42 protein-coding genes are annotated in these 40,580 nt (G+C 71.8%); 20 read left to right on the top strand and 22 right to left on the bottom strand.

The features are described 5' to 3' along the window. Positions 1-78 precede the first annotated feature (78 nt). Positions 79-2,712, bottom strand: a complete 2,634-nt coding sequence (locus IL992_RS16105; protein ID WP_193204169.1) for a discoidin domain-containing protein — start codon at positions 2,710-2,712, stop codon at positions 79-81. A gap of 178 nt (positions 2,713-2,890) precedes the next feature. Then, entirely contained in the window at positions 2,891-4,075 is a 1,185-nt protein-coding gene (locus tag IL992_RS16100) for an ROK family protein (RefSeq protein ID WP_193204168.1), read from the bottom strand. Between the two features lie 185 nt (positions 4,076-4,260). Between IL992_RS16100 and IL992_RS16095 the strand changes: the two genes are divergently transcribed. Beyond that, positions 4,261-4,521, top strand: coding sequence for a type II toxin-antitoxin system Phd/YefM family antitoxin (locus tag IL992_RS16095; RefSeq protein WP_139577584.1), 261 nt, complete (start codon positions 4,261-4,263; stop codon positions 4,519-4,521). Further along, positions 4,506-4,913 (top strand): PIN domain-containing protein, encoded by a 408-nt coding sequence (locus IL992_RS16090; RefSeq protein ID WP_193204167.1) that lies wholly within the window; start codon positions 4,506-4,508, stop codon positions 4,911-4,913. The genes IL992_RS16095 and IL992_RS16090 overlap by 16 nt, the downstream gene beginning before the upstream one ends. A 22-nt stretch (positions 4,914-4,935) precedes the next feature. Here the strand turns inward: IL992_RS16090 and IL992_RS16085 are convergent, their stop codons facing one another. From IL992_RS16085 to IL992_RS16075, 3 genes are read right to left on the bottom strand one after another with little or no spacing between them, the layout of a single operon-like run. Continuing rightward, positions 4,936-6,003, bottom strand: a complete 1,068-nt coding sequence (locus IL992_RS16085) for a nitronate monooxygenase (protein ID WP_319018587.1) — start codon at positions 6,001-6,003, stop codon at positions 4,936-4,938. Positions 6,004-6,014: 11 nt separating this feature from the next. Beyond that, positions 6,015-7,442 carry a 3-carboxy-cis,cis-muconate cycloisomerase gene (pcaB, locus tag IL992_RS16080; RefSeq protein WP_319018586.1) on the bottom strand — a complete coding sequence of 476 codons (1,428 nt, stop codon included), beginning with the start codon at positions 7,440-7,442 and terminating at the stop codon, positions 6,015-6,017. After that, on the bottom strand, positions 7,412-9,472 hold the full coding sequence (locus IL992_RS16075; protein ID WP_193204166.1) for an FAD/NAD(P)-binding protein: 2,061 nt from the start codon (positions 9,470-9,472) through the stop codon (positions 7,412-7,414). The genes pcaB and IL992_RS16075 overlap by 31 nt, the downstream gene beginning before the upstream one ends. 99 nt (positions 9,473-9,571) lie before the next feature. Here IL992_RS16075 and IL992_RS16070 point away from each other — a divergent pair, with 99 nt between their 5' ends. Further along, positions 9,572-10,510, top strand: coding sequence for a LysR family transcriptional regulator (locus IL992_RS16070; protein ID WP_193204165.1), 939 nt, complete (start codon positions 9,572-9,574; stop codon positions 10,508-10,510). Between the two features lie 25 nt (positions 10,511-10,535). Here IL992_RS16070 and IL992_RS16065 read toward each other — a convergent pair whose 3' ends face one another. Then, positions 10,536-11,183, bottom strand: a complete 648-nt coding sequence (locus IL992_RS16065) for a mycothiol-dependent nitroreductase Rv2466c family protein (protein WP_193204164.1) — start codon at positions 11,181-11,183, stop codon at positions 10,536-10,538. Positions 11,184-11,354: 171 nt separating this feature from the next. Here IL992_RS16065 and IL992_RS16060 point away from each other — a divergent pair, with 171 nt between their 5' ends. Next, on the top strand, positions 11,355-12,149 hold the full coding sequence (locus IL992_RS16060; RefSeq protein ID WP_193204163.1) for an isocitrate lyase/PEP mutase family protein: 795 nt from the start codon (positions 11,355-11,357) through the stop codon (positions 12,147-12,149). 35 nt (positions 12,150-12,184) lie between these two features. On the opposite strand, the gene IL992_RS16055 is transcribed toward IL992_RS16060, so the two are convergent. Then, positions 12,185-12,613, bottom strand: coding sequence for a TIGR03668 family PPOX class F420-dependent oxidoreductase (locus IL992_RS16055; RefSeq protein WP_193204428.1), 429 nt, complete (start codon positions 12,611-12,613; stop codon positions 12,185-12,187). Positions 12,614-12,702: 89 nt separating this feature from the next. On the opposite strand from IL992_RS16055, the gene IL992_RS16050 reads away from it, so the two are divergent. Next, positions 12,703-13,122 (top strand): ClpX C4-type zinc finger protein, encoded by a 420-nt coding sequence (locus IL992_RS16050; RefSeq protein WP_193204162.1) that lies wholly within the window; start codon positions 12,703-12,705, stop codon positions 13,120-13,122. 6 nt (positions 13,123-13,128) lie between these two features. On the opposite strand, the gene kynU is transcribed toward IL992_RS16050, so the two are convergent. Then, positions 13,129-14,367, bottom strand: a complete 1,239-nt coding sequence (kynU, locus tag IL992_RS16045) for a kynureninase (protein ID WP_193204161.1) — start codon at positions 14,365-14,367, stop codon at positions 13,129-13,131. Positions 14,368-14,629: 262 nt separating this feature from the next. Here kynU and IL992_RS16040 point away from each other — a divergent pair, with 262 nt between their 5' ends. Together IL992_RS16040 and IL992_RS16035 are read left to right on the top strand one after the other, a co-directional pair. Then, the gene (locus IL992_RS16040) at positions 14,630-15,382 is read left to right on the top strand and encodes a GntR family transcriptional regulator (protein WP_193204160.1); all 753 of its coding nucleotides are present in this window, start codon (positions 14,630-14,632) and stop codon (positions 15,380-15,382) included. 114 nt (positions 15,383-15,496) lie between these two features. Beyond that, positions 15,497-15,709, top strand: coding sequence for a hypothetical protein (locus tag IL992_RS16035; RefSeq protein WP_193204159.1), 213 nt, complete (start codon positions 15,497-15,499; stop codon positions 15,707-15,709). Between the two features lie 181 nt (positions 15,710-15,890). On the opposite strand, the gene IL992_RS16030 is transcribed toward IL992_RS16035, so the two are convergent. Continuing rightward, positions 15,891-16,988, bottom strand: a complete 1,098-nt coding sequence (locus IL992_RS16030; RefSeq protein ID WP_193204158.1) for a hypothetical protein — start codon at positions 16,986-16,988, stop codon at positions 15,891-15,893. 152 nt (positions 16,989-17,140) lie between these two features. Between IL992_RS16030 and IL992_RS16025 the strand changes: the two genes are divergently transcribed. Then, positions 17,141-17,671: a gamma carbonic anhydrase family protein gene (locus IL992_RS16025; protein ID WP_193204157.1), complete on the top strand. Its 531-nt coding sequence runs from the start codon at positions 17,141-17,143 to the stop codon at positions 17,669-17,671. Here the strand turns inward: IL992_RS16025 and IL992_RS16020 are convergent. Continuing rightward, on the bottom strand, positions 17,577-18,524 hold the full coding sequence (locus IL992_RS16020; RefSeq protein ID WP_193204156.1) for an endonuclease/exonuclease/phosphatase family protein: 948 nt from the start codon (positions 18,522-18,524) through the stop codon (positions 17,577-17,579). The genes IL992_RS16025 and IL992_RS16020 overlap by 95 nt on opposite strands. A gap of 55 nt (positions 18,525-18,579) precedes the next feature. Then, complete coding sequence (locus IL992_RS16015) at positions 18,580-19,824, bottom strand: mannosyltransferase family protein (protein WP_193204155.1); 1,245 nt, start codon at positions 19,822-19,824, stop codon at positions 18,580-18,582. Positions 19,825-20,167: 343 nt separating this feature from the next. Between IL992_RS16015 and IL992_RS16010 the strand changes: the two genes are divergently transcribed. Both IL992_RS16010 and IL992_RS16005 read left to right on the top strand, forming a co-directional pair. Beyond that, positions 20,168-21,616 carry a hypothetical protein gene (locus IL992_RS16010; RefSeq protein ID WP_193204154.1) on the top strand — a complete coding sequence of 483 codons (1,449 nt, stop codon included), beginning with the start codon at positions 20,168-20,170 and terminating at the stop codon, positions 21,614-21,616. Between the two features lie 174 nt (positions 21,617-21,790). After that, positions 21,791-21,952, top strand: a complete 162-nt coding sequence (locus tag IL992_RS16005; protein ID WP_167538777.1) for a hypothetical protein — start codon at positions 21,791-21,793, stop codon at positions 21,950-21,952. A gap of 105 nt (positions 21,953-22,057) precedes the next feature. On the opposite strand, the gene IL992_RS16000 is transcribed toward IL992_RS16005, so the two are convergent. Next, positions 22,058-22,339 (bottom strand): metal-sensitive transcriptional regulator, encoded by a 282-nt coding sequence (locus tag IL992_RS16000; protein WP_079314359.1) that lies wholly within the window; start codon positions 22,337-22,339, stop codon positions 22,058-22,060. Positions 22,340-22,453: 114 nt separating this feature from the next. Here IL992_RS16000 and IL992_RS15995 point away from each other — a divergent pair, with 114 nt between their 5' ends. Both IL992_RS15995 and IL992_RS15990 read left to right on the top strand, forming a co-directional pair. Beyond that, entirely contained in the window at positions 22,454-23,497 is a 1,044-nt protein-coding gene (locus IL992_RS15995; protein WP_226873113.1) for a PP2C family protein-serine/threonine phosphatase, read from the top strand. A 108-nt stretch (positions 23,498-23,605) separates the two neighbouring features. After that, the gene (locus IL992_RS15990; RefSeq protein WP_193204153.1) at positions 23,606-23,989 is read left to right on the top strand and encodes an STAS domain-containing protein; all 384 of its coding nucleotides are present in this window, start codon (positions 23,606-23,608) and stop codon (positions 23,987-23,989) included. Positions 23,990-24,005: 16 nt separating this feature from the next. Here the strand turns inward: IL992_RS15990 and IL992_RS15985 are convergent, their stop codons facing one another. The 7 genes from IL992_RS15985 to IL992_RS15955 all read right to left on the bottom strand — a co-directional run bounded on the left by IL992_RS15985 (position 24,006) and on the right by IL992_RS15955 (position 31,252). Continuing rightward, entirely contained in the window at positions 24,006-24,542 is a 537-nt protein-coding gene (locus tag IL992_RS15985; protein WP_226873112.1) for a hypothetical protein, read from the bottom strand. Between the two features lie 104 nt (positions 24,543-24,646). Continuing rightward, the gene (locus IL992_RS15980; protein WP_193204152.1) at positions 24,647-25,726 is read right to left on the bottom strand and encodes a glycosyltransferase; all 1,080 of its coding nucleotides are present in this window, start codon (positions 25,724-25,726) and stop codon (positions 24,647-24,649) included. Next, the gene (locus IL992_RS15975) at positions 25,723-26,547 is read right to left on the bottom strand and encodes a hypothetical protein (RefSeq protein WP_193204151.1); all 825 of its coding nucleotides are present in this window, start codon (positions 26,545-26,547) and stop codon (positions 25,723-25,725) included. The genes IL992_RS15980 and IL992_RS15975 overlap by 4 nt, the downstream gene beginning before the upstream one ends. Positions 26,548-26,706: 159 nt before the next feature. Beyond that, positions 26,707-28,809: a (Fe-S)-binding protein gene (locus IL992_RS15970; RefSeq protein ID WP_193204150.1), complete on the bottom strand. Its 2,103-nt coding sequence runs from the start codon at positions 28,807-28,809 to the stop codon at positions 26,707-26,709. Positions 28,810-29,033: 224 nt separating this feature from the next. Next, the gene (locus IL992_RS15965; RefSeq protein WP_319018584.1) at positions 29,034-29,651 is read right to left on the bottom strand and encodes a TetR/AcrR family transcriptional regulator; all 618 of its coding nucleotides are present in this window, start codon (positions 29,649-29,651) and stop codon (positions 29,034-29,036) included. Positions 29,652-29,669: 18 nt separating this feature from the next. Next, a complete protein-coding gene (locus tag IL992_RS15960; protein WP_193204149.1) occupies positions 29,670-30,440 on the bottom strand; it encodes a class I SAM-dependent methyltransferase in 771 nt (256 codons plus the stop codon). After that, complete coding sequence (locus tag IL992_RS15955; RefSeq protein WP_193204148.1) at positions 30,437-31,252, bottom strand: sugar phosphate isomerase/epimerase family protein; 816 nt, start codon at positions 31,250-31,252, stop codon at positions 30,437-30,439. The genes IL992_RS15960 and IL992_RS15955 overlap by 4 nt, the downstream gene beginning before the upstream one ends. Positions 31,253-31,415: 163 nt before the next feature. On the opposite strand from IL992_RS15955, the gene IL992_RS15950 reads away from it, so the two are divergent. The 7 genes from IL992_RS15950 (at position 31,416) to disA (ending at position 36,761) form a co-directional block, all read left to right on the top strand. Beyond that, positions 31,416-32,114 (top strand): class I SAM-dependent methyltransferase, encoded by a 699-nt coding sequence (locus IL992_RS15950; RefSeq protein ID WP_193204147.1) that lies wholly within the window; start codon positions 31,416-31,418, stop codon positions 32,112-32,114. A gap of 41 nt (positions 32,115-32,155) precedes the next feature. Then, complete coding sequence (locus IL992_RS15945; RefSeq protein WP_319018583.1) at positions 32,156-32,563, top strand: MerR family transcriptional regulator; 408 nt, start codon at positions 32,156-32,158, stop codon at positions 32,561-32,563. After that, complete coding sequence (gene trxA / locus IL992_RS15940) at positions 32,560-32,874, top strand: thioredoxin (protein WP_079314351.1); 315 nt, start codon at positions 32,560-32,562, stop codon at positions 32,872-32,874. Before IL992_RS15945 ends, trxA begins: the two co-directional genes overlap by 4 nt. A gap of 71 nt (positions 32,875-32,945) precedes the next feature. After that, complete coding sequence (locus tag IL992_RS15935) at positions 32,946-33,344, top strand: ArsR/SmtB family transcription factor (protein WP_193204146.1); 399 nt, start codon at positions 32,946-32,948, stop codon at positions 33,342-33,344. Further along, complete coding sequence (locus tag IL992_RS15930; RefSeq protein WP_193204145.1) at positions 33,341-33,979, top strand: SRPBCC family protein; 639 nt, start codon at positions 33,341-33,343, stop codon at positions 33,977-33,979. The genes IL992_RS15935 and IL992_RS15930 overlap by 4 nt, the downstream gene beginning before the upstream one ends. Positions 33,980-34,041: 62 nt before the next feature. Beyond that, positions 34,042-35,478, top strand: a complete 1,437-nt coding sequence (radA, locus tag IL992_RS15925) for a DNA repair protein RadA (protein ID WP_193204144.1) — start codon at positions 34,042-34,044, stop codon at positions 35,476-35,478. Positions 35,479-35,672: 194 nt separating this feature from the next. Continuing rightward, positions 35,673-36,761 (top strand): DNA integrity scanning diadenylate cyclase DisA, encoded by a 1,089-nt coding sequence (gene disA, locus IL992_RS15920; protein ID WP_239108642.1) that lies wholly within the window; start codon positions 35,673-35,675, stop codon positions 36,759-36,761. Between the two features lie 6 nt (positions 36,762-36,767). Here disA and IL992_RS15915 read toward each other — a convergent pair whose 3' ends face one another. Continuing rightward, positions 36,768-37,469 carry a hypothetical protein gene (locus IL992_RS15915; RefSeq protein WP_193204143.1) on the bottom strand — a complete coding sequence of 234 codons (702 nt, stop codon included), beginning with the start codon at positions 37,467-37,469 and terminating at the stop codon, positions 36,768-36,770. A 289-nt stretch (positions 37,470-37,758) separates the two neighbouring features. Here IL992_RS15915 and IL992_RS15910 point away from each other — a divergent pair, with 289 nt between their 5' ends. After that, positions 37,759-38,625 carry an A/G-specific adenine glycosylase gene (locus IL992_RS15910; protein ID WP_319018582.1) on the top strand — a complete coding sequence of 289 codons (867 nt, stop codon included), beginning with the start codon at positions 37,759-37,761 and terminating at the stop codon, positions 38,623-38,625. 18 nt (positions 38,626-38,643) lie between these two features. Here the strand turns inward: IL992_RS15910 and IL992_RS15905 are convergent, their stop codons facing one another. Beyond that, entirely contained in the window at positions 38,644-39,579 is a 936-nt protein-coding gene (locus tag IL992_RS15905; RefSeq protein ID WP_193204141.1) for a TIM barrel protein, read from the bottom strand. Positions 39,580-39,952: 373 nt separating this feature from the next. Continuing rightward, positions 39,953-40,580 (bottom strand): AAA family ATPase (locus IL992_RS15900; protein ID WP_193204140.1); only part of this gene is annotated, 628 nt, incomplete at its 5' end.

Genomic DNA, 40,580 nt, shown 5'->3' with positions numbered 1-40,580 from the left:
CACTCCCCTCGGCCGCGCGAGGCGCGGCGGGAGGCGAGGGGCCACCCGCCGCGCCCGGCTGTCAGGGGTAGCGGAGCGTCAGGGGTAGCTGACCACGTTGACCGGGACGGTGGCCGTGCCCTGGGCCGGGCCGCCCGTGTCGTTGATGACGTGGGCGATCGTGCCCACGCCGCCCAGCGACACCGTGAGCAGGTCGTGGAACTTCACGCCCGACCTGTTGGGGGCCTCGAAGCCGCGCTCGGCCACGATCGAGGGGTCGGTGCTGAAGTTGCAGTAGCTGCCCATGCCCCAGGCCTCGTGGCTGGTCACGCTGTCGGCCACCTTGTAGGCGGCGTAGCCCCGGGTCGAGCCGTTCATCCAGGACGCCTGGTTGGGCGGGTCGTAGGGCAGCTCGTTCTGGAAGAAGATCGTCTTGCCGCCCTGGCCGTTCCAGATCACCTCGTACTTCTTGTAGTGCTCGACGAACAGGCCGTACGCCGTGACGTTGTCGCCGTTGACGATCAGGCCGGTGTCGGCGGGGTTGCTGTTCCAGCCCACGCCCGCGCCGTGGTCGGCCCGCCACGCCCAGATGTGGTCGATGATCGTGTTGTTGCTGTTCACCACCAGGCTGGTCGTGGCCGAGCCGGGTCCCGCGCCGCCGATCCGGAAGAACACGTCCTGGATCGAGGTGGGGTTGGCGGCGTGGCTCGCGGAGGCGCCGTCGGGGCCGACCCGCAGCAGCACCGGTGAGTTGACCGTGCCGGCGTCGAAGAGCAGGCCGCCGATCTTCACGCCGTCGACGTCGGCCACGTTCATCGCGACGACCCCGTTGTCCGGGATCAGCGTGGCGTAGCCGAGCCCGAGGACCACCGTGTCGGCCCGGGTCACGTTCAGCGTCTGGTTGAGGTGGTAGACGCCGGGCGTGAACAGCAGGTTCAGGCCCTGGCTCAGCGCCTGGTTGAGCGTGGCGGCGCTGTCGGACGGCTTGGCGACGTAGAACTGCGTCAGCGGGATCGACGTGCCGGGGGTCGCGCCGTTCGCCCAGCTCACGCCGCTGGAGTTCGTCCGCAGCGACGGGACGAACACGCGGTAGGCGCCGCCCGCGTCCACGTACAGGTACGGCTTCTCCCGGGTGACGGGGCTGGTCGCGAGCGTCGTGTACGGCGGGTTCGGGAAGCTCTGGGCCGGAGCGCCGACGACGCCGGAGAACACCATGTTCCAGACGCCGTTGGTCCAGCCGCCGATGGTGCTGTCGCGGGTGAACCACTGCTGCTGGGAGTACGGGCCGACCGTGCCGTCGACCTTGCTGTCGGCGATGTAGCCGCCGCTGGCCCAGCCGTACCCGTTGGGGGCGAGGTTCAGCCCGCCGCGCACGTGGATCCGCCGGAACGGCGCGGCCTGGGCCACGGCCCACCGGTCGGTGCCGTTGACCGGGACGACCGCCAGGTTCTCCGCCGACCGCCAGAAGTTCTGGGTGGCGTTGCCGTTGAACCACCCGGCGTCGACGGTGATGTCACCGTTGATCGTCACGTTGTCGGGCGACTGGCCGAGACCGGCGATCGAGGTGTAGAAGCCGATCTGGGCGTTGAGGCCGCTGTAGGTGCCCGGCTTGAACAGCAGCGCGTAGCGCTGGCTGCCGAACTGGTTCGACTCCTGCTGCTTGAAGATGGTGTCGAGCGTGCTCTGGATGCTCGCGCTCGGCATCGACGGGTCGAAGACCTTCACGTTCGGCCCGAGGTCGCCGCCGCCCGGGAGATTGGGGCCGCCGTCGTCACCGCCGCCGGTGGTGTTGACGGCGAACTCCCAGAGCGAGTAGCCGTACGCCGTGGCGCGGGTGAGCCCGTACATCCGGACGTACCGGCCGGTCGCCGACACGTCGAGCGACTGCGTCCCGCTCACGCCGTTCACCGTCGCGGTCGCGTCCGACCAGGCCGAACCGTCCGGCGAGACCTGGATCGTGAACGTCTTGGCGTAGGCGGCCTCCCAGTTCAGGATCACCTTGCAGATCTGCTGCGAGCTGCCGAGATCCACCTGGATCCACTGCGGGTCGCTGAACGCGCTCGACCACCGGGTGCCGGTGTTGCCGTCGAAGGCGGCGGACGCCGGGGACGCGGCGTTCTCCGTGGAGGAGGCCGACGACGGCTTGCCCTGCGCGACGTTCGCGGTGCCGCAGGTGGTCCCGCCACCCGAGGCGACGTTGACGGCGAACTCCCAGAGCGAGTAGCCGTACGCCGTGGCGCGGGTGAGGCCGTACATTCGGACGTAGCGGCCGGTGGCCGTCAGGTCGAGCGACTGCGTCCCGCTCGCGCCGTCGACCGTGGCGGTCGCGTCCGACCAGGCCGAACCGTCGGCCGACACCTGGATCTTGAACGTCTGGGCGCGGGCGGCCTCCCAGTTGAGCACGACCCGGCAGATCTGCTGCGAGCTGCCCAGGTCCACCTGGATCCACTGCGGGTCGCTGAACGCGCTCGACCAGCGGGTGGAGGTGTCGCCGTCGAACGCGGCCGACGCCGGCGTTCCGGCGTTCTCGCTGGAGGAGGCCGACGACGGCCTGCCCTGCGCGACGTTGGTCGTGCCGCAGGCCGCCGCCGCGGCGCTGTAGGTGGCGGGGACGACGCCGGTCACGGCCGCGAAGGTCGACAGCGCGACGAGCCCGGCGGCGACCAGGCCGGAGCGTCTGCGCCGCCTGCGCAGTCGTCCGGGCGCGGGGTGAGGCGGGGAGGAGGGAGGCATGCACGTCTCCTTGGTGCGGAGCCCCTCGGGCGAGGGTTCGGGGGATGAGAGAGGTCCAGCGGCATGAGCGTGCGCCCGACACTCCCCTTATGTCAAGGCTTAGTTCACGCTCAGAAATATCTACCCGTCCGTCGCCACCGGTCACGTGCGGAGTCTTTCCGCACGGCTTGCCGCATCGTCAGCCGGCGGCGGTGATCCTGGCCACCTGGGGCGCGTTCAGGAACTCCTCCAGGACGAGCGTGGCGGCCCCCAGCGCGACCGCGTCGGGACCGAGGCGGCCCAGGACGATCGACGTCGCGGCGTACGGCTCGGCCAGCGAGTTGGCCGCGGTGGCGCGGCGGATGTCGGGCAGCAGGCTCTCGCCGAGCTGCACCCCCACCCAGCCGCCGATCACGATCTTCTCGGGGTTGATCAGGTTGACCAGGTTGGCCAGGCCGACGCCCAGGTAGGTGACGGTCTCCTCGACCACCGGGGACTTCGACGCCAGCACGCCGGCAAGGTCCTCCTCCCAGTCGCCCCGCGAGGTGACGCCCGCCCGGTCGAGGATGGCCTCGATCCCGACGTACGCCTCCAGGCAGCCGCGTCCGCCGCAGCGGCAGGGCCGTCCGTTCGCCACGATCTTCGTGTGGCCCCACTCGCCCGCGCTGCTGCTGACCCCGCGGAACGTGGTGCCGTCGGCCACGATCGTCGCGCCCACCCCCACGCCGAGCAGCACGATGACCGCCTCCGAGGCGCCCCGGCCCGAGCCGAACCACAACTCGGCCTGGCCCATCGTCTTGGCGCCGTTGTCCACGTACAGCGGGAGCGAGGTCCCGCGCCGCAGGAGCGCTCCAAGCGGAACGCCGTCCCAGCCGAAGGTCTTGGCGTGGATGACGCCGTCGGCGCCCGGCTCGACGATGCCGGGAACCCCCACGCCGATGCCGAGCACCTGCTCGGGGGACACGCCCGCGTCCGACAACACGACCTCGACCCCCGCGAGGATGTGCCGGGCGACCAGTTCGGGGTCGTGGCGGGCCGGCCGCAGCATGTAGTCCACCTTGGCCCGCTCGGTCATCTCCAGGTCGAACAACCCCACCCGGACGTGCGTCTCGGCCACGTCGACGCCCACCGCGAAGCCGTACTCGGGGTTGACCCGCAGCAGCACGCGGGGCCGGCCGCCGTCGGACTCCACCTGGCCGGCCTCGACGACGATGTTCTCGCCCAGCAGGTCGGCGGTCATCGTGCTGACCGTGGCGGCGCTCAGGCCGGTGCTCGCGGTGAGGTCGTTGCGGCTGGTCGGGCCGGAGAAGTACAGCGCGCGCAGCAACACGGCCCGGTTGCCTCTGCGGATGTCCCGTACCGTCCTGCGCTGAGGCCTCGCCATGACCACCCTCCCCGTCGCGACACGGTCATCTTAGTTCAGGGGCGAAAACAAGCGCCTGCGCCCTCCGTCGGCCTCTTCACGGTCGCATCTCCGGGTTACCCGCCCATTAAGCCGCCGTATCGCCCGCCCTTCTTTCGACCTTGAACCAAACAGCATCGGGGCACGTTCTCAGATAATCTGATCGCATGAAGGTAATGACCGCCACCGAGGCCTCGCGCAACTTCGCGGCCGTGCTGGACGAGGCCGAACATGGGGAGACGATAGTCGTGACCCGCGGAGGCAAACGGATCGCGGTGATCGGTCCCGCACCCGTCGCGCCGGGCCGCATGGTGAAGGCGTTCCTGGCCAGAAGCGCCGGAACCCTCGACGCGGAGTTCGAGGCCGACGTCGCGGCAGCGCGAGAGAGCCTCCGCGACGAGATGAGGAACACGTGGCCCGACGCCTGATTCTCGACACCGGCGTCCTGATCGCGGCGGAGCGAGGCAAAGCCGAGGTGGACTCCGTCATTGAAGACGCCGACGACGTGGCCGTCGCCGCGATCACCATCGCCGAGTTACTCGTCGGCGTGGAACTGGCCGATGCGGCACGACGTCCGGCGCGACAGGCGTTCGTGGACCAGGTCCTCGCGCTGATCCCTGTCGAGGAGTACACAACCGACGTCGCCAGGGTCCACGCGCGTCTGATGGCACATGTGCGGCGTGAGGGCAAGACGCGCGGAGCCTACGACCTGCTGATCGCGGCGACGGCGGCGGCCACCGCACGGACCGTGGTCACGATGGACTCGTCCGCGGCCTTCGACGATCTGCCGGGCGTGCGGGCGCAGGTCCTGCCCCGCTGATCGCCGGCAGCGCGCGTGGCGGTCAGGCGCGGGCGGTGGCGAGTTCCTTCATGAGGGCCTCGACGAGGGCGGCGGCGGGGAGGTCGCGGCAGCGGCGGTATCCCCGGCCGCACCACAGAGCCATCGCCTCGGGGTCGCCGTGCTCCGCGGCCGCCCGGCGCAGCCCCTTCGTCAGGTGGTGCACCTGCGGGTAGCACGCGGGCGCCGACGCCTCGTGCTCGGCCATGAAGCGGTTGGCCAGGCCGCGCGCCGTACGTCCGGAGAAGGCCCGGGTGAACGCGGTGCGGGTGAACCGGGGATCGGCGAGGGCGGCCTTGTGCACGGGGTGCGCCCCGCTCTCCGGGGTGCGCAGGAACGCGGTGCCCAGTTGCGCCGCGACCGCGCCCGCGGCGAGGACGGCGGCGACGTCCGCGCCGTCCATGATCCCTCCGGCGGCCACGAGCGGCACGTCGGTCGCCTCCCGTACGAGGGCCACCAGCTCCGGCAGGTCGTCGGGAGCCTCCCAGGAGGGAGGCGCGGGCAGGAAGGCCGCCTGGTGCCCGCCCGCTCCGGAGCTCTGGACGACCACGGCGTCGGCGCCGGCCTCGGCCGCCGCTACCGCCTCCCACGGGGTGTTCACCATGATCATGATCACGGCACCGGCGTCGTGGAGGCGGGCCGTCACCTCGGGCGGCGGGCAGCCGAAGGTGAAACCGGCCACCGGCACCCGTTCGTCCACCAGCAGGTCGATCTTGGCGTCCCACTCGTCGTCGTCCCACGCGGGGGCCTCCGGCAGCGTCACGCCGTACCGCTCGGCCTCGGGGGCGAGCTCGTCGCGATAGCGGGCCACCGCCGCGGCATCACGCGGCTCCTCCCGGACGACCTCGAAGTCGGGGACGAAGACGCTCACCCCGAACGGCCGGTCCGTACGCTCACGCACCGCCGCGATCTCCCGGCGCACGTCCCGCGCCGTACGGTAGCCCGCCGCGAGGAACCCGAGGCCGCCCGCCCCGGACACCGCCGCCGCCAGAGCAGGGGTGGATCCGCCGCCCGCCATGGGGGCCTGGATGATCGGGCTCGACGGCCCGAAGGGAAGGACGTGACCGGTCACGCGAGACCTCCTCACTCGTCTGGACAGCAGCGTAGAACGCGGTCGACGAGTGCTCCGGCGGCCCCCGTGTACTCGGCGGGGTCGAACAGCCCGGCCAGGTCCAGCCCCCGGGGCACGGGCAGGAGTTCCTCCAGCACCTCGGCGACGGGGCGCCCGGACGCGGCCGCGACCGCGGACGCCTCCCCGAGCAGCCGCTTGGCGGTGCCCTTCCCCAGGACCGGCGCGAGCACGGCGGCCGCCCGTTCCGTGACGGTCAGGCTGCCGGTGAGCGCGAGGTTGGCCCGCATGCGCTCGGGAAACGCCACGAGACCCTCGGCCAGTTCGGCGGTCACGGCGGCGGCCCCGCCGACCAGCCTCAGGCTCTCGCGCAGCGGCTGCCACTCGGCGTGCCAGGCGCCCGCGGGCCGTTCGTCCTCGGCGAGCAGGCACTGGTGGAGACTCGCGGCGAGCGCGGGCACCTGGATCGCCGCCGACCGGACGAGGGTGGCGAGGACCGGGTTGCGCTTGTGCGGCATCGCCGACGACACGCCCCGGCCGGGGGCGGCCGGCTCCACGACCTCGGCCACCTCGGTGCGTGACAGCGACTGCACGTCCACGGCGATCTTCCCGAGCATCCCCGACGTGAGGGCCAGCGCCCCGGCGAGGTCGGCGATCGGGATCCGCAGGACGTGCCAGGGGACCACCGGCTCGGCCAGCCCCACCTCGGCGGCGAACGCGGCGATCAGCCGCTCCGGGTACGCCTCGGGGTCGGGCACCCCGGCGATCCGCGCGTACTCCACGTAGCCGGCCAGCGTGCCGGCCGCACCGCCGAGCTCGGCCGGCAGTTCCGCGCGCACCCGGCGCAGCCGCACCACGGCGGCCTGTACGGCGTGCAGCCACCCGGCGGCCTTCAGGCCGAACGTGGTGGGCACCGCCTGCTGGGTCAGCGTGCGGCCCGGCATCAGCGTGTCGCGGTGCCGCGCGGCGAGCTCCGCGAGCGCGGTCGCGGCCCGGTCCAGGTCGGCGGTGACCAGGTCGAGGGTCCGGGCGGCCACCAGCATGGCGGCCGTGTCCATGATGTCCTGGCTCGTGGAGCCGCGGTGCACGTATTCGGCCGCGGCCGGGTCCACCACCGCCACGGCGGCCGTCAGGTCCTCGACCAGCGCCACGACGGGGTTGGCCGCCTCACGGGCGCGCAGGGCCAGGGCCGCCAGGTCGAGGCCGCCCGCCTGCGCCACCTTGCCGATCGTCTCCGCGGCCGCCGTCGGGACCACCCCCAGCCGGGCCTGCGCGCGGACCAGGGCGGCCTCCGCGTCGAGCATCGCGCGCAGCCACGCGCCGTCGCCGGTCGCCCGCTCCGCCGCCGAGCCCACCCGGACCGGAGACAGCAGGCCCAGATCCAGGTCACTGCCCTGGTCGGCACCCGAGCTCATCGGACGCCCGCCCGCGACGCGTCGCACGAGCCTCCGAAACCAGAGGCGGCGAGAGCCGTACGCGGTCCGGCGGACACGCGGGCGGCACGGCGGCGGCTCGGAAGGGCCCGCGCGGGCGTCAGCGCGAGGACGCTGCGGGCGATGGCGTCGGAGTCGCCCAGGATCACGGAGTTCACCCCCGGCCGCACGCCCGCGGCCGTCACCCAGTGGACCGACTCCGTGGGCACGCCGTACGCGAAGCGGCGCGGGTGGGCCCGGCCGTCGGCGTCCAGGAGCCGGTAGGGCCGACGGGTGACCGCGAGACCGCCCGTCTCGTGGCCGTCCTCGCCGCGCCGCCCGCCGATCACGTACGCCCGGCACTGGCCGGTGCCGAGCAGGTGGCGCAGCAAGGGGTCGGCCGTGCGGCGCAGGTCGATCTCGGGCAGGCGCGCCTCGACGAGCACCCTGGCCCGCACGGCGGAGCCCGGCACGGCGGCCGACTCGGCCTCGAATGCGCCGTCACGGGCGTGCACCCGCATGTCGGGGCCGACGACGGTGAGCACGCCCGCCTCGATGAGCGCGATCATCTGCTCGACCCGCTCGGCCGGCGGCCCGATGGACAGGAAGGCGTTGAGCGGCGTGTACCACCGGTCGAGGTCGTCGCGGTGCGACCGCCCGGTGAGCCCGCCGTGGTCGACCACCTGCCTGACCTCGTTGCGCAGGTCGCGCAGCACGTCGAGGGCGGCCTTCAGCGGCCCGCTGACGTTGCCCTCGCGGGCCTGCGCCAGGTCGGTGCGCAGATAGGCGGTCAGCCACTCGTGGAAGTCGTCCGGTCCGCTGAAACCGATCCCCCGGTACGGCTCGGCCACACGCTCCCAGTCCCACCGCAGCGCCGGGCCGATGCCGAAGGCGTCCAGCACCATGGCCTCCCCGGCGTCACCCCAGGCGTGGGGGAGGTAGGCGGTGCGGAAGCGGCCGGCCATGCATTCGCAATCCCGCCGCGCCAGGAGGGTGGCGTAGTAGACGGTCTCCACCTCCTTGGCGATCAGCGGCCACAGGTCGGCGCGGAAGTCGAGCCCGCCTCGGGCGGCCGAGCGCGCGGCCAGCGACTCGATCCTGCTCGGCGTGAGCACCAGCGGCTCGTGCCTGCCCTCGACACCCTTCTGGTTCTCCCCCCTGGACTGGTACGGGATGCCCCGGCGCGATCCGGCGTACAGGCGGGGCTCGCGGCCGGAGGGCCGGTAGACGAGCCGGCCCGCCTCACCGCGCTCGAACCGGCCGCCGCGCCCGAGCGTCAGCAGGGCCATATGGTCGAAGAAGTTGAGCCCGAGCCCGCGGAGCACCACCGCCTCCCCCGGCCGCACCCTGCTCATATCGGTGCTCAGGTCGGCGTCGGCGGGGTTGGCGGGCGGCACGTGGACAAGGCCGTGGGCGGCGGCGTACGCGGCCGCCTCCCGCTCGGCGGCCGACGGCTCGACCGGCAGGTGCCCCTGGGCCAGGACCACCGCGTCGAGCGAGCCGAGCACGGTGCCGTCCTCGAGCACCACCCGCTGCGCGCCGGTGCCGGGCACGTCGTCGAGCGCGGTCGCCCGCGTGGCGTGCACCCGCACCTCCACCTGCCGGGGCGCCCGCGCGACCACCCGCTCGAACACCCAGCGCAGGTAGCGGCCGTAGAAGGCGCGGGTGGGATAGGTGTCGGGCCCGAGCCGCCGCGCCTCAGCGAGCACGTCCTCGGCGACGCCCTCGGGCGAGAGCCCGCTGTCCGCGAAGAGCACCAGGTGCCGGGCCCACTCGTACAGGCTGGGGCCCGTCTCCAGCGGCCCCCGGATGTCGACGCTGGGATCGGTGAAGAGCGTGACCTGCGAGGCGACGGTGTTCATGAGCAACTGGCCCGGCTGGTCGGTGCGCCACACCTGCCCGGCTCCCGGCGGGTACGGATCCACGACGTGCAGCAGGACGCGCGCCCGCGGCGGCAGCCGCCGCGCGTTGGCGCACAGCCGCTCGATCACCGACATCCCGCGCGGCCCCGCTCCGATCACGCACACCTCGAACGGCCGGGTCGGTCGTGTTGTGGTCATCCGCTCCTCCAGTTCCCCTCGGGTCGTGAGTCGAGGATGCGGGAGCGGAGCCTTCGTGAGGTATGTCACATTTGGCGAGGCGGTGTTAAGCATTGCTTCATGCACGATGTGACGCGCCTCGCGGCGCTGGTGGCGGTCGCCGAGGCCGGTTCGATCACCCGGGCCGCCGCCCGTCTCGGTTACACGCCGCCCGCGCTGTCGCAGCAGATCGCCAAGCTGGAGCGGGAGGCGGGAGCCGTACTCGTGATCCGCCACCGCCGCGGCGCCACGCTCACGGCGGCGGGCGAGCTGCTGGTGGAGCACGCCCGGCGGGTGCTCGACGAGCTGGAACGGGCCCGGCACGGCCTGGCCGCGCTCGCCGGCCTGTCCGGCGGCCACATCACGATCGGCACGTTCACGACCGCCGGCATCCACCTGTTGCCGCCGGTCCTCGCGGCGTTCCGGCGGGCTCACCCCGCCGTGGAGGTGAATGTGAGGGAGTACGAACCGCCGTCCGGGCTGCCCGCGCTGGCGGCGGGCGAAGCGGATCTCGTGCTCACGCACACCTACGAACATCAGCCCGCCCCCGCGTCGCCCTCGGGGGTCACCGTCGAGGCGCTGCTGGTGGAGGAGCTGGTGCTGGTGGCCGCCCCCGGGCACGCGCTCACCGATTCGGCCGAGCCGCTGCCGTGGCCGGAGCTCGCCGGCCGGCCGCTGATCAGCGGCTCGCGCGGGCTGGCCAACCGGGAGGCGCTCGAGGCGCTTTTCCGCCGCGAGGGGCTGACGCCGCCCGTCGTGGCGTACGAGACGGGCAACTACGGCATGTCGTGCGCCCTGGCCAGCGGGGGCATGGGCCTCGCCCTCGTGCCGAGGACCGTGGCCGAGCTGGCGGAAAACCCCCTCGGCGTACGGCGGCTCGCCCCGCCGGGCCTGCACCGGACGATCAGCCTGGCCAGGCGGTCCGACGACAGGTCCCCCGCGCTGGTGACCATGCGTTCGCTGTTCAGGAGCACGGGCAAGGCGGCGCCCCGGCGGCCCCCCGAGGAGCCGCCGAGGTGAGAGGCGCCGCCCGGCCGCGAGTGTGTCAGTCGAATTCGGGGTCGGTGTTGCGGCTGCGCTTCATCTCGTAGAAGTAGGGGAACTTCGCCATGGCGACGGCGCCGTCGAAGATGCGAGCGGCCTCCTCGCCCCGCGGGATGCGGGTCATCACCGGGCCGAAGAACGCCACGCCGTCGATGTGGATCGTGGGGGTGCCCACCTCGTCGCCGACCGGGTCCATGCCCTCGTGGTGCATCCGGCGCAGGGCCTCGTCGTACTCGTCGGTGCCGGCGGCGTCGGCCAGTTCGACCGGCAACCCGACCTCGGCGAGCGCCTCCTTGGCCACGACCCCGTAGTCCTTGTTGTCCTGGTTGTGGATGCGGGTGCCCATCGCGGTGTACAGGTCGCGCAGCACGCCCTCGCCGTGGTGCTGCGCGGCGGCGATGCACACCCGGACCGGGCCGCGCCACCTGGGCACCGCCTCACGATAGAAGTCGGACAGGTCCTTCTTGTTCTCGTTCAGCACGGAAAGGCTCATCACCCGGAACCGCAGGTCGATGTCGCGCTGCTTCTCGACCTCCAGGATCCACCGCGAGGTGACCCACGCGAAGGGGCAGACGGGGTCGAAGTAGAAGTCCACTCGGGGACGGCTGTCCGCCCCGGCCTGGTCGGCGGCGCTGTCGATGTCGCTCATGAAACTCTCCTGACGAGGTGGGGTCGGGGGATCGGGGGGCCGGTTTCGCGAGCGTATCCAATGGCAGGAGCGCCGCGACACCAGAGTCGACCCCTCAAATCAGGACCGGTTTCCCCTCATTTCCGGTCAATGGCTGGCGTTCTTGCCTGCCGGGCTCTCTAGGGTGTCCTCGTGACTGAGTTCCACGAGAAGCCGGCGATCCACGAGAAGGCGGCGGCCCTGCGGGCGCTCCACGTGCCCGGCGACCCCGTCGTGCTGCCCAACGCCTGGGACGCCGCGTCGGCGCGCGCCGTCGAAGCGGCGGGATTCCCCGCGGTCGCCACCGGAAGCGCCGCCGTCGCCGCCGTCCTGGGCTACGAGGACGGGCAGGACACGCCGGTGGACGAGATGTTCGCGGCCGTGGCCCGCATCGCCCGGACCGTGGCCGTCCCCGTCACCGCCGACGTCGAGCGCGGCTACGGCCTGGAGCCCGCCGAACTCGTCGAACGGCTCGCCGCCGCGGGCGCCGCGGGCTGCAACCTGGAGGACTCCGACCCGGCGACCGGAGCGCTGATCGACCCCGGTGAGCAGGCGGACTTCCTGGCCGCCGTACGGGCGGCGGCGGCCGAGGCCGGGACCGGCCTCGTGATCAACGCCCGCGTGGACACCTTCATCCACGGCTCGGGGACCCCCGGCGAGAGGCTCGCGGAGGCGCTCGACCGGGGCGGCCGTTATCTCAAGGCCGGCGCCGACTGCGTCTACCCGATCCTCGCGAGCGACCCCGAGGTGATCGGCGCGCTCGCCCGGGAGATCGGCGGCCCGATCAACGTGCTGTTCCGGCCCGGCGTGCCGGCCATCCGCGACCTCGCGGCCCTCGGCGTCGCCAGGGTCAGCTTCGGTCCCGGCATCCACCGCGCCGCCCAGGCGTTCACGGCCCGCATGCTCGACACCATCGCCCGGGGAGACGACCCCTTCCCGGCCGCCTGACCACGCCTTTCCTGGCTACACCTCGGCCTTTCCCGCTACACCTCGCCGTACGACCAGCCCGACCAGCGCTCGACCCGGACGAGGATCGCGGGCCCGGCCGGGGGACGCTCGCGATACTGGGCGTACTTGCGCACCAGCCACGCCACGGCCCGCTCACGCTCGGCGCCGCCCTCCACGACGTGGGCGTGCCCGTCGGCGCGCACCCACCACAGCCGTTCCCAGTCGTCCTCGTAGTGGTCGGCCAGCAGGCAGACGCGGGGATTGTCGCGGATGTCGCGCAATCGCCGGAGGTCGGTGGTGGCCTTCGGCTTGTGGTCCACCGCCGTCACCACGGTGTCCTTCTCACCGTCCCGCAGCACGGCGAACGTGACCGGGACGAGCCGCGGCGCGCCCTCGGCTCCTGCCGTCGCGAGGCGGGCCACCCGGGCCGCCGCGAACAGCTCCCGCGCCCGCCCCTCGGGCATTCTCACCGGCCCAGCCTACGCAGCGTGAGCCCCCGGTCGCGCCCCGGGCGCGCTTGATCGTCTTTGTACGGCGGCCTATGGTGTCCGCCATGGAGGCATCTGAGTTACTCGAGCGAGCCCGCTCGCGCGCATCCGACCCCGAAGACCCCCTGGAAATCCTGTCCGCCGCGATCGCTCTGTGCCGCGAACTGCCCGGCGAACCGGGCGGCGAGGTGGACGTCCTGCTCGACCTCGCGGTGTGCCGGGCCCGTGAGGCCGGCGCGTCCTGGACCGCCATCGGTGAGCGGTTCGGGTACATCAGGCGGGGCACGCGCAGGCGCTTCACGCCCGCCTTCGCCCACCGGCACCTGGTCAACCGCCGCATGAAGCGCGACGCCGCCTGCTCCTTCTGCCGCAGGCCGCCAGGCCCGCGCGTCCACATGGTCCACGGCGAGGGCGGGCGCATCTGCGACCGCTGCGTGGCACTGGCCGGGGACATCGTCGCCGGGCTGGCCCGCCGCGGCCGTTGACGCAGGTCAGGTGACGGTGAGCCGTCGCGCGTAGCGCTCGTCCCGCCACAGCTCCTCGCCGAGCACCTCGGCCAGCGCCGTCGCCGCGTCGTACACGTCGACGTAGCGCAGGTACAGCGGGGCGAAGCCGAAACGGACGAAGTCCGGTTCGCGGTAGTCACCCACCACCCCCCGGTCCGCGAGCGCGCGCACCACGGGGTAACCCTGCGGGTGAAGGTAGCTGACCTGGCTTCCCCGCCGCTCCGGGTCGCGCGGGGTGGCCAGGGTCAGCCCGAGCCCCGGATCGACGAGATCGTCGAGCAGATCGATGAACAGCGAGGTCAGGGCCAGGCTCTTGGCTCTGACCTCGTTCAGATCCACCCGCTCCCAGATGTCGAGGGACGCGTTCAGCGCGGCGTACGACAGGATCGGCGGGCTGCCCGTGGCGAAACGGCGCACACCGGGCGCGGGGCGGTAGTGAGGTTCGAAGTCGAAGGGCGCGGCGTGGCCGTGCCAGCCCGACAGCACGTTGTGGACGGCGTCCTGGTGGCGCGGCGCGACGTACAGGTAGGCGGGGGCGCCGGGCCCGCCGTTCAGGTACTTGTAGGTGCAGCCGACGGCGAAGTCCGCCTCGCCCACCCGCACGGGCAGCGCCCCGGCGCTGTGGCACAGGTCCCAGACCATGAGCGCGCCGGCCGCCCGGACCAGCTCCGTCACCGCCGCTATGTCCCTGGCCGCACCGGTCCGGTAGTCCACGTGCGACAGCAGCACGAGCGCGACGTCCTCGCCGAGGGCGTCCTCCAGCGAACGGCCGGCCTCGCCGATGTCCCGGATCTCGTACGCGCCGAGCGCCCGGGCGGCGCCCTCCACCACGTACCGGTCGGTGGGGAAGTTGTCGAGGTCGGAGACGATCACACGGCGGCCGGGACGCAGCGGAAGGGCGGCCGTGACCACCTTGAAGATGTTCACCGAGGTGGAGTCGCCGGCCAGCACGTCGCCGGGGCGCGCGCCGATCAGCGGCGCGATGCGGTCGCCGGTGCTCTGCGGCATGTCCCACCAGCCGGCCGTGTTCCAGCTCGCCCCGAGATGCACCCCCCACTCGGTCTCGACCGTGTGGGCCACCCGTTCCGGCGTACGCCTGGGCAGCGCGCCGAGCGAGTTGCCCAGCAGGTAGACGACCCCCGGAGGCAGCGAGAACTCGTCCCGGAACCCCCCGAGCGGGTCCTTGACGTCGAGGTCCTGGCATTCGGCACGGCTGAGAACCATCGGCAACTCCTTCGTCACCGCATTATGTACCGAAATATCCGATCTTGTCGTGATGGCGATGACGGAGCGTTCCCGGTGCCGGCAATACCGGAGGGGACCGTTCCACGGTAGCGGACGGCTATAACCCCCAGAGATCGCCACACCGGCACGATCAGCTCAAAGTAAGCACAAGACGCACCCAAGACTCTGTGCGATCGTGGACAAGACGGGGCAAGTTCTCTGGAGACGCCAAACCCCCGTTGGTGACAGAGGGTGATCAAACGTGACGGAAAGCCCGGTGCATCACGAGTCCCCGATCTATCGCCGCATCGCCGACCGGCTGCGCGAACAGATCCTGTCCGGAGCGCTCGGTGATGGGGACCGGCTACCGGGCGAAAACGCGCTCATGAAAGAGCACGGCGTCGCACGGGCCACGGCACGGCAGGCGCTCGCCGTGCTGATCAACGAAGGGCTGGCCGTGCCGAAGCGGGGATCGGGCGTGTACGTGCGCCTGTTTCGCCCCATCCGCCGCCACGGATCCCGCCGGCTCTCCCGGGAGCAGTGGGCCCAGGGCCTGGCCATCTGGGACTCCGACACCCGGGGGCGGTCGTACGTCGTGGACGAGGTGACCATCCTGCGCGAGCCGGCGAGCGAGCAGATCGCCCGCGTGCTGGGCACCGGCGAGGTGTGGGTGCGCCGGCGCCGCTACTCGGTGGACGGCCGTCCGGTTCAGCTCGCGGCCTCCCACTTTCCCGCCGATCTCGTGGAGGGTACGGCGGTCGTCCTGCCCGACACGGGTCCCGGCGGCGTGTACGCCCGGCTGGGCGAACTCGGCCGGCCTCCCGTCCACTTCAGCGAGGAGGTGCGGGCGCGGATGCCGCTGCCCGGGGAGGCCGAGTCGCTGAACCTTCCGGCCGGCACGCCGGTGATCTCCGTCACCCGGGTGGCCTTCGCGGAAGGGGGCGTGCCGGTCGAGGTCAACGAGATGATCCTGGACGCGGCGTCGTATGTACTCCAGTACGACTTCGACGCCTAGGTCAAGAGGCAAGGTTGACCTGACTATCCCGATCATTGATTTCTCTAGAGATGTCCCGCACCTTGAGGAGGAGACGTCAAGAACACCGGGCATACGGCGAGGGAAGGTGTACGGATGTCCTTGGACCGACGCCTCGCCGAGATCGCCCGGGAGTTCCCGGAGTGGACGATCTGGCGGAGTGACGCGGGCCGGTGGTGGGCGACTCGGCACCACCCGCTCACCTCGGCGCAGCGGACGGCGGGATGCGCGATGACCATCGACGCCGACGAGCCCGACGGACTGCGTGAGCTGTTGCGCGAGCAGGAGGCCCGCTCCGCCGATCCATGAGCGCGGAAGCCCCCGACCCGATCGGGGGCGGGGGCTTCCGCTACCAGTCCTCACGTGCTCCGTCCGAAGGCGGGCCAGTCTGAGGGCCAAGCAGTGCGATCTCGAAGCCTCGCATCAGCCCGGGCACTCCGGCGCGGCCCGCCGTGCGTGAGGCATCACAGGGTCATCGGCACGGCCGGGCTCAGTTGTTGGCCACCGACTCCCCGTCCGGCAGGGCACGCCGCACGCGGCCGAGGTTGACGTCGGTGTCCTCGGGCGACGGCGTCACGTCGTGGCCGTTCTCGTGGCGTCCGTCGTCCACGATGAGGACCGCGTCGTCCTCGTCGCCGTCGATCCGCCCCTGGACGGCGACGTCATGTGCCTCGTGCCCGGACGGCGCGGCCTCCAGGGCCTGCACCGGGTCCTCGACCGGCTCGTGCTGCTGATCGTGCTGCGGATCCGGCACGCCCGCGGCGATGGCGTGCACCTGCGGCGCGGGCGGCAGCACGGCGGCCTCGTCGATCAGCGGGCCGGCCGCGGCCTCGCGGTGCATCAGGTCGCCGAGCACCGAGCCGATCTCGTTGAGCCGGCGCACGACCTCCGCGTGGGTGTCGGTGAGGTAGGCCACCCGGCGGCCGGTGTGCTCGTCCAGCGCGTTCACCCGCTGCTGCGCCGCCGCGAGCATGGCCTCGGCCTGCCCGCGCGCCTCGGTGAGCAGCCGCTCCGCCTCCATCCGGGCGACGGTGAGCTGCCGCTCCCCCTCGGCGCGGGCGGAGCGCAGGGTCTCCTCCGCCTCGGCGCGGGCCGTGCCCAGCGTCTCCTCCGCGTCCGCGCCCGCCTGCGCCAGCAGCCGCTCCGCCGTGGCGGTGGCGTCGGCGACGCGGCGCTCGGCCTCCTCCTGGGCGGCGGCCCTGATCGCGTCGGCCTGCTCACGCGCCGACGTCACCAGCCGTTCGGCCTCGGCCGCCGAGGTCTCGCGCAGCATCCTGGCCTCCGCCTCGGACGCCTCCTTGTTGGCCGCCGCCTCCTCCTGCGCCAGCTTGAGTATCTGGCTCAGCCGCTCCCCCAGCTCGTCGGGGTTCTGCGGCGACTCCGCCATCCGCCGCCGCGCCTCGGCCAGCTCCAGGCGGCTCTGCTCCGCCTGGTCGATCGTGCGTGCGAGCCGTTCCTCCAGGTCCCGGATCTGGTTGCGGGTCCGGACCATGTAGTCGTGGACCTGCCTGCGGCTGTACCCACGCATCACGACTTCGAAGGAGTCGTCACTCATCAGGTCGGGGAAGTTGTCGGTCTGATTCGTCATGAGAAACCCTGGGGTTGGAGATAACGACGGTAACGCAGCCAGGACACGACTTTCCTGCTATCCGTCGCACATCGCAACCTGAACGCCCCAGGCGGCCGGCGAAACCGGAGGCCGCACCGAGCCCGGCACGGAGCTCATGGGATCATGGCCCTATGCCGTACATCGCCGACCTGGACGACGACGCCACGCCGATCATCAATCCCGAGGCATGGGTGGCTCCGGGGGCGGTGGTCGTCGGGAGGGTGCGGCTCGGACGTGGCGCGAACGTCTGGTACGGCTCTGTGCTCCGCGGTGACGACGAGCGCATCGAGGTCGGCGACGAGGTCAACATCCAGGACCTGTGCTGCCTGCACGCCGACCCCGGCGAGCCGGCGATCCTGGAAGACCGGGTGAGCCTCGGCCACCGGGCGATGGTGCACGGCGCGCACGTCGAGACCGGCGCCCTCGTGGGCATCGGGGCGGTGGTGCTCGGCGGGGCGGTCGTCGGGGCCGGGTCCCTGATCGCGGCCGGGGCCGTCGTGCCGCCCGGCCGCCGCATCCCGGCGGGCGTGCTGGTCGCGGGCGTGCCGGGGAAGGTCGTCCGTGAACTCACCGACGACGACCGCGCCTCCTTCGCGCGTACGCCGGACAACTACCTCGCCAAGGCCCGCCGTCACGCCGCGGCCTCGGTTCGGTCCCGATGAGCGTGCCGGCCAGCGCCAGGTGGTCCGACAGCTCCGGGTCGGTCCTGATGACCTCGGCTCCGCCGGGACGGTAGTCGGCCTCGGTCGCGAAGATGTAGTCGATCTTCCGGCCGCCGCGCGTGGTGGGCTCGCCGCCCCGGCGCGCGACCCCGCACGATTCGGCGTCGACCTCGGTGTATCCGCCGTCGCCCAGGCCCATGCCGTACACGTCGGTGAGCTGGTCGTGGCCGGGCTCGCGGTTGAAGTCCCCGGTGAGGATCACCGGGGCGTCCCGGGCGTACGCCGACACCAGTCCGGTGACCTGCCGCGGGGTCTCGGTGTCGGAGATGTGGGTCACGCAGCAGACCGAGCGGCGCGGGCCGACCCGGCCCGTGGCGCAGAGCAGGCCGCGCGGGTGGATCGTCCCGCCGGGCACGGCCGGGGCGTGGTCGGCGCGCAGCAGCCGCCGCAGCGGCGGGCCCTCGGCGCCGTTCTTCAACGCCAGCGCCATGCCGAAGGTCTTGCCGTCCGGCGGGGCCGTGTCCGGGGTCAGGTCGCTCCACAGGGCGCGGCACCGGTCCTCGCGGCCCGGCCCGCCGCCCTTGGCGTAGCCATACCAGACCAGGCGATAGCCGGGCAGCTCACGCCGGAGCAGGCCCACCTGGGCGTAGCACATCTCGGTGAACGAGGCGACGTCCACGTCCCTGGACCGGATCAGCGCGGAGACCTGCCCGGCCCAGGTCCTGCGGCGCTGGGGCGTGAGGTCATGTACGCAGGTGCCGGCGCTGTTGCCCGCCGCGCAGACGTTGTAGGTGAGGACGTTCACCCGGTAGGTGTCGGCGACCGGTGGCAGACTGGCCACCACAAGCGCCACAATCGCCACTCCTGCGACAAGTGCCCCCATACGTGGCGAAGCTAGTCAGAGGTGATCAACCAATCCAGGCGCCTGTGGTGAAATTTCCGACATTGATTGCCCACACCGGTGCGGCGACCGAGAGGTAAGCCATCATGACCCAGGGCCTTCGGCTGCCGACGACGCCGACTGAGATGTAGAGCGGCCACCACAGCAGCGACGCCCGGCCCACCGACATGTAGAACGACGACATCGCCAGCAGCGCCACCGCCTGCGGCGCCAGATAGGCGACGTCGGCCCAGTTGCGCCGGACCAGCCGCGCGACGATCAGCAGGACCAGCACGATCGCCGACAGGATCTCCTCGCGGTACGACGTCGCCAGGACGGGCTCGTTGAGCGACCTGTGCCAGGTGTCGATGAACACGTTCCAGGGCGCCGCGGGATAGCGGCCCCAATACTGCGCCTCCGCCGCCTTCCAGGCCATCAGGTCGCCGGTGCGGTGCCAGAGGTAGATCATGTAGGCCAGCACCGGCACGCCCGGCAGCACCAGCCACGGCGCGTTCCGCCATCCCTTCGGCGCACGCAGCCCGTCGCGCGAGACGAGGAACTGCACGACCAGGCCGAGGGCGAGGAAGAGCCCGGAGATGCGGATGGACGACGCGAAGGCGGCGCACACGGCCGCGGACTCCCACCGGCCCCGGCGGGCCAGCAACCACGCCGGGATGGCCAGCGCGAGGAACAGGCCCTCCGTGTAGCCGGCGAGCAGGAACACCGCGAACGGGCTGAGGAAGAACGCCAGCACGGCCCAGGGGCCGCTGCCCTCCCGATACGACTCGCTCAGCCGCGACAGCGCCACCGCCACGACGGCGCTCGCGACGAAGGAGATCAGGACGAGGGCGAGCCTCATGTCCGGGATGAACAGGTGCAGGGAGCGCAGCAGCAGCGGCAGGCCCGGGAAGAACGCGACGAGCCGCGGCGCGTCCGGGTCGTCCGGCCGGCCGTCGTAGCCGTACCGCGCGATGTCCATGAAGTTGTAGGAGTCATACCGGTTGAACCGGTCGAGGATCGCGTCCTCCGTACGGCCAGGCGCCGCGAGGATCAGGTAGACGTACGAGGCGACCTGCCAGAAGAACCAGATGAGCAGGGCCGTGCGGTCGGGCGAGTGGCTGAGCCACCACATCGCCCAGCGTCTCCGGCGCGAGTGCGGCCCCGTCTGCTCACCGGTCGCCGTCCCGCCAGAGGTGTCCACGGGCGCCATCTTCTCCGATGCCTCGTCCGCGCCCCGCTCGCGGGCGGCCCCGGCCTGCTGGATCTCCGTCACGAGCACCTATGGAATACGCCACGGCAGCCCATGCCAAGTGGCCGGCGTGTCCCGAGATACGCCTTAACCCGGAGAAATACGCATATGCACTGATCAGCGCCCCGCGACGCGTGAAACTTTCACCAACGGTCTCCACCGCACCATGCCTCCGCCGCACGCGCTCCCGCCGCCTCCGGGACCGGCGAGCTACCATCGGATCCAGCGAGGGGACCACCGGAGTTCGTCCCGGCATACGTGTGCCCCGGAGGGGGCATCGGTCAGTGCCTGGCCGTCGTCTACTCCGGCTGCCTCAACCGGGAGAGCGAGAAGCCGTCCTCTCCGGAGGACGGAGGAGCACTGCCGCGTGTACTGGGACGGTTTCACGACGATGGAGCGCGACGTGCGCGCCGTCGTCGGCGACCCCCGGTGGACGCTGCTCCCCCCGGTCACCCGGGCGCACACCCTGGCCCAGCGGGCGCTGGTCACGCCGGACGGCGCCCGGTGGCTGTTCGGCGCGCACGCCCGCTGGTATCGCCTCGACCGCGTCGACGGCCGCTGGCATCTGTCGGCGCCCCCGCTGCATCCGGCCGTCCGCTCCGGCGCACGGCCGAGCCCGCCGGGCGTGGCGATCCCGCCCGCGCTGATCCCCGCGGGTCCCGACTTCGCGTACGACCGCGGCTCCACACAGGCGTTCGTCGGCCCGGACGTCCCGCACGAGATCACCGAACGGCTCCGCGCGCTGCTGCTCGCCCACCGCGGGCTGCGCCGGGAGGACTTCCCCCTCGGCGACAGCGTCTACCAGCAGGTATTCGCCCGCGACGTGGCCGCGACGGTGGCCGCCGTGTGGGGCACGATCATGTGGTGCGCCTACGCGCCGGCGTTCGACGGCAACGAGGTCATGCTGTCGATGTTCGGCGAGTTCCTGGCCCGGCCCCTGCCCGGGGACGACTGGGTGCGCTGGCTGCCCATGGGCTCGCTCGACGCGCTCGTGGCCCTGTACGCAGAACGGATGCGCTCCGGCGCACGGGAGGCGGGCCTGCGCCTGGCCGGGCTGATGGCCGAGACCGCCACCGTGCTGCGCGCCGACCCCCGGTTCCGGCCGCGCGCCGACGCGCTGATCGCGATGGCCGAGCCGCTGCTCGGCAGCCCCTGGCTGGACCAGCACGCCATGCCCGGCGGCGCCGTACGGCAGGCCTGGCTGGCGCGCTGCCCGCCGCATCTCGTCCCGGCCACCCTCCCCGAATGGGCGCCGGGCGAGCACTTCCGGCACACCCTGTACGACCTGGTCGAGGCCCTGGGATACACGGCCGCGCGCGGGATGGATCCGCGGGCCGTGGCGGCCTCGCTGCTCGCCGCCGACCTGGCGGGCGTGTGCGGCGTGTCCGAGCCCGCCTGGGCGGCGCCGGGCAGCTCACGCACCGCGCAGGTGGTCACCGCGCTCTACCCGTGGATGGACGACGAACTCCGGCAGGCCCTCTATCTCGCGCTCGCCGAGCCCACCCACCCGCTGCGGGGCTGCTGGCCGGCCGGCGGCGAACTGCCGCCCGGGCTGATCCCGCCCGACCGCGAGACGGCCGCCGCCCTGCTCGGCTCCGCGTACGCGACCGGCCTGGCCTGGTGCGCCCTGACCGGCACGCCCGCGCCGCCCCAGGGCTTCGCGGTATGCTCCGCGGTCGTCAAGTGCCTGATCCACCAGCGGGACGACCCACGCCCGCAGGAGGCGGCGGAGCGGCGCAAGCCCGACCTGGACGAGTCCGGTGGTTGGCTGTTCGAAACATCCAATTCGGATATTTCGTCCTTACCTCCGCTTTAGCAATCCCTTCCCCTCATCACCGTCTTTTTCATCGAATTGTGATCTCAGTATCGGGGAAATGGTCCCGGAGGGACGAGGGGTGCGGGTCGGAATGGTCACGATGGGCCATGTCGCGGCAGGGTACCCGGACGTAACCTCGTGATGGGTGTGGGCTGCGGAAGGAAGGACGACGCGGTGGGGCACGACGACCTGGACTCTCGGGTCCACGACCGTGTCGCGTTGGACGAAATCGCGCTCTACGCCGAGGTGCTGGAGGCCGTGAACATCACGGAGAACCGACTGACCTTGGAAGAGCTCGACAACGCGCTCGGATTGCGGACTTCGGCGAGCCGCTGAAGGCACTGAGAGCACGGACCGTCCCGGGCATATGGTGGGCCCGGGACGGTTGCTCACCCGGGGTGATCCGTCCGGCCGCCCGGGCGGGCGATCGTCAACAGAGCATCACGACCTGACGAGCCGGGCGATGGCCGCCGAGGCCTCCTTCACCTTCTCGCCGGCCTCCGGGCCTCCGCTCTTGACCGCGTCGGCGACGCAGTGGGCGATGTGGTCCTCCAGCAGGCCGAGCGCCACCGCCTGGAGGGCGCGGGTGGCCGCCGAGACCTGAGTGAGGATGTCGATGCAGTAGGCCTCCTCGTCCACCATCCGCTGCAGCCCGCGGATCTGTCCCTCGATCCGGCGCAGGCGGGTGAGGTAGGCCTGCTTGTCCCCGCTGTACCCGTGCATCCTTCAACGATACCCGTAACCGGTATCCAGCGTCGCCGTTCCGATACGGCGGGTAGGGCGGGCGGTGCCGGGAATGCATCCATGAACCGGCTCGTAGCGACGCGGGAGTCGCGGATGGGAACCCAGGCTGTCCTCCGTACGCTGCCGTTCGCCGCCATGGCGGCGGTGGTGGTGCTCGACCTGCTCGCCGGGCCCGCCCTGGGCCTGCTGCCGTTGCTGACGCTCGGGCCCGCGTTCGCCGCGGTGACGGGCGGCACGCGCCACACGGCGCTGGCCGGGCTGGTCGCGCTCCTCCTGTCCGTGCCGCTGGCCTACCACGACCACCTGCTCGGCGGCCCGCTGATCACGATCACGCTGGTCGCGATCGTCGGGGTCACCGCGGCCGCCGTACTCGCGTGCCGGCTCCGCGCCGAGGGAGAGCGCACGCTGGCGAATGTCCGCCTCGTCGCCGAGGCGGTCCAGCGCGTGCTGCTGCGCCCGGTGCCCCGCCACACGGGCGATCTGCGCATCGCCCTGTCCTACACGTCCGCCACTGTGGAGGCCCGCATCGGCGGGGACCTGTACGACATCACCAGGGGACCCGGCGGCGTCCGGCTGATCGTCGGCGACGTGCAGGGCAAGGGCCTGGAGGCCGTGGAGACGGCGGCCTCGGTGGTCGGCGCCTTCCGGGAGGCCGCCTACGACGAGCCGACGCTCGCCGCCGTCGGCCAGTGCCTGGAGGACCACCTCGCGCGGCGGCTCGGCGGGGAGAAGTTCGTCACCGCCGTGCTCGCGGAGGTGGGCGAGAACGAGATCTGCCTGCTCAACTACGGCCACCCGCCGCCCCTGCTGCTCACGTGCGACGGCCGTGTCCAGCGGCTCGAACCGCGCGAGGAGGCGCCGCCGCTCGGCCTGGTCGCGCTCTCCCCCACCGGCCCCGAGCCGTACGGATGCGCGTTCCGCGAGGGCGACCAGATCCTCTTCTACACCGACGGCGTGATCGAGGCACGCGACCGGGGCGGAGCCTTCTATCCCCTGGAGGACCGGCTGCCCCGCCTGCTCCGGGCCGGCGATCCGCAGGCCGCCCTCGACCTGCTGGAACGCGACCTGGTCGCGCACGTCGGCGGACCCGTCCCGGACGACGTCGCCATGCTGCTCGTCCGCAGGGAACGATCCTGACGGTCCGGCCCGGGCATCATTTGCCATGTGCAATCATTGACGGACAGCTCCGGCGGGTCGTGAGGCGACGGCCGGGCGGCAGGGCCAGGTGAGCAGGGGCGAGCGCGAGTGGAACAGGGAAGGCACGGACAGCCCGACACCTTCTCCATGCTCACCGTCCTGGACGAGGACGTCGTCGTCATCCGGATGTTCGGCGACCTGGACCTGGCCTCCGCCTCCTCGCTGCGCGCCTGCCTGGCCGAGGCGGTCGGGCTGCGTACGCCGCCCCGGATCGTGGTCGACGCCGAGGGACTCAAGTTCTGCGACTCGACCGGGCTGAGCGTCCTCATGGGGGCCCTCGCCGCCGTCAGCGCGGCCGGCGGGCGCCTGGCGCTCAGCGGCGCCCACGGGCGCTTCGCCCGGATGCTCAGGATCACCGGCCTCGACACGGAACTGCCGATCCACGACTCCGTCTCCGCCGCCGCCGCGCACCTCGGCGAGCCCGGCGACTGAGTCAGCCCACCGCCGTCTAGTTGAAGCAGTCCTGGTTGTCGAGGGTCAGGGCCAGCTCGTACACCTTGCCGTGGCGCAGCAGGAAGTAGTAGGAAGCCTTGGGGTTGCCAGGGACCTTGGTGATGGGGAAACCGCTGGCCGCCGTCCTGAGGCGAGGGTAAACCTCCTTCAGCTGCTTCAGGGTGGAGCCGATCCCGGCGCCCTCCGGAGTCCTGACCCCCTTGAACCCGAAGATCGCGGCCACGCCGAGTTTTTTCGAGATGAACAGGCCGACCCTGTCCTTCGGGGTCGGGTGCGCCTTCAGATCCCAGCCCGAGCAGCCCTCGCCGCCGAGCTTCTTGACGATCTTGCCGGTCTTCTGGGCCTGCTTGGCGCTCATCCCCAGCTTCACGTCGCCGTAGCCGTACGGCCCCAGCCGCGTGGCCGCACTCGCCGCCGTGCTGCCCGCCGCGCTCTCCGCCGCGCTCGCGGACGTGGCACCGCCCAGCGCGACGCCAACGGCGAGAGCCGTCGCCGCCACCGAGCGTCCCAGACGCACAGCCGTGTTCGTCATGCCGTTTCCCTCCCGATTTCCACGATCATCATCGTTTCTACGGGACCCCAGCATCACGACAGGCCCTTGTGATCGGGTTGTGACCCGCTGGCGGACCTGACGGGTCAGGGGCGGGAGCGCAGGCCGTACATGAGCTCCTCCCAGCGGACCGCGACGGCCGGCGCGGCGTGGACGGACGCGGTCTCCAGCGCCCCGGCCGCCAGCTTCATGCGGCGGCGTTCGTCGTCGACGAGGGTGAGCAGCGCGCAGGCGAGCGACTCGGCGTCGCCGCCCTCCCCCTCCTGGACCAGCACGCTGTCGCGGCCCGGGCGGAGAAACTCGGCGGGCCCGCGGGATCCGGCGAAACCCACGACCGGCACCCCGCAGCTCAGCGCCTCGATGACGGTCATGCCCAGCAGCTCGTGCCGCGACGGCACCGCGACGATGGACGCCTTGGCGAACTCGCCGGGCAGGTCGGGGGTGGTGCCCATGAAGTACACGTGGTTGTGCAGGTCGAGGTCGCGGACGAGGGCGCGCAGCCGCCGCTCCTCCGGGCCTCCGCCGTACAACCGCAGCCGCCAGTCGGGCCGCTTGTCGGCGACGATCGCGAAGGCGCGCACGAGCTGGTCGTACGACTTGCCGGGCACCAGCCGGCCCCCGGCGCTGACGATGCGGTTGTCCATGCGGGAGCGCGGCCAGGGCGCCTCGGGCAGGGCGTCGGGGATGACGTGGACCGACAGGTCGTCGTCGAGCAGCCGCACCCACTCGTCCCGCCGGCCGTCCGTGCTCGCCACCACGGCGTCGAGACGGGGATAGAACCGGCGCACCGGGCCGGGCACCGACGGTTTGCCCCACTCCCGCGCGATGCGGACGACGTCTCGCGGGGCATACCTGGCGGCCTGCACGCTCAGCGTCGGCCGGGTGGTGACCAGGACGTCGGAGCGCAGACCGCGCAGCATCCGCCAGAGCGCCACCTCGGTGCGCACCTGTCCCCGGGGCAGCAGGTGATGGACACCTGGCCGGGCATCCACGAGCCAGCGCAGCGTCACCCGGCGGTCGACCGGGAAGAACGGCGTCTCCCTGGTGCGCCGGACGCTCACGACCTCCACCTCGTGCCGTGAGGCCAGCCCTCCCGCGAGGTTCAGCATCGCCCGCACGTCTCCGCGCATGCCGTACGCCGAGGGGAGCAGGAACGCGATCCTCACGCTCCCACCTCCAGCAGCAACTCGTCGCCCGGAGTGAAGCTGGGCCGGATCGGCACGCCGTCCACGAGCGCACGGGGATAGTGGACACGGCGGCGTTTGCCCTCGACGTCGTCGAGCCTGGCGCCCAAGGGCAGTTCGCGGTCGACGCCGTCCACCTCCAGGTAGGGCTCCCAGGAGCCCTGCGAGTCGGGGGTGGCGGCCAGCACGTCGCACAGCGAGAGCGCGGCGTGGAACCGGACCCCCTGGACGGTGGCGGCGACCCGCACCGTCGCGGCCGGATCGCTGCGGCCCGTACCACTGTGGCCCGGATCATTGTGACGCAACGCGAGCGTGGCGTGGCGGTGCTGATCGTCGTCGTCCAGGCCGGTGTAGGCCAGCAGCCCGGTCACCTCGAAGCGCCCCTCGCGGAACCACACCGCGCGGACGTCGGCGACCGGCTCCGCCGGATCTATCTTCAGGGCCAGGAATCCGTTGCGGGTGCGGTAGGCCCGGTAGGCCAAGGTCCGCCGGCCCAGCGCGTACGCGTCGAGGCGGTCGAGCGAGAACCCGGGATCGGCGCTCTGGATGCGGGCGCGGACGCCGTCCTGTTCGAGGTAGGCGTCCCAGCGGCCCGGACCGAGGTCGAGAGGCGCGAGGGAGACCGCGACGCTGGCGTCCTTCGCCCGCTCGCCGGAGGCGCCGAGCGTCACCCGCCGTTCCTCACCCGCGCCGCGTTTCCGCAGGACCAGGCGGGCGCCGTCCGCCAGCGGCTCGGCGATGGCCAGACGCAGGGAGAGGACGTCCGCCAGGGTGACCTCCGCGTCGATGACGACCACACCCACCGTCCAGCCCCCTCCCCGTCGATTGAGCCAACGTTGAGGTTACCGTGATTTTCCTGTTATGTGGAGAAAGCGTTTGTCACTCTTCTGTGAAACACGGTTCATTCCATCGCCTTGACCGGTGATTTCCACAAAAAGTTCACGATCGCGGCAAAGATTGCTTTACCCCAGCTTGATGGATTTGATGAGGAGCTGGGCGACGTCCACGACCTCGAGCGACTCCTTGGCCTGACCGGCGTTCTTCTTCTCGTTGATCGCGTCACCGAGCATCACGAGGCAGAACGGGCAGGCGGTGGAGACGGTGTCGGGATCGGTGGTCAGCGCCTCGTCCACGCGCTCGGTGTTGATGCGCTTTCCGATGCGCTCCTCCATCCACATGCGCGCGCCGCCGGCGCCGCAGCAGAATCCGCGTTCCTTGCAGCGGTGCATCTCCTGGGCCTGGACGCCCGGCACCTTGGCCATGATGTCGCGCGGCTGGGCGTACACCTTGTTGTGCCGGCCGAGGAAGCACGGGTCGTGGTAGGTGATCTTCTCCTCGATCGGGGTGATCGGGGTGAGCCTGCCCTCCTCGACCAGGTGCGCCAGCAGCTGGGTGTGGTGCACGACCTCGTAGGTGCCGCCGAGCTGCGGATACTCGTTGGCGAGGGTGTTGAAGCAGTGCGGGCAGGTGGCCACGATCTTCTTGACCCCGGCCTCGTTGAGGGTCTCGATGTTCTGCTGGGCGAGCATGTTGAACAGGAACTCCATGCCCAGGCGGCGGGCCGGGTCACCGGTGCAGGCCTCCATCGGGCCGAGCACGCCGAACTTGACCCCGGCGATGTGCAGCAGTTCCGCGACGGCCTTGGTGGTCTTCTTGGCCCGGTCCTCCAGCGCGCCGGCGCAGCCGACCCAGAACAGGTACTCGACGTCCTCGGGCATCGTTGAGTCGATGATCGGGACTTCGAAATCGAGTTCCTCGATCCACTCGGCGCGCTTCATCTCGGACATGCCCCACGGGTTGCCCTTGTTCTCCAGGTTCTTGAGCATCACGCCCGCCTCGGACGGGAACGACGACTCGATCATCACCTGGTAGCGGCGCATGTCGAGGATGTGGTCGATGTGCTCGATGTCGACCGGGCACTGCTCGACGCAGGCGCCGCAGTTCGTGCACGACCACAACACGTCGGGGTGGATGACCCCGTCTTCGCCGACGAGCGGCTTGTCGAGCAGGGCCAGCACGTCCTCGGAGAAGCCCTCCTTCTCCTTCTCCCCGGCCAGCAGGTACGGCGCGACCGCGAAGGCGTGGTCACGCTGGTCGAGGATGAGCATCTTGGGCGACAGCGGCTTGTCGGTGTTCCACGCCGGGCACTGCGACTGGCAGCGGCCGCACTCGGTGCAGGTGTAGAAGTCGAGGAAGCCCTTCCAGGTCGTGTCCTGGATCTTGCCGCGGCCGAACACGTCGACCTCGGGGTCGGCCTCCTCGAAGTCGAGCACCGTGCCGTTGCTGCGCATCGGCTGGGCCGGGCCCAGGCCGTCGGGCCGGCGGGAGAACAGCACGTTCAGCGGCGCGGTGAAGATGTGCAGGTGCTTGCTGTTCACCACGATGACCAGGAACACCAGCATGAGGCCGATGTGCAGCAGGAGGGCGATCTGCTCCAGCAGCTCGCTGTGCGGCAGGATCTTGCCGATGGCCAGGCTGGCGAAGGCGCCCGAGTCATAGGGGAAGTTGCCGTTGGCGGCCGCGGCGCCACGGGCGAGGAACAGCGTCCAGATGATGTTGAAGATCATGAACAGGACCAGCCAGGCCCCGCCCAGGTGGGAACCGGAGAAACGGGAGCCGCGCCCCAGCTTCTTCGGCGAGTTCTTGATCCGGATGGCGGTGAACGCGACCAGCCCGGCCAGACAGGCGAGCGCGATGAAGTCCTGCAGGAAGCCCAGCACCGGCCAGGTCCCGATCAGCGGGATGTGGAAGTCCGAGTGCCCGGTGATCGCACCCTGGATGATCGCGCCGTACGCCTCGATGTAGACGGTCAGCAGGATGAAGAACGCCCACATGACGAAGAAGTGGGCGGTGCCGGACGGGGTCCACTTCAGCAGCTTGCGCTGGCCGAAGACCTCGACCAACTGGGCCTTGATCTCAGCGCCGGCGTGCTCCTTGGCGTACTCGATCCGCTCCGGGGCCGGCTGGCCGCTCGTGGCGAGCCGGTAGAGGAACAGCACGCGACGGCCCGCCAGCGCGACCGCCACAGCGGTCGCGACGAGGCCCACAATCGCTACCCAGAGCACGAGTCCCTCCCATATCGAACGTCGGCGGCCAGCGTAGGGGCGCGGCGCCCTCGCGCGGGCGGTTGAGTCCCGCCCTGTGGATAACGCCTACACTTCCCGAATGGTACCGGTGAGTAACTTATCCTGGTCACGCTCGGCGAGTGGCACTTGTCACTGCGTTTCCCGCCGACGGCACGATACTAGAACAAAGCTCTACAAGAGGGTATGAGAGGGGCGCTCGTAATCTATCCGGCCAGGTAGCGCTGCACGGTGGGGCCCACCAGCGCGACGATCTCCTCGACGTCGGCGGAGGCCAGCGGTTCGAATCTGAGGATGTACCGCGTCATCACCACGCCGAACAACTGCGCGAAGGCGGCCTCCATCCGCAGCGGCGGAACGTCCAGCGCCTCGGCCACCCGGCCGAGTACGGCCGTCGTGAAGAACTCCCTGATCATGCCGACGGCCTGCTCGTTCACCATCGCCGTCCGCACCAGCCCCAGAAGCGGCTCCCTGGCCGCCGGGTCCGCCGTCATCGTGAGGATGAAGCGGACGAGGCGCTCGCCGACCTCCTCACGCGGCCCGGACAGGATGAGCGGAAGCACCGTCGAGGGGTCCATCGGCAGCCGCATGGCCGCGACGAACATCCCCTCCTTGCTGTCGAAGTAGTGGTGCACGAGAGCCGGATCGACACCGGCCTCCCTGGCGATGCCGCGGATCGTCGCCTTGTCGAACCCCTTCTCCGCGAAGACCCTGCGCGCCGCGGCCAGGATCTCGCCGCGGGTGTCCGCCGCGCCCGGACGACGGCCGGGCCGCCGCCCCGGTCGCCGCCTGCCGCCCGAGACCTCCGGCACCTCCGTCGTCACGTCGCTCCCCGCTCCAGCTCAGCCCCTGCGGCCCACCGCAAGATACACGCGCATGGGAACGGTCAGCCGCCCGTCGGGAAAGACCCGGCCGAGCTCGGCGCGCTCCCTGGCCAGCAGCTCCGTCACCACGTCGCCCTCCATCCTCGCCATGTACGAGTGGGAGCGCAGGTCGGTCAGGAAGTCCTCCAGCCGCACCGACCTGGTCCAGTCGACCCAGGTCTCGGCCACGGCGAGGCCCGCGTCGGACATGGCCGCGGCGATCGCCGGCATGCTCCATCCGGGCAGCACGGGCCCGATATAGCCGGGGCACGACTCGGCCAGCCGCACCTGGTTGGCCGCCAGCCAGTCGGCCTTGCCGGGGTCCACCGTGTTCCACCAGCCCGCGACCGCGCCGCCGTTCCCGATCACGCGTACGGCCTCGGCCACCGACAGCGCCGGGTCGAGCCAGTGCCACGACTGGGCGTACGTCACCAGGTCGGCCGCGCCCGCGCGGAAGGGCAGGTCGTTCCCGTCGGCCAGCAGGGCCGGGCAGGACGTCCGGGAGCGCAGGCGGGCCAGCATCCGCTCGCCGCGGTCCACGGCGACGACCCGGGCGCCGCGGTCGAGCAGGCCCCGGGTCGAGATGCCCGTGCCCGCTCCGACGTCGATCACGGTCGCCCCGGCGAGCCGGACCCCCGACAGGGTCTCCAGCGCGAGGTAGAGGGCCTCCGGGTAGTGCGGCCTCGCCGCGTCGTACTCCTGGGAGACGCGGTCGAAGACCCGGTGGCTGTCCGCGAGCCGCTCGTTCATGAGGCCGTGGACGAGGCGGCGTAGTGGAGCCTGGCGAAGGCGAGCGCCTCGGTCAGGTCCTCGATCCGCTCGGTGCGGCTGGTGGCCTTGCGCGTGTTGATCTCCAGGACGATCAGGCCCCGGTAGCCGTTGCCGGCCAGGCGCTCCAGGATCGGCGCGCAGGGCTGCGAGCCCCGGCCGGGCACCAGGTGCTCGTCCTTGTTGGTGGTGCCCACCCCGTCCGCCAGGTGCAGGTGGGCCAGCCGCTCGCCCAGCTTGGTCGCCATCTCCATCGCGTCGGACCCGGACACCGCCGTATGGGACAGGTCGAGCGTCACGTCGGGGAAGTCGTAGTCGATGGGGTTCCAGTCCGGCGCGTACGGCACGACCTCGTTGCCCCTGGCCCGCAGCGGGAACATGTTCTCCACGGCGAAGACGACGTCGGTCTCCTCGCGCATCCGGGCCAGGCCCTTCTCGAACTCCCTGGCGTAGTCGCGCTGCCAGCGGAAGGGCGGGTGGACGACGACGGTCTGCGCGCCCAGCCGCTCGGCCGCCTCGCGGGCCCTGCGCAGCTTCAGCCACGGATCGCGGCCCCACACCCGCTGGGTCACCAGCAGGCAGGGCGCGTGCACGGCCAGGATCGGGATCTGGTAGTGGTCGCGCAGCCGTTGGAGGACCTCGACGTCCTGACTGACCGGGTCCTGTCCCACCATGATCTCTACGCCGTCGTACCCGAGCCGGGCGGCCAGTTCGAAGGCGTCCGGCGTACGCTCCGGGTACACCGACGCCGTCGACAGCGCCACCTTGCCGCTGGGCACGCGGATGTCACTCATGAGGCCAGCCTCCCCTGGCGGCCCACGGGCACGTTCCAGTCCCGTGGCCGTGGCCGTCCGTTCGCTCCCTGCGCCCGTTCACGGATCCAGCCTAAGCCGCACCCGCGCCGTACGCCGCTTCGCCACAATCAACTACCCAAGGTCGCGAACTAATGTGGGGCGCATGGCACGGATCGTGAGCGGGGCCGTACCCAGTCCGAACATCTGGAACACTCCCCAGATCTACGAGCTGGAGAACCTCGCGGTGGGACCCGCGGGCGCGGCCGAGGCGGCGATGCGGGCCGTACGGCCCTGGGACGGCGCGACCGTGGTCGAGATCGGCTGCGGCAGCGGCTTCCACCTGCCCGCGCTCGCCGCGTCCGCCGGGCGGGTCGTGGGCGTCGAGCCGCACGGCGGCCTGGCCGCCCAGGCCGCCGCCCGCTGCGCGTCGCTGCCCAACGTCAGGGTGCGTACGGGCGCCGCGCAGGCGCTGCCCCTCCCCGACGCCTCGGCCGACGTGGCGATCGCGCGCTGGGCGTACTTCTTCGGGCCCGGCTGCGAGCCGGGCCTGCGCGAACTGGGACGGGTGCTGCGGCGGGGCGGCGTGGCCTTCGTGGTGGACGTGGACGCCTCACGCGGGGCGTTCGGCCGCTGGTTCCGCCGATCGCTGCCGTCGTACTCCCCCGAGGCCGTGGAGCGCTTCTGGTCGCGGCAGGGCTGGCGGCGCGCGGAGCTGGACCTGCGGATGACGTTCCATTCCAGGGCCGACCTGGAGGCGGTGCTGCGCATCGAGTTCACGCCCGAGGTGGCCGGCGAGGCGCTGCGGGAGGTCGAGGGCCTGGAGATTCCCTACCCGAACGTCCTGAGATGGCGGGAATTCTGAGTCCGGGCTTGACCTTGTCACCGGCGTCAACCTTTACCGTCGTGACCAGGACAGCCGAGGAGGGGCCGATGCGGATCGGCGAGCTGGCCCGGCGCGCGGGAGTGAGCACCCGGGCGCTGCGCTACTACGAGCAGCGGGGGCTCATCCGGTCGCGCCGCTCGGCGAACGGATATCGCGAGTACGACGAGTCGGACGTCCGGATCGTCAGCGAGATCCGCGAGCTGATGGCGGTCGGCTTCACGCTGGAGGACGCCCGCCCGTTCGTGGACTGCCTCCGCTCCGGGCACCCGTCCGGGGGCTCCTGCCCCGAGTCGGTCGCCGTCTACCGGCGCAAGCTCGCCGACATCGACCGGCAGATCCGCGACCTGCTGGCCCGCCGCTCGGAGGTGGCCGCCCAGTTCGCCGAGGCCTGCCCCGGCTGTCTCCTGACACGACGAGGAGAGTCATGATCACGCTGACCGCGGAGAACTTCGACGAGCAGGTGCTGCGCAGCGGCAAGCCCGTGCTGGTGGACTTCTGGACCGACTGGTGCCCGCCGTGCAAGATGATCGCCCCGATCCTGGAGGAGATCGCCGCCGAGTACGGCGACCGCCTCACCGTGGCCAAGATCAACGCCGACGACCATCCCGAGATCGCCCAGCGCTACAACGTCCTGGGCTTCCCCACGCTGAACCTCTACCGGGACGGCGAGATCGTCCAGCAGATCAGAGGTGCCAAGCCCAAGCGCCTGCTGCTCGCCGACCTCGCGGGCCACTTCTAGTCACGCCTGTTCACCGAGGGTCGCTTATATAAGCGTTGACTTTTATAAGCGGCCCTCGGCATAGTGGGCGCGTGCACGCATTCGACGCGCTGGGGGATCCGGTGCGACGCCGGATCCTGGAGCTGCTCTCCCAAGGCGAGCAGACGTCGGGCGCGCTCACCTCGGTCATCCGCGCCGAGTTCGGGATCTCACAGCCGGCCATCTCCCAGCACCTGCGAGTGCTCCGCGAGTCCGGGCTGGCGTCCGTACGGGCCGAGGGCACGCGGCGGCTGTACGCCGTGGAACCCGCGCCTCTGCGGGAGGTCGACGCCTGGCTGGCGCGCTTCCGCGGCTTCTGGGAGCAGCGGCTCGACGCGCTCGACACCGAACTGGCGCGGGGCAGACGGGAGCGGCGGCTCGGACGGCGGCACAGCGGCGGCGATGCCCACGCAGCCCACGACGGACGGACCGACGAGGAAGAGCGGCCATGAGCGACTTCATCGACCAGATCAACCAAGTTCACCGCGCGGTCGGCGCGCGCGACCTGCCGGAAGGCGAGGCCCGCACGGTGCTGCTGCGGCGCGCCTACGACGCCGGCATCGAGGACGTGTGGGACGCCTGCACCGACCCCGAACGGATCAGCCGCTGGTTCCTTCCGGTGAGCGGCGAACTGAAGCTCGGCGGGCATTACCAGCTCCAGGGCAACGCGGGCGGGGAGATCCTGCGGTGCGAGCCGCCTCGGCTGCTGCGGGTGAGCTGGCTGTTCGGCGAGAACCCCGGCTTCAGCGAGGTCGAGGTGCGGCTGAGCGCGCAGGGCGACGGACGCACCGTGTTCGAACTGGAGCACGTCGCCGTGGTGCCGCCGGAGTTCTGGGACCAGTTCGGGCCGGGGGCCACGGGCGTCGGCTGGGACCTGGCGGTGCTCGGGCTCGGGCTGCACCTGCGCGGCGAGATGATCGACGATCCCTCGGCGTGGGAGCGGTCGGAGGAGGCACGGGAGCTCATGAGGCTCAGCAGCGACCTGTGGGGCGACGCATACCGGGCCTCCGGCGCACCGGACGACGTGGTGACCACCGCGGTCGCCGGCACCACCGCCTTCTACGTGCCGGAGAAGCCCGAAGACTAGTTCTCCGCCCTGCCGCCGCTTTCCGGAAGGGATTGTCGGCGGCGGCCGGTAACCTCCCGCACGTGAGCAAGGCAGCGAAACCGGCGTACCGGTGCGGCGAGTGCGGCTGGACCACGGTCAAGTGGGTCGGCAGGTGCGGGGAGTGCCAGGCGTGGGGCACGGTCGAGGAAGCCGGGGCCCGGCAGGGCGTCCACGTGGTCAAGCCGGGCGCGGTCTCCGCCCCCGCCGTCCCGATCGGCCAGGTGAAGGCCGAGCTCGTCAGCTCGCGGACGACCGGAGTCCCCGAACTCGACCGCGTGCTCGGCGGCGGCCTCGTCCCCGGCGCGGTCGTGCTTCTGGCGGGAGAGCCGGGCATCGGGAAGTCGACCCTGCTGCTGGAGGCCGCCGCCCGCACCGCGCGGGGCGAGACCGTCCTCTACGTGACCGGGGAGGAGTCGGCCGCCCAGGTACGTATGCGGGCCGACCGCATCGGCGCGATCGAGGACAGGCTCTACCTGGCCGCGGAGACCGACCTGTCGGCCCTGGTGGCGCACGTCGAGAAGGTGCAGCCGAGCCTGCTCATCGTCGACTCGGTCCAGACGATCGGCTCGGCCGACGCGACCGGAGTGCCCGGCGGTGTGACCCAGGTCAGAGAGGTCGCCGGCAACCTGGTCCGCCTCGCCAAGGAGCGGGCCATGTCCACGGTGCTCGTCGGCCACGTGACCAAGGACGGCACGATCGCCGGCCCCCGGGTGCTGGAACACCTGGTGGACGTCGTGCTCCACTTCGAGGGCGACCGCAACTCGCGGCTGCGGCTGGTGCGCGCGGTGAAGAACCGGTTCGGCCCCATCGACGAGGTGGGCTGCTTCGACCTGCACGAGCGCGGCATCACCGGGATCACCGACCCCAGCGGGCTGTTCGTCTCCCGCCATCCCGAGCCGGTGCCGGGCACCTGCGTCACCGTGACCATCGAGGGCACCCGGCCGATCCCGGCCGAGTTGCAGGCCCTCGTCGGCCCGACCGAGGCTCCCCAGCCCCGCCGCACGTCCTCCGGCCTCGACTCCTACCGGGTGGCGATGGTGCTCGCCGTCATGGAGCGGCGGCTCAACGCCAAGATCGGCAAGTGCGACGTCTTCACGGCCACCGTGGGCGGGATCCGCCTGACCGACCCCGCCGTGGACCTCGCGCTGATGCTGTCGGTCGTCAGCGCGGCCGGCGACCAGGCCCTGCCCACCGGGCTCGTCGCGCTGGGCGAGGTGGGCCTGGCCGGCGAACTGCGGCCCGTGCGGGAGGTGCGGCGGCGGCTGGCCGAGGCGGCACGGCTCGGCTTCACCAGGGCGCTGGTGCCCGCGGGCTCCCTGGAGGAGGAGGGCCCACGCCTGGAGGCGTCGGCGAGCCGCGGCCGCCTCGTGGCGCTGCGCTCGCCGGCCGGCCGTACGACGCCGTTCGCGCCCGGCTTCGAGGTCACGGAGGTGGAGAACGTCTGGGACGCGCTCAACCTCATGAGATCGGCCAGGTGATCCCTCGTCACACCGGTGAGCACGGCGTCACGCCGGTAAACTCTGTTGCCTGCCCGTCGGCCGTGGCCTCGCCCCCGCGCCCCCGAGGGGCTTCACAGGGCGTCCGCGGAGCGCCTCGCGGATCTCGCCGCGACAAGGGATCGGTAGGAAGACGGTCTGACGGATAACGACCGGGCGAGCCCACTGGGGTGCATGTGCTGGACAACGACAAGGCGATCGACGACCGCAGAAGGGCCGTGCTCGCCGCGCTCGCCCCGGGGACGGCGCTGCGTGACGGGCTGGAGCGCATCCTGCGCGGCCACACCGGCGGCCTGATCGTCCTCGGGTACGACCGCACGGTCGAGGACATCTGCACCGGGGGGTTCACGCTCGACGTGGAGTTCTCCGCGACCCGCCTGCGCGAGCTGGCCAAGATGGACGGCGCGATCGTGCTCGACACCGCCCACCTCAGGATCGTGCGGGCCGCCGTGCACCTCGTGCCCGACCCGGCCATCCCCACCGACGAGTCCGGCACCCGGCACCGCACGGCGCAGCGGGTGGCCAGGCAGACCTCGCTCCCGGTCATCGCGATCAGCAAGTCGATGCGGATCATCGCGCTCTACCTCGACGGCATCCGCTACGTGCTGGAGGAGTCGGCCGCGATCCTGTCCAAGGCCAACCAGGCCCTGGCGACGCTCGAACGCTACAAGAAGCGGCTCGACGAGGTTTCCGGCAACCTGTCGGCCCTGGAGATCGAGGATCTCGTCACGGTCCGCGACGTGGCCGTCGTCGTCCAGCGCCTGGAGATGGTCCGCCGAATCGCCCGCGAGATCGAGGGATACGTCGTCGAGCTCGGCACCGACGGGCGGCTGCTGTCCCTCCAGCTCGACGAGCTGTTCGCGGGCGTGGAGACCGACCGCGTGCAGATCATCCGCGACTACGCGCCCGGCACGCTCGGCGCACGGCCGTACGGGGACGCCGACGCCATGCGGGAGCTGGACGAGCTGTCCTCCGGCGACCTGCTCGACCTGTCGAAGGTGGCCCAGATCCTCGGTCACCACGGTGGCGACGCGCTCGACACGCCGGTCAGCCCACGCGGCTTCCGGCTGCTCACCAAGGTCCCCCGCCTGCCCGGGGCGATCGTCGACCGGCTCGTGAGCCACTTCGGCGGCCTGCAGAAGCTGCTCGCGGCCAGCACCGACGATCTTCAGGCCGTCGGCGGCGTGGGCGAGACCCGGGCGCGCAGCGTCCGCGAGGGGCTGTCCAGACTCGCCGAGTCGTCCATCCTGGAGCGCTACCTGTAGATCTCGTCAGCGCAGGTGGAAGACGATCTTCGGACTCTTCAGCCTGCCCGAGTGCGCGGTCGCGACGTACGTGCCGGCGTCGGCGGGCGACCGCTTGCCGGCGCACGTGCTCCCCGAGCGGTGGCGGTCCCACCGGATCGAGCGGACGTAGGGGATGCCGCGCTCAAGCAACTGCCTGTCCACGCCGTCGCCCGCCACGCAGTCGGCCGTCGACCACACGCGCTCGCCGCCCGACAGCACCCGCATCTCCAGCGTGCGCGGCCCGACGTCCACCGTGCACTCGACCTTGCCCGTGCTCACGACCGTCAGCAGGAAGGTCGGCGTGACCCCCTTGCCGTACACGTCCTGACCGGACTGCAGGGCGAGCACGAGATCCTTCTCGTCGCAGGGGTCGCCGGGGCGCCGCGGCTTGCCGGGCGAGGGCGCGACGCCCGCGGAGGCGGACGGCGACGGCTGCCCCGGAACGGCGCCGGAGGCGGCGGGCGTCTTCGGAGGAGCAAGGCCGGCGGGCAGCGAGACGACCAGCCGGTCGGAGGGCGTCGCCTTGACGGCGGCTGCGGTCTCGTCCGGCCGTCCGGAGGCGCTGCTGCACGCCCATGCCACGACCGCCACCACGACGAGCATCCCCGTGAGCACCGACACCCGGCGGCGCCAGTAGACGTCCGCCCCCTCGACGCCCACGTCACCACGGAAAGTGTCCGGATCCATACGGACAGTATGGAGAGCCCTGGCGGGTCAGAGGAAACGCCTCGCTGAACCTTGTCCTTTCCCAGATCACAGCCTCGCCGGGTCTTTGCGCAATCGAGCGCCGTACGCTCCGCGGCGCGGCGCTCGTGTTTCCCGCTTCGCTCATCGGGGCGCTCTTATCCGGTGGTCGTGCCGGAGGCGCGCAATGAACACTTCCCTCGTCGCTCGGAGTCGCTCGTTCCTCGCTCCCCGCTCGCTCCTCAGTCCAGACACCGGCGCGCCCCTCCGGCTCGCTCGGTACAGTCGGGGCGTGTCCGCCTCCCTGCGTGAGCCCATCCTCGACTGGTACGCCGAGCACAACCGCGACCTGCCCTGGCGGCGCCCCGACGCGACCCCCTGGGGCATCCTGGTGAGCGAGATCATGCTCCAGCAGACGCCCGTGGCCCGGGTGCTGCCTGTCTGGACCGAGTGGATGGAGCGCTGGCCCACCCCTGAGGCGCTCGCGAAGGAGTCCCCCGGCGAGGCCGTACGCCACTGGGGGCGGCTCGGCTACCCGCGCAGGGCGCTGAACCTCCACGCGTGCGCCCGCGCCATCACGGCCGACCATGGCGGCCACGTACCGTCCACCTACGACGAACTGCGTGCCCTGCCGGGGATCGGCGACTACACGGCGGCAGCCGTGGCCAGCTTCGCGTACGGCGGCAGCCACGCGGTGCTCGACACCAACGTGCGGCGGGTGCTGGCCCGGGCGGTGCGCGGCGAGGAGTACCCGCCGAAGGCGCCCACGGCGGCCGAGCGGCGCCTCGCGGAGTCGCTGGTGCCCCCGGTGGGCGCGCCCCGCTGGGCCGTGGCCGTGATGGAGCTGGGCGCGCTGGTGTGCACGGCCAGGGCCCCCCGGTGCGAGCGCTGCCCGGTCACCGCGCAGTGTGCCTGGCGGCTGGCCGGGCGTCCGGCCCACGACGGCCCGGCGCGGCAGGGCCAGACGTACGCGGGGACCGACCGGCAGTGCCGCGGACGCCTGCTCGCCGTGCTCCGCGAGGCGCACGGGCCGGTTCCCAAGGAGGCGCTGGACGCCGTCTGGGCCGACCACGTGCAGCGCGAGCGCGCACTGGACGGCCTCCTGGACGACGGCCTGGCCGAGGTCCTCCCCGACGGCACCTACCAGTTGCCCTCCTGACGCCGCTCGGGGCGCCCGTCAGGCGGCGAGCTTGAGGCCGAGCGCGGTGAGGTGGCGGCGGGTCCAGTCGAGCTCGTCGGCGAGCCTCGCCACCAGGGCGGCGGGGCCCTTCGCCTTGGGGGAGGTCAGGTCGTGGGCCTCCACCTCGACGTGCGCGGTGCCGTTCACCGCCCCGGACAGGATCGCGGTGAGCGTGTCGGCGATCACCGGCTGGGTGCTGGGGATCTCCTGGCTGTGGTTGTGCACGTGGCTGAGCTTGACCACGGGCGCCCCGGCGAGGGCCAGCCCGCGCAGCGCCGCGTCGGGCTCCTCGGCGCCGCAGGACAGGTGACAGGCGTCCAGGCAGACGCCGAGATGATCGGAGTCGATGTCGCAGACCCGCTCAAGGGCCTGCTCGGTGGTCTCCAGCACGCAGCCCGGCCAGGGCTCGAAGCCGACCCTGACCGTCTTGCCGGTGACGCTGTAGAGGCCGCGCAGCTCGCGCGACAGCCGTTCGAGCCGGCGGGAGGCGATGGAGTGCAGGTCGGCGGGCCAGTCGCGGCGCCAGCCGATCGGAATCGTGGAGATGCTGCCCGACTGCACGTCGTCGGGGAGCAGGAACGCGAGGATCTTCGCCAGCGCCATGGTGTAGCGGTAGCGCTCGGGCTTGGCCCAGTCAGGGCCGGGAACCTCCTGGTTGCGCCCGCCGGTGCCGTTCAGGCTGACGCACTCCAGACCGCGCTCCTCCAGCGACCGGCGCAGCCGTACGAGCTCGATGCGATCGGCGATGAGGTGGTCCGCCACGGCGGGCGCGAGCCACAGTCCGATGCCCAGCCGGTCGACCCCCAGCTTCCTGCGCACCGGCACGGCGTAGCGCGTGAGATGGGCGATCAGGTTCTCCAGATCCTCGGCGGGATGTACGCCCGCGTTGTAGGCCAGGTGAACCAGCGTCCCGTCGTCGTGCAACAGGCGCATCAGGTGCCTCCAAGGCTTGTGCACTTCCGGACCGCCATTCGCCCACAGGGCGTGTCCCGACCGCATGGGACTCCGGTCCTCCTACCACCGGGATGTCTCCCGGGCGGACCGAGCTTCCCCCGTACGCCCGGTCCTACGCGTCCGCCCCGCAGCGGATTGTCCGGTACGCCGCAGGGATGACATCCCGTCCGCACGCGCTCATGGCATACCGCGAGCGGACTCTACAAAGTGTAGTACTACGCCCGGTGGCGTGATACCGGTTCTCGCCTTCTCAGCCGGAAGGTGACCGCACCGTGACCGAGGTACGGCGGAAAACGCCGAGGGGCGCTCCTCACGGAGCGCCCCTCGGGTGGAACGGGTTATCGCAGGCGGATCAGCGCTGGACCGCCTCGGCGATGGAGGCCGCCGAGTCCGGGACCTCCGGGCTCTTCGCCTCGCCGGCGAAGGTGAACTTCGCGGCGTCGCCTTCGCCCTCGACGTCGATCTTGACGACCTGGCCGGGCCGCAGCTCGCCGTAGAGGATCTTCTCCGACAGCGTGTCCTCCAGCTCCCGCTGGATCGTGCGCCGCAGCGGACGGGCGCCCATCACCGGGTCGTACCCGCGGTCGGCCAGCAGCTGCTTGGCCGCCGGGGTCAGCTCCAGGCCCATGTCGCGGTCCTTGAGCCGCTCGGCCACCTGGGCGAGCATCAGGTCCACGATCTGGATGATCTCCTTGGGCGTGAGCTGGTGGAAGACCACGATGTCGTCGACGCGGTTGAGGAACTCGGGCCGGAAGTGCTGCTTGAGCTCCTCCTGGACCTTCGCTTTCATCCGGTCGTAGTTCGACTCGGTGTCGTTGGCGCGGGCGAACCCGACCCCGATGCCCTTGGAGATGTCCCGGGTGCCGAGGTTGGTCGTCATGATGATGACGGTGTTCTTGAAGTCCACCACCCGGCCCTGGGCGTCGGTCAGGCGACCGTCCTCCAGGATCTGCAGCAGCGAGTTGAAGATGTCGGGGTGG

This window comes from Microbispora sitophila (genome assembly GCF_014892245.1).
Taxonomy (GTDB): Bacteria; Actinomycetota; Actinomycetes; order Streptosporangiales; family Streptosporangiaceae; genus Microbispora; species Microbispora siamensis.
Note: the sequence above shows the minus strand (reverse complement) of the source record. Positions and strands in the feature narration are given on the sequence as shown.

What these genes read in the sequence shown, in the direction of transcription:
- IL992_RS16105 (WP_193204169.1), bottom strand. Translation starts at nt 2,712, where the DNA reads ATGCCTCCCTCCTCCCCGCCTCACCCCGCGCCCGGACGACTGCGCAGG.
- IL992_RS16055 (WP_193204428.1), bottom strand. Translation starts at nt 12,613, where the DNA reads ATGCCCGAGGGGCGGGCGCGGGAGCTGTTCGCGGCGGCCCGGGTGGCC.
- IL992_RS15905 (WP_193204141.1), bottom strand. Translation starts at nt 39,579, where the DNA reads ATGCGCCTGTTGCACGACGACGGGACGCTGGTTCACCTGGCCTACAAC.
- IL992_RS15955 (WP_193204148.1), bottom strand. Translation starts at nt 31,252, where the DNA reads ATGAGTGACATCCGCGTGCCCAGCGGCAAGGTGGCGCTGTCGACGGCG.
- IL992_RS16025 (WP_193204157.1), top strand. Translation starts at nt 17,141, where the DNA reads ATGCCGTACATCGCCGACCTGGACGACGACGCCACGCCGATCATCAAT.
- IL992_RS15950 (WP_193204147.1), top strand. Translation starts at nt 31,416, where the DNA reads ATGGCACGGATCGTGAGCGGGGCCGTACCCAGTCCGAACATCTGGAAC.
- IL992_RS16065 (WP_193204164.1), bottom strand. Translation starts at nt 11,183, where the DNA reads ATGAGCGACATCGACAGCGCCGCCGACCAGGCCGGGGCGGACAGCCGT.
- IL992_RS16075 (WP_193204166.1), bottom strand. Translation starts at nt 9,472, where the DNA reads ATGACCACAACACGACCGACCCGGCCGTTCGAGGTGTGCGTGATCGGA.
- IL992_RS16030 (WP_193204158.1), bottom strand. Translation starts at nt 16,988, where the DNA reads ATGACGAATCAGACCGACAACTTCCCCGACCTGATGAGTGACGACTCC.
- IL992_RS15995 (WP_226873113.1), top strand. Translation starts at nt 22,454, where the DNA reads ATGGGAACCCAGGCTGTCCTCCGTACGCTGCCGTTCGCCGCCATGGCG.
- IL992_RS15930 (WP_193204145.1), top strand. Translation starts at nt 33,341, where the DNA reads ATGAGCGACTTCATCGACCAGATCAACCAAGTTCACCGCGCGGTCGGC.
- trxA (WP_079314351.1), top strand. Translation starts at nt 32,560, where the DNA reads ATGATCACGCTGACCGCGGAGAACTTCGACGAGCAGGTGCTGCGCAGC.
- IL992_RS16100 (WP_193204168.1), bottom strand. Translation starts at nt 4,075, where the DNA reads ATGGCGAGGCCTCAGCGCAGGACGGTACGGGACATCCGCAGAGGCAAC.
- IL992_RS15915 (WP_193204143.1), bottom strand. Translation starts at nt 37,469, where the DNA reads ATGGATCCGGACACTTTCCGTGGTGACGTGGGCGTCGAGGGGGCGGAC.
- kynU (WP_193204161.1), bottom strand. Translation starts at nt 14,367, where the DNA reads ATGGTTCTCAGCCGTGCCGAATGCCAGGACCTCGACGTCAAGGACCCG.
- IL992_RS16035 (WP_193204159.1), top strand. Translation starts at nt 15,497, where the DNA reads ATGTCCTTGGACCGACGCCTCGCCGAGATCGCCCGGGAGTTCCCGGAG.
- IL992_RS16070 (WP_193204165.1), top strand. Translation starts at nt 9,572, where the DNA reads ATGCACGATGTGACGCGCCTCGCGGCGCTGGTGGCGGTCGCCGAGGCC.
- IL992_RS15960 (WP_193204149.1), bottom strand. Translation starts at nt 30,440, where the DNA reads ATGAACGAGCGGCTCGCGGACAGCCACCGGGTCTTCGACCGCGTCTCC.
- IL992_RS15985 (WP_226873112.1), bottom strand. Translation starts at nt 24,542, where the DNA reads ATGACGAACACGGCTGTGCGTCTGGGACGCTCGGTGGCGGCGACGGCT.
- IL992_RS16095 (WP_139577584.1), top strand. Translation starts at nt 4,261, where the DNA reads ATGAAGGTAATGACCGCCACCGAGGCCTCGCGCAACTTCGCGGCCGTG.
- IL992_RS16000 (WP_079314359.1), bottom strand. Translation starts at nt 22,339, where the DNA reads ATGCACGGGTACAGCGGGGACAAGCAGGCCTACCTCACCCGCCTGCGC.
- IL992_RS16050 (WP_193204162.1), top strand. Translation starts at nt 12,703, where the DNA reads ATGGAGGCATCTGAGTTACTCGAGCGAGCCCGCTCGCGCGCATCCGAC.